Source organism: Pseudomonas sp. NPDC096925, from assembly GCF_044762545.1.
GTDB lineage: Bacteria > Pseudomonadota > Gammaproteobacteria > Pseudomonadales > Pseudomonadaceae > Aquipseudomonas.
The window spans coordinates 137348-190947 of record NZ_JBIWEM010000006.1 but is presented as its reverse complement, the minus strand read 5'-3'; the positions used below and the strand labels follow the sequence as shown (position 1 = coordinate 190947).

General features: G+C 62.1%; 63 protein-coding genes and 2 pseudogenes (2 of these 65 running past the window's edge). 44 read left to right on the top strand and 21 right to left on the bottom strand.

Annotated elements, in window-relative coordinates; genetic code table 11:
- The 25 genes from ACIQYU_RS18130 to ACIQYU_RS18010 form a co-directional block, all read left to right on the top strand.
- On the top strand, positions 1-1170 hold the 3' portion of the coding sequence (locus ACIQYU_RS18130; protein ID WP_402801256.1) for a ClpP-like prohead protease/major capsid protein fusion protein. Its footprint begins 915 nt before the window's first position; only the last 1170 of its 2085 coding nucleotides appear in the window; the start codon falls outside the window, past its left edge; its stop codon occupies positions 1168-1170.
- 66 nt (positions 1171-1236) lie between these two features.
- Positions 1237-1551 carry a hypothetical protein gene (locus tag ACIQYU_RS18125; protein WP_402801254.1) on the top strand — a complete coding sequence of 105 codons (315 nt, stop codon included), beginning with the start codon at positions 1237-1239 and terminating at the stop codon, positions 1549-1551.
- A 95-nt stretch (positions 1552-1646) separates the two neighbouring features.
- The gene (locus ACIQYU_RS18120; RefSeq protein ID WP_402801251.1) at positions 1647-1919 is read left to right on the top strand and encodes a hypothetical protein; all 273 of its coding nucleotides are present in this window, start codon (positions 1647-1649) and stop codon (positions 1917-1919) included.
- Positions 1894-2460 (top strand): hypothetical protein, encoded by a 567-nt coding sequence (locus ACIQYU_RS18115; protein ID WP_402801249.1) that lies wholly within the window; start codon positions 1894-1896, stop codon positions 2458-2460. Before ACIQYU_RS18120 ends, ACIQYU_RS18115 begins: the two co-directional genes overlap by 26 nt.
- The gene (locus ACIQYU_RS18110; protein WP_402801247.1) at positions 2457-3059 is read left to right on the top strand and encodes a phage baseplate assembly protein V; all 603 of its coding nucleotides are present in this window, start codon (positions 2457-2459) and stop codon (positions 3057-3059) included. The genes ACIQYU_RS18115 and ACIQYU_RS18110 overlap by 4 nt, the downstream gene beginning before the upstream one ends.
- Positions 3060-3101: 42 nt before the next feature.
- The gene (locus ACIQYU_RS18105; protein WP_402801246.1) at positions 3102-3383 is read left to right on the top strand and encodes a hypothetical protein; all 282 of its coding nucleotides are present in this window, start codon (positions 3102-3104) and stop codon (positions 3381-3383) included.
- A gap of 2 nt (positions 3384-3385) precedes the next feature.
- Positions 3386-3712, top strand: a complete 327-nt coding sequence (locus ACIQYU_RS18100) for a GPW/gp25 family protein (RefSeq protein ID WP_402801244.1) — start codon at positions 3386-3388, stop codon at positions 3710-3712.
- Positions 3709-4689: a baseplate J/gp47 family protein gene (locus ACIQYU_RS18095; protein WP_402801241.1), complete on the top strand. Its 981-nt coding sequence runs from the start codon at positions 3709-3711 to the stop codon at positions 4687-4689. The genes ACIQYU_RS18100 and ACIQYU_RS18095 overlap by 4 nt, the downstream gene beginning before the upstream one ends.
- Positions 4686-5408, top strand: a complete 723-nt coding sequence (locus tag ACIQYU_RS18090; protein WP_402801239.1) for a phage tail protein I — start codon at positions 4686-4688, stop codon at positions 5406-5408. The genes ACIQYU_RS18095 and ACIQYU_RS18090 overlap by 4 nt, the downstream gene beginning before the upstream one ends.
- A complete protein-coding gene (locus ACIQYU_RS18085; protein WP_402801237.1) occupies positions 5405-6091 on the top strand; it encodes a phage tail protein in 687 nt (228 codons plus the stop codon). The genes ACIQYU_RS18090 and ACIQYU_RS18085 overlap by 4 nt, the downstream gene beginning before the upstream one ends.
- A gap of 2 nt (positions 6092-6093) precedes the next feature.
- The gene (locus tag ACIQYU_RS18080; RefSeq protein ID WP_402801235.1) at positions 6094-6825 is read left to right on the top strand and encodes a hypothetical protein; all 732 of its coding nucleotides are present in this window, start codon (positions 6094-6096) and stop codon (positions 6823-6825) included.
- 7 nt (positions 6826-6832) lie between these two features.
- The gene (locus tag ACIQYU_RS18075) at positions 6833-7288 is read left to right on the top strand and encodes a hypothetical protein (RefSeq protein ID WP_402801233.1); all 456 of its coding nucleotides are present in this window, start codon (positions 6833-6835) and stop codon (positions 7286-7288) included.
- Between the two features lie 94 nt (positions 7289-7382).
- Positions 7383-8552, top strand: a complete 1170-nt coding sequence (locus ACIQYU_RS18070; protein ID WP_402801230.1) for a phage tail sheath subtilisin-like domain-containing protein — start codon at positions 7383-7385, stop codon at positions 8550-8552.
- 12 nt (positions 8553-8564) lie between these two features.
- Entirely contained in the window at positions 8565-9074 is a 510-nt protein-coding gene (locus ACIQYU_RS18065; RefSeq protein WP_402801227.1) for a phage major tail tube protein, read from the top strand.
- 48 nt (positions 9075-9122) lie between these two features.
- Entirely contained in the window at positions 9123-9419 is a 297-nt protein-coding gene (locus ACIQYU_RS18060) for a phage tail assembly protein (protein WP_402801225.1), read from the top strand.
- Between the two features lie 131 nt (positions 9420-9550).
- Positions 9551-13093 (top strand): phage tail tape measure protein, encoded by a 3543-nt coding sequence (locus ACIQYU_RS18055; RefSeq protein ID WP_402801223.1) that lies wholly within the window; start codon positions 9551-9553, stop codon positions 13091-13093.
- A 9-nt stretch (positions 13094-13102) separates the two neighbouring features.
- Positions 13103-13948, top strand: coding sequence for a phage tail protein (locus ACIQYU_RS18050; protein WP_402801221.1), 846 nt, complete (start codon positions 13103-13105; stop codon positions 13946-13948).
- Positions 13923-14129, top strand: a complete 207-nt coding sequence (locus tag ACIQYU_RS18045) for a tail protein X (RefSeq protein ID WP_402801218.1) — start codon at positions 13923-13925, stop codon at positions 14127-14129. Before ACIQYU_RS18050 ends, ACIQYU_RS18045 begins: the two co-directional genes overlap by 26 nt.
- 59 nt (positions 14130-14188) lie before the next feature.
- Positions 14189-15241: a phage late control D family protein gene (locus tag ACIQYU_RS18040; protein WP_402801215.1), complete on the top strand. Its 1053-nt coding sequence runs from the start codon at positions 14189-14191 to the stop codon at positions 15239-15241.
- 25 nt (positions 15242-15266) lie between these two features.
- Complete coding sequence (locus ACIQYU_RS18035; protein ID WP_402801212.1) at positions 15267-15815, top strand: glycoside hydrolase family 19 protein; 549 nt, start codon at positions 15267-15269, stop codon at positions 15813-15815.
- A complete protein-coding gene (locus ACIQYU_RS18030) occupies positions 15812-16315 on the top strand; it encodes a DUF2514 domain-containing protein (RefSeq protein ID WP_402801209.1) in 504 nt (167 codons plus the stop codon). The genes ACIQYU_RS18035 and ACIQYU_RS18030 overlap by 4 nt, the downstream gene beginning before the upstream one ends.
- A 14-nt stretch (positions 16316-16329) precedes the next feature.
- Positions 16330-16542: a hypothetical protein gene (locus tag ACIQYU_RS18025; RefSeq protein WP_402801206.1), complete on the top strand. Its 213-nt coding sequence runs from the start codon at positions 16330-16332 to the stop codon at positions 16540-16542.
- A 24-nt stretch (positions 16543-16566) separates the two neighbouring features.
- Positions 16567-16773 (top strand): hypothetical protein, encoded by a 207-nt coding sequence (locus tag ACIQYU_RS18020; protein WP_402801203.1) that lies wholly within the window; start codon positions 16567-16569, stop codon positions 16771-16773.
- Between the two features lie 119 nt (positions 16774-16892).
- On the top strand, positions 16893-17201 hold the full coding sequence (locus ACIQYU_RS18015) for a hypothetical protein (protein WP_402801200.1): 309 nt from the start codon (positions 16893-16895) through the stop codon (positions 17199-17201).
- Entirely contained in the window at positions 17191-17409 is a 219-nt protein-coding gene (locus tag ACIQYU_RS18010; RefSeq protein ID WP_402801197.1) for a hypothetical protein, read from the top strand. Before ACIQYU_RS18015 ends, ACIQYU_RS18010 begins: the two co-directional genes overlap by 11 nt.
- A 212-nt stretch (positions 17410-17621) precedes the next feature.
- On the opposite strand, the gene ACIQYU_RS18005 is transcribed toward ACIQYU_RS18010, so the two are convergent.
- Both ACIQYU_RS18005 and ACIQYU_RS18000 read right to left on the bottom strand, forming a co-directional pair.
- Complete coding sequence (locus tag ACIQYU_RS18005; RefSeq protein ID WP_402801194.1) at positions 17622-17966, bottom strand: hypothetical protein; 345 nt, start codon at positions 17964-17966, stop codon at positions 17622-17624.
- 220 nt (positions 17967-18186) lie between these two features.
- The gene (locus ACIQYU_RS18000) at positions 18187-18669 is read right to left on the bottom strand and encodes a DUF6998 domain-containing protein (RefSeq protein WP_402801191.1); all 483 of its coding nucleotides are present in this window, start codon (positions 18667-18669) and stop codon (positions 18187-18189) included.
- Positions 18670-18919: 250 nt separating this feature from the next.
- Here ACIQYU_RS18000 and ACIQYU_RS17995 point away from each other — a divergent pair, with 250 nt between their 5' ends.
- Entirely contained in the window at positions 18920-19645 is a 726-nt protein-coding gene (locus ACIQYU_RS17995; protein ID WP_402801188.1) for a hypothetical protein, read from the top strand.
- A 985-nt stretch (positions 19646-20630) separates the two neighbouring features.
- Here the strand turns inward: ACIQYU_RS17995 and ACIQYU_RS17990 are convergent.
- The gene (locus ACIQYU_RS17990; RefSeq protein WP_233687728.1) at positions 20631-21605 is read right to left on the bottom strand and encodes a fimbrial protein; all 975 of its coding nucleotides are present in this window, start codon (positions 21603-21605) and stop codon (positions 20631-20633) included.
- A 590-nt stretch (positions 21606-22195) separates the two neighbouring features.
- Here ACIQYU_RS17990 and ACIQYU_RS17985 point away from each other — a divergent pair.
- Positions 22196-22411, top strand: a complete 216-nt coding sequence (locus tag ACIQYU_RS17985; protein ID WP_402801185.1) for a hypothetical protein — start codon at positions 22196-22198, stop codon at positions 22409-22411.
- A 314-nt stretch (positions 22412-22725) separates the two neighbouring features.
- Here the strand turns inward: ACIQYU_RS17985 and ACIQYU_RS17980 are convergent, their stop codons facing one another.
- The 3 genes and pseudogenes from ACIQYU_RS17980 to ACIQYU_RS17970 form a co-directional block, all read right to left on the bottom strand.
- A complete protein-coding gene (locus tag ACIQYU_RS17980) occupies positions 22726-23520 on the bottom strand; it encodes a substrate-binding domain-containing protein (protein WP_402801182.1) in 795 nt (264 codons plus the stop codon).
- A gap of 150 nt (positions 23521-23670) precedes the next feature.
- Positions 23671-24243: pseudogene (locus ACIQYU_RS17975) on the bottom strand (transposase).
- A 783-nt stretch (positions 24244-25026) separates the two neighbouring features.
- Complete coding sequence (locus ACIQYU_RS17970; RefSeq protein ID WP_233687725.1) at positions 25027-25680, bottom strand: HAD hydrolase-like protein; 654 nt, start codon at positions 25678-25680, stop codon at positions 25027-25029.
- Positions 25681-26040: 360 nt separating this feature from the next.
- Between ACIQYU_RS17970 and ACIQYU_RS17965 the strand changes: the two genes are divergently transcribed.
- The 3 genes from ACIQYU_RS17965 (at position 26041) to ACIQYU_RS17955 (ending at position 27612) form a co-directional block, all read left to right on the top strand.
- The gene (locus ACIQYU_RS17965; RefSeq protein WP_402801178.1) at positions 26041-26475 is read left to right on the top strand and encodes a MarR family winged helix-turn-helix transcriptional regulator; all 435 of its coding nucleotides are present in this window, start codon (positions 26041-26043) and stop codon (positions 26473-26475) included.
- Positions 26476-26612: 137 nt separating this feature from the next.
- Positions 26613-27053, top strand: coding sequence for a GNAT family N-acetyltransferase (locus tag ACIQYU_RS17960; protein WP_402801175.1), 441 nt, complete (start codon positions 26613-26615; stop codon positions 27051-27053).
- Positions 27054-27438: 385 nt separating this feature from the next.
- The gene (locus ACIQYU_RS17955; protein WP_207837639.1) at positions 27439-27612 is read left to right on the top strand and encodes a hypothetical protein; all 174 of its coding nucleotides are present in this window, start codon (positions 27439-27441) and stop codon (positions 27610-27612) included.
- A 428-nt stretch (positions 27613-28040) separates the two neighbouring features.
- Here the strand turns inward: ACIQYU_RS17955 and ACIQYU_RS17950 are convergent, their stop codons facing one another.
- On the bottom strand, positions 28041-28715 hold the full coding sequence (locus tag ACIQYU_RS17950; RefSeq protein WP_207837641.1) for a polysaccharide lyase family 7 protein: 675 nt from the start codon (positions 28713-28715) through the stop codon (positions 28041-28043).
- A gap of 235 nt (positions 28716-28950) precedes the next feature.
- Here ACIQYU_RS17950 and ACIQYU_RS17945 point away from each other — a divergent pair, with 235 nt between their 5' ends.
- The gene (locus ACIQYU_RS17945; RefSeq protein ID WP_207837642.1) at positions 28951-29274 is read left to right on the top strand and encodes a DUF1654 domain-containing protein; all 324 of its coding nucleotides are present in this window, start codon (positions 28951-28953) and stop codon (positions 29272-29274) included.
- Positions 29275-29541: 267 nt separating this feature from the next.
- On the opposite strand, the gene ACIQYU_RS17940 is transcribed toward ACIQYU_RS17945, so the two are convergent.
- Positions 29542-30366: a S24 family peptidase gene (locus ACIQYU_RS17940; protein ID WP_233687782.1), complete on the bottom strand. Its 825-nt coding sequence runs from the start codon at positions 30364-30366 to the stop codon at positions 29542-29544.
- Between the two features lie 141 nt (positions 30367-30507).
- Here ACIQYU_RS17940 and ACIQYU_RS17935 point away from each other — a divergent pair.
- Positions 30508-30579, top strand: a pseudogene (locus ACIQYU_RS17935) (chemotaxis protein); the annotation flags it as partial.
- Between the two features lie 101 nt (positions 30580-30680).
- On the opposite strand, the gene ACIQYU_RS17930 reads toward ACIQYU_RS17935, so the two are convergent.
- Together ACIQYU_RS17930 and ACIQYU_RS17925 are read right to left on the bottom strand one after the other, a co-directional pair.
- Entirely contained in the window at positions 30681-30863 is a 183-nt protein-coding gene (locus ACIQYU_RS17930) for a hypothetical protein (protein WP_028613209.1), read from the bottom strand.
- 93 nt (positions 30864-30956) lie between these two features.
- Positions 30957-31307 carry a hypothetical protein gene (locus tag ACIQYU_RS17925; protein WP_207837646.1) on the bottom strand — a complete coding sequence of 117 codons (351 nt, stop codon included), beginning with the start codon at positions 31305-31307 and terminating at the stop codon, positions 30957-30959.
- A 162-nt stretch (positions 31308-31469) separates the two neighbouring features.
- Between ACIQYU_RS17925 and ACIQYU_RS17920 the strand changes: the two genes are divergently transcribed.
- The gene (locus ACIQYU_RS17920; protein ID WP_402801167.1) at positions 31470-32291 is read left to right on the top strand and encodes a shikimate 5-dehydrogenase; all 822 of its coding nucleotides are present in this window, start codon (positions 31470-31472) and stop codon (positions 32289-32291) included.
- 126 nt (positions 32292-32417) lie between these two features.
- On the opposite strand, the gene ACIQYU_RS17915 is transcribed toward ACIQYU_RS17920, so the two are convergent.
- The 3 genes from ACIQYU_RS17915 to ACIQYU_RS17905 all read right to left on the bottom strand — a co-directional run bounded on the left by ACIQYU_RS17915 (position 32418) and on the right by ACIQYU_RS17905 (position 33870).
- On the bottom strand, positions 32418-32660 hold the full coding sequence (locus tag ACIQYU_RS17915) for a hypothetical protein (RefSeq protein ID WP_063914904.1): 243 nt from the start codon (positions 32658-32660) through the stop codon (positions 32418-32420).
- A gap of 97 nt (positions 32661-32757) precedes the next feature.
- Entirely contained in the window at positions 32758-33285 is a 528-nt protein-coding gene (gloA, locus tag ACIQYU_RS17910; protein WP_063914905.1) for a lactoylglutathione lyase, read from the bottom strand.
- Positions 33286-33510: 225 nt separating this feature from the next.
- On the bottom strand, positions 33511-33870 hold the full coding sequence (locus ACIQYU_RS17905; protein WP_063914906.1) for a histone-like nucleoid-structuring protein, MvaT/MvaU family: 360 nt from the start codon (positions 33868-33870) through the stop codon (positions 33511-33513).
- Between the two features lie 361 nt (positions 33871-34231).
- Between ACIQYU_RS17905 and ACIQYU_RS17900 the strand changes: the two genes are divergently transcribed.
- Both ACIQYU_RS17900 and cobF read left to right on the top strand, forming a co-directional pair.
- Positions 34232-35521, top strand: a complete 1290-nt coding sequence (locus ACIQYU_RS17900; RefSeq protein ID WP_402801163.1) for an OprD family porin — start codon at positions 34232-34234, stop codon at positions 35519-35521.
- A gap of 67 nt (positions 35522-35588) precedes the next feature.
- On the top strand, positions 35589-36338 hold the full coding sequence (gene cobF / locus ACIQYU_RS17895; RefSeq protein WP_333956512.1) for a precorrin-6A synthase (deacetylating): 750 nt from the start codon (positions 35589-35591) through the stop codon (positions 36336-36338).
- Between the two features lie 75 nt (positions 36339-36413).
- Here the strand turns inward: cobF and ACIQYU_RS17890 are convergent, their stop codons facing one another.
- A complete protein-coding gene (locus tag ACIQYU_RS17890; protein ID WP_207837660.1) occupies positions 36414-36764 on the bottom strand; it encodes a response regulator in 351 nt (116 codons plus the stop codon).
- Positions 36765-37016: 252 nt separating this feature from the next.
- Between ACIQYU_RS17890 and ACIQYU_RS17885 the strand changes: the two genes are divergently transcribed.
- From ACIQYU_RS17885 to ACIQYU_RS17865, 5 genes are read left to right on the top strand one after another with little or no spacing between them, the layout of a single operon-like run.
- Positions 37017-40484 (top strand): response regulator, encoded by a 3468-nt coding sequence (locus ACIQYU_RS17885; RefSeq protein WP_207837662.1) that lies wholly within the window; start codon positions 37017-37019, stop codon positions 40482-40484.
- Positions 40481-41302 (top strand): protein-glutamate O-methyltransferase CheR, encoded by an 822-nt coding sequence (locus tag ACIQYU_RS17880; RefSeq protein ID WP_207837664.1) that lies wholly within the window; start codon positions 40481-40483, stop codon positions 41300-41302. The genes ACIQYU_RS17885 and ACIQYU_RS17880 overlap by 4 nt, the downstream gene beginning before the upstream one ends.
- Positions 41299-41898, top strand: coding sequence for a chemotaxis protein CheB (locus ACIQYU_RS17875; protein WP_063914912.1), 600 nt, complete (start codon positions 41299-41301; stop codon positions 41896-41898). Before ACIQYU_RS17880 ends, ACIQYU_RS17875 begins: the two co-directional genes overlap by 4 nt.
- Complete coding sequence (locus tag ACIQYU_RS17870; protein WP_207837666.1) at positions 41868-43094, top strand: hybrid sensor histidine kinase/response regulator; 1227 nt, start codon at positions 41868-41870, stop codon at positions 43092-43094. Before ACIQYU_RS17875 ends, ACIQYU_RS17870 begins: the two co-directional genes overlap by 31 nt.
- A 43-nt stretch (positions 43095-43137) precedes the next feature.
- Positions 43138-43515, top strand: a complete 378-nt coding sequence (locus tag ACIQYU_RS17865; RefSeq protein ID WP_009686481.1) for a response regulator — start codon at positions 43138-43140, stop codon at positions 43513-43515.
- A gap of 110 nt (positions 43516-43625) precedes the next feature.
- On the opposite strand, the gene ACIQYU_RS17860 is transcribed toward ACIQYU_RS17865, so the two are convergent.
- From ACIQYU_RS17860 to ACIQYU_RS17850, 3 genes are read right to left on the bottom strand one after another with little or no spacing between them, the layout of a single operon-like run.
- Positions 43626-44207 (bottom strand): TetR/AcrR family transcriptional regulator, encoded by a 582-nt coding sequence (locus ACIQYU_RS17860; RefSeq protein WP_207837669.1) that lies wholly within the window; start codon positions 44205-44207, stop codon positions 43626-43628.
- A gap of 12 nt (positions 44208-44219) precedes the next feature.
- Positions 44220-45068, bottom strand: coding sequence for a 3-hydroxybutyryl-CoA dehydrogenase (locus ACIQYU_RS17855; protein ID WP_063914915.1), 849 nt, complete (start codon positions 45066-45068; stop codon positions 44220-44222).
- A gap of 13 nt (positions 45069-45081) precedes the next feature.
- A complete protein-coding gene (locus ACIQYU_RS17850) occupies positions 45082-46266 on the bottom strand; it encodes an acetyl-CoA C-acyltransferase family protein (RefSeq protein ID WP_025338698.1) in 1185 nt (394 codons plus the stop codon).
- A 168-nt stretch (positions 46267-46434) separates the two neighbouring features.
- Here ACIQYU_RS17850 and ACIQYU_RS17845 point away from each other — a divergent pair, with 168 nt between their 5' ends.
- Entirely contained in the window at positions 46435-47445 is a 1011-nt protein-coding gene (locus tag ACIQYU_RS17845) for an AraC family transcriptional regulator (protein ID WP_207837674.1), read from the top strand.
- Between the two features lie 130 nt (positions 47446-47575).
- Here ACIQYU_RS17845 and ACIQYU_RS17840 read toward each other — a convergent pair whose 3' ends face one another.
- The gene (locus tag ACIQYU_RS17840; RefSeq protein WP_233687715.1) at positions 47576-48013 is read right to left on the bottom strand and encodes a carboxymuconolactone decarboxylase family protein; all 438 of its coding nucleotides are present in this window, start codon (positions 48011-48013) and stop codon (positions 47576-47578) included.
- A gap of 197 nt (positions 48014-48210) precedes the next feature.
- On the opposite strand from ACIQYU_RS17840, the gene ACIQYU_RS17835 reads away from it, so the two are divergent.
- Positions 48211-48669, top strand: coding sequence for a nucleoside deaminase (locus tag ACIQYU_RS17835; RefSeq protein WP_063914918.1), 459 nt, complete (start codon positions 48211-48213; stop codon positions 48667-48669).
- A complete protein-coding gene (locus tag ACIQYU_RS17830; RefSeq protein WP_233694336.1) occupies positions 48666-49862 on the top strand; it encodes a cyanate transporter in 1197 nt (398 codons plus the stop codon). Before ACIQYU_RS17835 ends, ACIQYU_RS17830 begins: the two co-directional genes overlap by 4 nt.
- Here the strand turns inward: ACIQYU_RS17830 and ACIQYU_RS17825 are convergent.
- Both ACIQYU_RS17825 and ACIQYU_RS17820 read right to left on the bottom strand, forming a co-directional pair.
- Positions 49855-51288 carry a PLP-dependent aminotransferase family protein gene (locus tag ACIQYU_RS17825; RefSeq protein ID WP_207837680.1) on the bottom strand — a complete coding sequence of 478 codons (1434 nt, stop codon included), beginning with the start codon at positions 51286-51288 and terminating at the stop codon, positions 49855-49857. The two genes, ACIQYU_RS17830 and ACIQYU_RS17825, sit on opposite strands and share 8 nt — an antisense overlap.
- Before the next feature lie 193 nt (positions 51289-51481).
- A complete protein-coding gene (locus ACIQYU_RS17820) occupies positions 51482-51820 on the bottom strand; it encodes a hypothetical protein (RefSeq protein WP_207837681.1) in 339 nt (112 codons plus the stop codon).
- A gap of 195 nt (positions 51821-52015) precedes the next feature.
- Between ACIQYU_RS17820 and ACIQYU_RS17815 the strand changes: the two genes are divergently transcribed.
- Positions 52016-52597, top strand: coding sequence for a flavin reductase family protein (locus tag ACIQYU_RS17815; RefSeq protein ID WP_233687713.1), 582 nt, complete (start codon positions 52016-52018; stop codon positions 52595-52597).
- Between the two features lie 126 nt (positions 52598-52723).
- Here ACIQYU_RS17815 and ACIQYU_RS17810 read toward each other — a convergent pair whose 3' ends face one another.
- Positions 52724-53600, bottom strand: partial view of a malate synthase G gene (locus ACIQYU_RS17810; protein WP_402801145.1) — the final stretch only. It continues 1295 nt past the right edge of the window; the window shows 877 of its 2172 coding nt (coding positions 1296-2172); the start codon falls outside the window, past its right edge; the stop codon is at positions 52724-52726.

Genomic DNA, 53600 nt, shown 5'->3' with positions numbered 1-53600 from the left:
CTGGAGTCGGCCAACGCCAAGCTGCTGGCCCTTATGGGCAAGTCGACCACGCCGACCGGTAGTCAAGTGGCCGGGCAGCACGGCCATATCAGCAACGGCAACCTGGTAGGTGACTCGGTGCGTGCCGCGCTGGCGGGGCGCATCGGCCACGCTGAAAACGAGGCCGACAACGCCTATAACCACATGAGCCTGCGAGAGCTGGCCCGTGCCTCGCTGAATGATCGCGGTATCTTGACCGCGTCGCTCAACCCTATGCAGATGGTCGGCTTGGCCTTCACCCATGACACCAGCGATTTCGGTAACATCCTGATCGACACCGCAGCCGTGTCGGTGCTAGCCGGCTGGGACGAGGCGCCCGAGACGTTCGACCAGTGGACCCGCCGTGGTCGCCTGAGCGACTTCCGCGTTGCCAAGCGTGTCGGCATGGGTGCTTTCCCGTCCCTGCGTGAAGTGCGCCCTGGTGCTGAATACAAGTACATCACCACCGGCGACCGTGGCGAGACCATTAGCCTGGCCACCTACGGCGAGCTGTTCTCGATCACCCGCCAGGCCATCATCAACGATGACCTCGACCTGCTGAGTACCATTCCCTACAACATGGGCCTGGCCGCTCGCGGCACCATCGGGGACCTGGTCTACGCGGTGTTGATCAACAACGCCAAAATGAGTGACGGCAAACCGTTGTTCGATGCTACCCGTAAGAACCTGTTCACCGGTGCCGGTTCGGCGCTGTCGATCGAGGCAATGATTACCGCGAAGAACGCCATGGCGTTGCAGAAAACGCAGGTTGAAGGCGGTAAAGGTCGCACCTTGAACATTCGCCCGGCCTTCCTGCTGTGCCCGGTGGCCCTGGAAGACAAGGCCAAGCAACTGATCCGTTCGGCCTCGGTTCCGGGCGCCGATGTAAACGCCGGCGTTGATAACCCGATTCGCAATTTCGCTGAGGTGATCGCCGAGCCGCGCCTGGACGACGACAACGCGAAGTCGTGGTATCTGGCCGCAGCGCAGGGCCGGGACACTGTCGAAGTCTCTTACCTGGATGGCGTCGACAAGCCGTACATGGAGCAGCAAGAAGGCTTCACCGTCGACGGCGTGGCCACCAAGGTGCGGATCGACGCCGGCGTTGCCGCGCTGGATTCTCGCGGCCTCAACAAGTCTTTCGGCGCGTAACCGCAGACCACCCCCAAGCACCCCGCCTATGCGGGGTTTGTTGTTTCTGGACAGGAGAAAATGGCTATGGCCAAGAACTACGTTCAAGCCGGCGGCAGTATCACCGGGCCGGCACCCACCGGCGGATCGGTCGCCGGCGTGCCCCAGGTGATCGGAAGTCTGGCGGTGATGCCGCTGCAATCGGGGGCGAAGGGCACCCTGATTACCTATCGCACCTGCGGCGTATGGCGCGTGCCGTCGTCGGCCGGGCTCAAGAGTGGCGCCAAGGTAAGCGTGCTCAATGGCTCCCTGGTGGCCGATGGCACCCCCGATGCGCTGCCCTACGGCAAGCAGCTGACCGATACCGTCGACGGCTACGCCGACGTGCTGATCGTGCAGTAATGGTCCGCCCGAGCTTTCGCGAGCGCATGGCTTCCCGCACAGAGCGAATCCTTGAGCGGGTAGGTGATAGCGCAACGCTTGAGGATGGCAGCAAGGTGTTGGGGGTCTTTAGCAACCCGGCCCTTGACCCCCAGTTGGGCAGCAAGCGTGCGGCCAAGGGCATCGACGCGGCCGAGCTGGACGAGCCACGGTTTACGGTGCTGTCGGCCGACGCCGCACGCCTGCCCAGGGGCGCCGCCCTGACCATCGAACTGCCGCCCCATGAGGGCGGTGGCCCTTACACCGTGGTACGACCAGAAGCTACCGGCGACGGCATGGTTGCCCTGGTGCTGGAGGTGAAGCATGCAAGAACCGCCGATATCTTCTGACGAGCCACCGGTGATCCCCAGCGAGCTGAAACAGCTGCATGACGCGATGACCGCGACCCTGCAGGCGGAGCTGCCGCAATTCCAGCTGATCGAGGCTTACCCCAAGTTGGTCAAAGAGGGCATGGCGCTACCGGCGCTGCTGTACGCGGCGACCAATTTTGCCCCCGGCGATGACCCCGGCGACGGCCGCCTGTGCCTCAAGGTGACGTTTGAGTCGCTGGTGTTGCTGGAGTCCAGCCGCGCCTTGGCGCCTCTTCAGGCGGCCATTCTGGCCAGCAAGCTGATGAAGGTGCTGCAGCAGCAGTATTGGAAGCTCGACTTTGTCGGGCCAACCGATAACGCGCAGGCCATGCCGGCGGAGTTCGTGCCCGAGCTGGCACGCTGCATCGGTTGGGCAGTGCAGTGGCAGCAGGACGTTTACCTGGGGGAAACCGAATGGCCTTGGGAGAACGAGCCGCCTGGCTCGCTGGTGTTCTCCTTTGACCCCGACACTGGCCCCGGCAACGAGGACCTGTATCGGGAGCCGGAGGCGCTGGCATGAGTTACGCGGCCGCACAGACGGACCGCATGCTGGCTGGACTGGTGATTCCTTGTTACGTCGTGGCGGTCGACTTGGTCGCCGCCAGGGTGCGGGTCACTGACGGCGGCGACTGGACGAGCGCCTGGGTGCGCTGGCATGCCATCGCCGCTGGCAAGGCCCGCCACTGGCGTGCGCCTAGCCTGGGCGAGCAGGGCGTGCTGGTGAGCCCGAGCGGCGAGCCTGCGCAAGGGACATTCGTTCCTGGGCTGTACGGCAACGCCGGCCCGCCGCCGGACAATCGCGATCATGTCGAGGTGTGGCGGTTCGACGATGGCGGCTCCCTGGTCTACGACTGGGCGGCCAATAGCTACACCATCAAGCTGCCCACCGGCACGGTCAACATCGAGGTCGGTAGCAGCAAGGCGACGATCACCGACAACGCAATCACAGCGAAATCAAAGGCGATCACCGCCGAGGCCGAGACGTATACGGCTATAGCGCCTGAGATTCTTCTGCAGGGCAATGTGAAGATCGACGGTGCGTTACTAGTAACGCGCGACATTCTCGGCCTTGGGAAAATCATCGACACCGCCGGTAACACGGCGAACCACAAGCACTGACAGCCCGCATTCGCGGGCTTTGTCTTTTCTGGAGCATCACATATGGCAGTCAAGAAAACCGCCGAGACTGACGCGGCAACGGATGCGGCCGAATCCGCAGTTGTACCTGGTGCCGACGGCGCCGACACCGTCGTTGCAGCCGCTGAGCCGGCTGGCGTGATCTTCACCGACCGCGTTTTCACCTCGCGCTCGCTGTTCCTGCAGGTCGGTGACGACCTGCGCGAGTTCAAGGTGCAGGCCGGCCGCGTGACCGTCCAGGCCGACGACGCCGAGGCGCTGGCGTTCCTGCGTGCCCATGCCGACCTGCAGCAGCTGGACGGCTAAGCATGATTGGCCTGGACCGCAGGACCGGCCAGAAATCCACCGGCCTCGATCATCTGAAACAGTCGATTGAGGACATCCTGACTACGCCCTTGGGTAGTCGCCGCATGCGGCCTGCATACGGCTGCAACCTGCGCCGCTTTGTCGACCTGCCGGTTAACGAGGGCTGGAAAAGCGCTGTGCAGGCCGAGGTCGCCCGCGCCCTGGGGCGTTGGGAGCCGCGCCTGCAGCTGGAGCGGGTCAAGGTCGTTTCGGTGGTGGATGGCCAGATTGGCCTGTTGCTGACAGGCCAGTACCTGGGTAGCTCCGCCGTTGTGGAGGTGAGCGCATGATTGACCTGTCTTTACTGCCCCCGCCCGACGTGGTGGAAACCCTGGAGTTTGAGACGCTGTATCAGGAGGTGCTTGGCATCTTCCGCGCCCATATGCGCGACCAGTGGACCGCGCTGCTGGAGTCCGACCCGGTGGTCAAGCTGATGGAGGTCATGGCCTACCGTGAGCTGGTCATGCGTGCCCGTGTCAACGCGGCGGCTAAGGCTAGCTTGCTGGCCTACGCCAAGCGCGCCGACCTGGACAACCGCGCGGCCGACTACGGTGTGCAGCGCTTGACCATTCGCGCGGCTGACCCCGACGCGGTGCCGCCGGTGGAGGCAGTGATGGAAGACGACGAGGCGCTGCGCTACCGCACGCGTCTGTCGCTGGAGGCGCTGTCTGTCGCCGGCAGCAGCGGGGCCTATGAGTATCACGCGCTGAGTTCATCGGCCGAGCTGGTGCACGTTTCGGTCGATTCGCCCCGGTTTTCCGGGGTCGCGGTGCCAGCCGCGGTTAAAGCGCAGCTGCCGGCCGGGGCCATTGTCGTGGTCTGTGACTACGACGCCGGCCTAGCCAATCCGCTGCCTGGCGATGTGTCGCTGGCTGTTCTGGCCCGACCGGCAAGCACCGTGCCCGAGGCGCAACTGGTGGCCACCGTCCTCAAAGCGCTGTCGGCTGAGGATGTGCGCCCGGTGACGGATCGGCCGCGCGCGCAGGGCGGCATCCCTAGCGACTTCCAGGTGGAGGCGGTGCTGTGGGTGGAGGACGGGCCAGACCCTGACGTTGTCCTTGCTGCAGCCAGGGCCAGCCTGGACAAGGCCATGGCCGCCGCGCGTCGGCTGGAGGGGCAACTGCCCGTATCGGCCGTCTACGCGGCGTTACACGTAACGGGAATCAGCCGTGTCGACCTGGTCAAGCCGGTGGCGGGTGTGGTGTGTGACAAGCGGCATTACCCGCGCGCCACTTCCATCACCCTGACCACGAAGGTGGTCACATGAGCCTGTTACCGCACAACGCCACGTTGCTGGAGCGCTCGCTGGAGCGCGCCGGCGAGATGGGTGTGGACCCGGACATTATCCGGGGCGTTGCCGACTCGGCACGCTGCCCGCCCAACTTCCTGCCCTGGCTGGGCTGGGCGCTCAAGGTCGAGGGCTGGGAGGCCGCTTACACCGATGACCAGCGCCGCGCGCTGAGCCGTGAGGCGATTCCTGTTCACAAGACCAAGGGCACCGTCGGCGCAATCCGGCGGGTGCTCAAGGCGGTGCGGGTCAATGCGGAGTTCAAGGAGTGGCACCAGATACCGAACGCCGCCCCGTACACATTCCAGGTCACGGCCTGGGCCAATGAAAACCGGGCGGGTGAGGGTTCGATTATCTCGCCCGAACTGGGCGCGCGTTTGCGTGCCCTGGTCGACGCGGCGAAGAACGAGCGCAGCCACTACGAGTTTCGGCTGGGGGCGCGCTTCGATGGGGGGCTGGTGCTGGGTAACGCATTCCAGGCGCGTGCCGTACAGCATCAGTCCATGGAAGCCCAAGCGGTGCCCGTCGACCTCATGGCGCAGACGGTGCTGTTTGCCAATGCGCTCAATGCGTCCAGCGTATCCCGGCTATTTGCCGAGGCGCAGGGCGTTCCTATTCAAGCAGAAGGTGCCCCGCTGGTGGCCAACGCGGCGCAGGTGCGCACGGTCGTGCGGGGCTACATGGAGGCTGTTCTATGAGTACAGGTTTGCAACCTGTCATCACCAAGGCCGGCCTGGCGGCGATCCTGACGGCGACGAAAATCGGTCTCTCGGCCGAAATCGGATTCATCGCCCTGGGCAGCCAGGCCTACACCCCGTCAGCAGATCAAAAGACCTTGCGCAACGAGGTGGCGCGCTTTCCGATTTCCAGCGGCGAGAAGCTGAGCAGCACCCTGTTGCACTTGACCGCTGTCGCGGCCGGTACGACCGGCTACTGGGTCCGCGAGATCGGCATTTTCCTCACGGATGGCACGTTGTTGGCGGTCTGGTCGCACCTGACCGAGGCGCTGGCCTATAAGGCCCCCAACATCGACCTGCTGCTGGCCTACGACCTGTCACTGGCGGCGCTGCCGGCGGACAGCGTGACCATCACCAGTACGGCCGCCGGCCTCAACCTTACGCTAGCCGAACCCTTGGCCGTGCAGGCCACGGCGCTCATTGCCGAGCAGCTGCGCACCCTGCAGCAGCAAGACCGCCTGGTTAGCCAGGAGCGCCTGCAGCGCATTTCAGAAGAGCAAATCAGCGGTCTGTTGGAGCGTATGGCTGCTGCTGAGAAAACCGCCACCGAAACCCGCGACAGTCTGCTGAGCGCGACGGTTGCCAATGCCACCGGGCTGATGGCCCTTCAATACACCGTTGTCCAACACTTGTACGGATCATAACCATGAGCCTTGAAACTGAAATCGCCGCGCTGGTCGCGGCAAACAATAAGCTGATCGATTATTTCAGCGGTAAGAAAACCGCGATTGACGCTGCCGTCGCTGCAGCAATCGCGGCAGCACCGGCGATTGTTCGCGCCTACTGGGTTGACCCGCAGCTGGGCGACGACGCCAATGGCCTAGGGACCGAGGCCAGCCCGTTCAAGACCCTGCAGAAGGCTGTCGATGCCACGCCGGATGGCGGGCGGGTTACGGCGTGGCTGGCCAAGGACTATGTGCTCGACAAGAGCATCTACACGCTCGGTCGCCAGGTAGTCATTGCAGGTGTGGCGGGGGCGGGGCGAAAGCTGGTTTGCAATGAGTTCATCCCGGATGGCGACACACTGCCGCGCATGGGGTCGTTCTGGATGTCGAACGGTTCGAGCGTTCAGCTGCTCAACGTGACGGTCAGCCTACCGGCATCGAGCGCGGGCGATCTGAGCTCCTACTATGCGCTGGCTTTTGCCAGCGGATCGTCGGCCCCGATCCTCATGCAGGTGCGCATGTACAACTGCGCGTTTGAGCTGCGCGGCACCTTCCGGGGCAAGCTGATCGGGCCAGGCGCGGCGCTTTATGCGTTGTCGATGACCGGCACGGCGGTGCCATCGGCACTCAATGGCTCGCTGTTCGTGGGTATCGCGGCGGGCACGCTGTCCAAAGATTTGGGCCACATCATTACCAACCTGTCGAGCCTGTGAGGCGATCATGCAAAAAACCTTTCTGAACGTCGTTTACGGCGATACCACCTACAACGGCTTCGACTTCGATGCGCTGCCCATTGGTGCTGCGCTGCTGGTGGCCCAGCAGCAAATCGACCAGGCGGCCGATCAGGCGCTGGCGGCGACACTGGGCGACCCGCTGCGCGCTATCGAGAACCAGTTGGCCGAGGCCGAGGCGAAGGCCTTCAAGCAGGCGGGTTACACCGGTGAGGTGCCGCTGACCGTACAGGCCATGGTCGATGCCCAAGGCGTCGAGCCCGTGGAGGCGGCCGAGTCGATCCTGCAGGAGGCGCAGGTATGGCACGCGGCCGTTTGCTCCATCCGTGCGGCCCGCCTCAAAGGCAAGGTCGAGGTGCTCAAGGCGACTACCCATGCGCAGGCTGAAAGCTACGCCGACGGGGCGATTAACGCCATTCGCGCGAGCGTGCCCGGCGTCGTCTGACCCACTCCCTGCATTCCCTTGAGCGCCCCGATTCCGGGGCGTTTTCGTTTCTGTTGGGCCGCCGAGTGCGGCCCTTTCTTTTGGAGCATTCCCAATGGCTGCAAACTTCTTTCACGGCGTTACCGTAAAGGCCGTCAACGCCGGCACGCGCACCATCTCGCTGCCGTCCTCTTCGATCATTGGTTTGGTCGACACCTTCACCGAGGGCGTTACCGTAACGGCCAAGGTCGGCGACCTGGTGCTGATTACCAACGAGCGCGAGGCCGTTGCCGCGTTCGGTGCCGATGCGGCCATCACCAAAGCCTGCCAGGCGATCTATGCGCGTTCCAAGGCGGTCATCGTCGCTTCGGGTGTGGCCAAGGGTGCCGATGCGGCCGCGCAGACTTCCGCGATCATTGGCGGCGTGCAGGCCAACGGCAAGCGTACCGGCCTGCAGGCGCTGCTGGACGGTAAAAGCCGTTTCAACGCGCAACCGCGCCTGATCATCGCGCCCAAGCACAGCGCGACCCAGGCGGTGGCCACCGCCATGGCCGGCATCGCGGCCAAGCTGCGCGCTTTGGCGATCATCGACGGCCCCAACACTACCGACGAGGCGGCGAACACCTACGCCAAGCTGTTCGGTTCCGAGCGCCTGTACATGGTCGATCCGGGCGTGCAGTTCTGGGATACCACTGTCAGCGCAACTGTCGACGCGCCGGCCTCGGCCTGGGCTGCCGGCGTATTTGCCTGGACCGACCGTGAATATGGTTTCTGGGCCTCGCCATCGAACAAGGAGTTCGTCGGCGTCACCGGCACCACCCGCGCCATCGAGTACCTAGACGGCGACGAAACGTGCCGGGCCAACCTGCTGAACAACGCCAATATCGCGACCATCATTCGCGACGACGGTTTCCGCCTGTGGGGCAACCGCACCCTGTCGAGCGATCCGAAATGGGCGTTCGTTACCCGCGTGCGCACCCTGGACATGGTCATGGACGCGATCCTGTACGGCCACAAGTGGGCGGTGGACCGGGGCATTACTTCGACCTATGTCCGTGACGTAACCGAGGGTGTGCAAGCCTTCATGCGCGACCTGAAAGCCCAGGGCGCAATCATCAACTTTGAAGTCTACGCCGACGAAGACCTCAACACGGCCAGCGCCCTGGAGCAGGGCAAGATTTATTGGAACATTCGTCTCACTGACGTTCCACCGGCCGAAAACCCGAATTTCCTCTTCGATGTAACCAACCAATGGTTGACCGAAGTTCTCGATAAAGCCGCCTAAGGAGCGCATCACATGGCAATGATTCCCGAAATTCTGGCCAACATGAACCTGTTCGTGGATGGCGTCAGCTTTCAAGGCGACGTTCCGTCCCTGACCCTGCCCAAACTGTCCCTCAAAATGGAAGAGTACCGCCCAGGCGGTACGGATATGCCGATTGAGATGGACCTGGGCATGGAAAAGATGGAGTCCAGCTTCACCACCACCGGCATGCGCAAAGAGGCGTTGAAGTTCTTTGGCCTGGCCGACGGTAACGCCTTCAACGGCACGTTCCGTGGCTCGCTCAGGGGCCAGAAGGGCGAAACCAAGGCGGTGATCGTCACCCAGCGCGGCACCCTGAAAGAGCTGGACATGGGCGACTGGAAGCCGGGCGACAAGGCCGAACACAAGCACGCTGTGGCCCTGACCTACTACAAGCTGGAGGTCGGCGGCGAGGTCATCTATGAAATCGAGCCGATGGCCATGAAGCGCGTTATCAACGGCGTCGACCAGCTGGCCAGCCAGCGCCGCGACCTCGGCCTGTAACCCCCTGCAACCCTTCCACATTCCTTTTCGATTCAAGGACACCGAATCATGAGCAAGCCAGTACCGAAATACCTCAAGCTGACCGCTGAAAACGTAACCGTCACCCTGACCAAGCCAGCCGAGATGAACGGCATCAAGGTGGACACCATCACCCTGCGCGCGCCGACCGTGCGCGACATGCGTATTTCCAGTCAGACCTCGGATGGCGACGACGAGCTGCGCGAGCTGAACCTGTTCGCCTCCCTGGCCGAGGTCGGCGTTAAGGACCTGGAGGGCCTGATGTACAAGGATTACAACCGTGTCTCGACCGGGTACACCTTTCTGGTGCAAGAGGACGAACTGTAATCCCGACAGCATGAAGGCGGCCGCCAAGCGACTGGCGGCCGAGCTGAATTTCTCGGCCGAGGAAATCATGACCATGCCCTATGTGGACGTGATGTGGTGGCTCTCGGACTGAGCCAGCGAGGGGGTAAGCAATGGCGTTAAAGCCTTTGATGCTGGTCATCGGGGGTGCCGTCGCTTCAACGGTCGGCACCGCCTTTAAGACAGTCGAAAACGGCATCCAGAAACTGGAAGCCAAGGGCAACAAGGCCAAGGTGCTGAAAAGCACCATTGGCGAAACCATCAAGCTGCGCGAGGAATGGAAGCGCGCGCACGACAGTGGCGCCGCCGGCGCCGACAAGTTACTGCGCAAGCTGAACGGCAACCTTGAGGCGCTGCGCAACCAGGGCGTCGAGGTTGGCCGCCTGAGTCGCGAGTATCAGCGGCTGGGCCGCGAGGCGCGCGCCGCCGATCTGCAGGTCAAAGGCCACCAGCAGGTTCAAGCGGGCAAGGAATCGCTCAAGTCGAACGTGGGCAAGGCGGTGGCGGCCACGGCCGCTATTGCCGTGCCGACGACGATCAGCGCGAATTACCAGGCGATCATCCGTGACATTGCGATCAAGGCTGACATTGCCAACAAGCCCCAGGAGCAGCAGCTAACCCGGACGGTGATCGATACGGCGGCCGATACCGGCATGGCCCGTAACGGCGTTGCCGACCTGGTCAACCAGCTGGTCGGTGCCGGCATGGAGCTGGACAAGGCGCTGGCCTATGCGCCGGTGGCAGCAAAGTTTGCCATCGGTCAAGGCGCGTCGGGTGTTGATACGGCGTCCATGATTCAGGCGCTGGAGCAAAACGCCAAAATCAGCGACCCGAAAGTCATGCAGCAGGCGCTGGAGGCCATCGCCTACCAGGGCCAGGCGGGTAGCTTTGAAGCCAGCGACATGGCCCGGTGGTTCCCGCAGCTGCTGGCCAACATGGAAAAAAGCGGTATCACCGGGATAGACGCGGTGACTTCGCTGGGTTCCATGCTGCAGGTGCAGATGAAGACCGCCGGCAGTTCGGACGAGGCCGCCAACAACCTCAAGAACTGGATTGAGAAAATCGGCGCCGGCGACGTGGTCAAGGCCTACAAAGACGCCGGCATTGATTACCAGGCTTCGCTGAACACCGGCCTGCAGAAGGGCATGAACGTTATTGAGGCGTCCATGGCCCTGGCCATGAAGTACGTCGAGACGACCGACCCGGCCCAAGCCAAAAAGATCAAGGACGCCCAAGCCAAGATCGATAAAGAGGTGGACCCCGAGAAGGCCAGGGCGGCACTGGAGGCCTTGGAGAAGACCCTGCGCACCGGCGATATTTTCGCTGACATGCAGGTCAAGGCGGCGCTGACCGCCTACGGGCAAAACCGGGGGCTGTATGAGGAACTGAAAGCCGACTCTAAGAAGGCCTCGGGCATCCTCGACAAGAACCTGGCCGAGCGCCGCGAAACCTCGGCCCAGCAATGGGCGGAGACGGTGCAGGCGGCCGACGACGCCATGCGCAGCATTGGCGATGCCATCCGCCCGGCCACCGACATGGCGGCCAAGGGGCTGACGGCGGTTGCTCAGGGCATCACCACGCTGTCGGACAAGTTCCCGGCGGTCGTGACGGGCATTGCCGGCACCGTGGCGGGCCTTCTGGCGTTAGGCACTGCTGCTAGCGCGTACCGGATCGGCAAGGGCGCGGTTAACTTTGCGCGCGGTGCCTGGATGGGGCGTGGCGGCAAGGAAGACGAGGTGCCGGCGCGCCGGCGCAGGACCGGCAACAAGGTGGTCGACGCCGGCCTGGGCGTGCTGGACAAGGTGCTGTCGCCGCGTTCGACCGATGCCGAGCCGGCCAATGATCCGCTCGGGGGCATCAAAGACCCGCAGCGCGTGTTTGTGGTCAATGCCGATGCCTTTGGCAAGATCGGCAGCACCGTCGCTAATAGCGGCCCTGCAGGGCCTGCTAGGGGTAGTCGCAGAAGTCGCCGCCGGGAGCGCCGGCGCGCGGCCAAGCAAGGTGCCGCAGTGCGTCCAGTGGCAGCGGTCGAAGTGCCCCAGGCGCCGACGCCTAAGCCCCGGTCGCTGCCTGCAGCTGCCACGGCGCTGAACGACGCCGGCGAGCTGGGCAGGGTCGCCCGCTCCATGCGCGGCGTGACGCGCCTGGCCAAGCGCTTGCCGGGTGGCAATTTCATGGATGCCGGCACAGCCGCGCTCGATGTTGCCTTGAACGCCAAGACCCAGGACGAAAAAGCCGAGGGTTACGGCGCCGCCGGGGGCAGTCTCGCGGGTACGCTCGCGGGCGCAGCTGCAGGTGCTGCCATTGGCTCGGTGGTGCCGGTCATCGGCACGGCCGTGGGCGGTGCTGTCGGCGCCGTGCTGGGCGGCATGGGCGGCGAGTCGGTCGGCGCCTGGTTGGGCAAACGCTGGTTTGGTGAGGAAGCGCCCGAAGGGGAGGCCAAGCCAGAAACGCCGGCGGCGCCGGGTGAGGCGTTACGCGTAACGCTGGAGCCGCAGGAGGCCAAGCCGGCCACTCCGGCCGTGCTCGATGCCGGCAAGCGTGTGCCTGTGGTGGTCGACAACCGGAGTCCGGTCGCCGCGCCACTGCCGGCGCCGGCGGCGCCCGCCCTTGGTGATGCCGTGCGTGCCCAGGCCAAGCCTGTTCCGCCGGCGGTCGCGCCGGTGGTGGTGCCACCTGCAGCCGCGCCTGCAGTACGGGTTTCCGCGCCCGAGGCAGCGCCGACAGCGCCTGTGGTGGTCGACAACCGAGGTCCGGTTGCTGCGCCACTGCCGGCGCCGGCGGCGCCTGCCCTGGGCGATGCCGTGCGTGCCCAGGCCAAGCCTGTTCCGCCGGCGGTCGCGCCGGTGGTGGTGCCACCTGCAGCCGCGGCTGCAGTACGGATTACCGCGCCCGAGGCAGCGCCGACAGCGCCTGTGGTGGTCGACAACCGGGGTCCGGTTGCTGCACCACTGCCGACACCGGCGGCGCCCGCCCTGGGCGATGCCGTGCGTGCCCAGGCCAAGCCTGTTCCGCCGGCGGTCGCGCCGGTGGTGGTACCACCTGCAGCAGCGCCTGCAGTACGGGTTACCGCGCCCGAGGCAGCGCCGACAGCGCCTATGGTGGTCGACAACCGGGGTCCGGTTGCTGCGCCACTGCTGGCACCGGCGGCGCCCGCCCTGGGCGATGCCGTGCGCAACCAGTCCAAGCCCAGCGTGCCGGCCCCTGCGCCGCTGCTGGTCAAGCCAGTGGTCATGCCGGCGCCGCGTGCGCCGATGGCCCAGGCGGCGCCGGTGGCGCCCCTGGTGCTGGTCGCACCGGCGCCCAAGGTCGCCCAGGGCGTACCCGCTCAAGCAGCCCCCCAGCCGGCCCCCCGGCCGGACGGACTGGGCGACGTGGTGCGCGACATGGTGGCCAAGGCGAAAGCGCCGGCACCCCGACTGCCTGAGCCGGCCGGGCCGGCCAAGGCGGTCACGGTCAAACCGCCGGCGCCGAAGGTTGAGCAAACCTTTACGTTCTCGCCGTCGATCAAGGTCGACGTGCTTGGCGACGTGAAAGAACCCGACCAGGTGGTGCGCGAGATCGAGGCGCCCCTGCGCCGTCTGTTTGAGGACTGGAGGCGCGAGGCTGAGGCGCGCATGGCAACGGTGCAGCTGTACGACGAACCACACGTTTAAGGAGGGGTTATGCCCTACATGGAGCAGCTGGAATCATCCTTGTCCGGGCTGGTTGCAGCTGGGGAGGCGGGGCGCAAGGGCGTGGACGGCATGCTGTCCCCGCTCAATGGTGCCATTGGTAGCATCACCGGTGCCGCGTCGGAGCTGGAAAACATCCCGTTTGTGGGCGGCGAGGCCGGGGCCAAGCTGGGCCGGATTGTGCGCAGTATCAACGTGGCACAGTCCCAGGTGGGGCAAGTGGCGTCGACCTATAGCCGTGCCGTCACCGGCGCCGCCCTGGTGCAGGAATGCCTCGGCACATTCAAGACGATGGCGGCCAAGGTCACGGCCGAGGCCGGGCGAGTGGCGGGGCTGGTCAGCCCGTCACTGACCAACATCCTGCCCACGGGCGGGCTGCTGGGTTCGGCGACGCCGCTGCCCGAGGCGGTCGCGCCGTTCCCCCACCTGCTGATCATCCAGCCGCATGACCCGAAGAAGCAGCCGTATTACTTCAACCTGGACACCGCGGCCTTTGACGAACTGCGCCGGCAGGCGTCGTTTCGCTGGGCTGGCCAGGAGCGCCTGCGCCGCAGCGTGGCGCAGCAGGCAGTCGGCCTGGGTGAGGAAAAAATCACGCTCAAGGGCGCGATTTTCCCGCACCACAAGGGCGGCATTAAGCAACTGGGCGTGCTGCGCAGCATTGGCCGCAACCTGCAGGCGTTGAAGCTGGTCACGGGCTATGGCGAGGTGCTGGGCGACTGGTGCCTGGTGAGCGTGGACGAGGAACAAAGCCACCTGCTGGCCGGCGGTATCCCCCGAAAACAAGGCTTTACCCTGGAGTTTGTGAGCTATGGCAACGACCTGCAGAACGTCTGACGGGGATTTGCTGGATGTGATCTGCCAGCACCACTACGGCAACCTCAACGGCACCGTCGAGGCGGTGCTGGGGGCTAACCCTGATCTGGCCAGGGAGGCGCAGCCGTACCGCGCTGGCCTGCTGATCCAGTTGCCCGACCTGTCGGCGCCGGCGGTCGAGCTGCTGCAGCTGTTCGACTGATCCCGCGTTACGCATAACGAACCCCGCCCCGTGCGGGGTTTTTTGTTCCTGGAGCAAGCATGAAACCGACGTACCGAATCATCGCGGATAACAAGGACATAACCCCGCTGATCAATGACCGCTTGTTGCTGCTGCGGATATCGGACAAGCCCGGCATGGAGTCGGACGAGTTCGAGCTGCGCATTGACGACCGCGACCAGGCTGTTGCACTGCCTGGCCGTGGCGGCCGGGTGGAGGTGCTGCTGGGCTATGAGGGCCAGCCCCTCAAGCGCATGGGCGCCTTTACCGTCGACGAGGTGCAGCTGTCCGGCCCGCCGGACACCATGACCATTCGCGGCAAGGCCAGCGACATGCGCGGCAGCGGCAAGACCGTGCGTAGTGGCAGCTGGGAAAACGTGCCGCTGTCGCAGATCGTCAACGAGGTGGCCAAGCGCAACGGCTGGGAGCCGGTGTGCCCGGTGGCCACCAAGATCGAGCGCGTCGACCAGCGCAACGAGTCGGACTTTAACTTTGTCACGCGCCTGGCCAAGCAGTACGACAGCACCGCCAAGGTGGCCGAGGGCAAGCTGCTGGTCATGCCCCGGCAGGGTGGGAAAAGCATCAGCGGCAAGGCCCTGCTGGTCGTACCCATCAACAAAACCGAGGTTGAGCGGTATCAGTTCCGCCTCGGGGATCGAGGTGCGCAGAAGGCTGTGCGGACCCAGTACCAGGACAAGAAAACCGGCGCCCTGCAGGTGGTCCAGCTGGACAACGACGAGGCCCCCGACGGCCTGCCCCCGGTGCATACCGACCGCCATATTTACCCCGACAAGACTGCCGCCGAGCAGGCCGCCAAGGCGCGGCTGGCTGCGCTCAACCGCAGCACCGCCGGCGTGCGCCTGGAAATGGCCGGGCGTACTGACCTGTTTGCCGAATGCACGATTAACGCCCAAGGCTTCAAGGTCGGCCTGGACGGTGAGTATCTGGTGGACAGTGTCGCGCAGGTATTCACCGCGTCGGGCTGGACCACGACCGTCGAATGCAACGGCGGCAAGAAGGGTAAAGCCAAGGCCAAGGGCGCCAAGACGAAAACCGAAAAACCGCTCAAGACCGTAGATGTAGGGCCGGCCTGAGCGATAACTACAGGAGTAAGTAAGCATGAGCGTAACCCCCCAGCAGCTGCTGCAGATTCTCCCGAACGCCGGCCCGAAAGCCGGCGTTTTTGCACCCGTCCTCAACGCCGCCATGGGCGCGCGCGGCATCGTCACGCCGGCGCGGCAGGCCGCGTTTATCGCGCAGATCGGCCATGAATCCGGCCAGCTCCGCTTTGTGCGCGAGCTGGGCAATGACAAGTACCTGGCCAAATACGACACCGGGTCGCTGGCGGCACGGCTGGGCAACACGCCGGCGGCCGATGGCGATGGCCAGAAGTATCGAGGCCGGGGCCTGATCCAGATTACCGGTCTGGCCAATTACCAGGCCTGTGGCGAGGCGCTGGGTCTCGACCTGGTCAACCAGCCTGAGCTACTGGAGCTGCCGGTGCACGCGGCCGCGTCGGCGGCCTGGTACTGGCAGACGCGCGGCCTCAACACGCTGGCAGACCGAGGCGACTTCGTGGGCATCACCCGAAAGATCAATGGCGGCCTTAACGGGCAAGCCGAGCGCCTGGCGCTATGGGAACGAGCCCGGAGGGTGCTGGGCGCATGAACGGTTTCAACTGGCGCCTGGCGCTGCCGATGTTATCGCTGGGCGTAGCTTCCCACTGGGCCGTCTACCAGCACGGCTTATCAGTAGAGCGTGAGAAGGCCGGCCACGCATCAGCTCAACGAGAGAGCGACTCCCGACTTAGCCAGGTGATTGGCGAACGGCAGGCACGCTACGAGGAACAACGACGCGCGATGGCGCAGGAGGAGGCGAGAGCCCATGCCCAAAACGAAAGAACGATTGCTGATACCGGCGCTGTTGGCGCCGATGTTGCTGGCCAGCGGATGCGCAGAGATGCCGCCGAGCTCGCCGCCGCTGTCAGTTGCTCCGGCCCGGATACCACCGCTTCCGCCCGAGGCCAGACAGCCACTCGCGCCGCCATGGTGCTCTCCGACCTGCTCATACAGGCTGATGCTCGAGCGGGAGAACTGGCGAAAGCTTATGACCAAGCCCGAATAGCGGGTCAGGCCTGCGAATCGTCCTATAATGCGCTGATCAAGTAATCGAGGTATGGGCAGTGGGCAAACGCACCTTCATTGGCATGGTCGAGGCGGGCAAGCCGCTGATTCAGCAGGCCATTGACGCCATGCGGAAGTACCACCAAGCCCAAGACAGTGGCGCGCCGCCTGGAGAGGTCGAGCACCTACGTCTATTGGCGGATTCGCTATACCAAGCGGTTGTTGATTACCAGCTAATCCAAGCAGGGCGGGCGCCGGCTACTATACAATGATGGCGGCCCCAGAATGGAGTTCAGATGGAGACTAAACCACCTTTCCTTTATCCGGACCATCCCATGTATACCGACGCCGTGCAGGCATGGAAGCGTCACCATGAAGCGAAGGCATCTGGTGCCCCAGCGGAAGAGGTTGAGCGTCTCCGGCTGATTGCTGAGTCACAGAACCAGGCTGTCACCGACTACCAGCTCAAGGCGTTAGGCGGCCCTGCTGGCAAGGTTCACTAATTGGGCCACATACGCCTCCGTCCGGCCTGAGCAAACGAGCATAGTCCGCCGAGCGGTACTGGTGCGGTTGCTTTGCCTGATGCTGAAATACTGTATCGATATACAGTATTGGGTGCAGCATGTACTTCCTCCTACTCCGCCGCCGCGTGAAGGGCGTGGCCATCCCCTCCGATCAGCTTAGGAAGGTCCAGCCAATGCGGGCCGACATCCACATCGGTGACCACCACAGTGAGCCGTTGGGCCGGGTTTCGACCCAGGCATGGGTGTTTAACCCGTCGCCAGGGCCCGACATCATCCCCCGATTGCACGACGCCAAGCTCAACGGCATGGCCCAGCTCGGCCTCAACATCACCGGGGTTGAGGAGATCGACGGCGCTCTTTACGCCCAATCATGGTGGTGCCGGGCGGTGGGCGAATATGGCAACTGAGCTTCCGCTGGCCTGGCTGGCCGAGCTGAACGACCAGGTTGCCCTGGTGGCTGATCCTGATGGGCGCGCAGCGGTGCTCGATGAGATGGCCTATGCCGCACGCCGGCGGCTAGAGGTCGATGACGGCGACCTGGTCGACATGCTGGAGATCGTCGAGTCGGCTAGGTTGTGGGCGCTTGATGAATCCGAGAGGGGGTGGGGTGGGTAGGCAGAACGCCGGAGGAGGGTGGCTACGGCTGTCTACAACCGCTCAATAACATCTCTGTTTTACTGGGCGAAAGTCGCCGGAACTAGCCGAACTGTATTACAGGTTCGATTCACAGGCCGCATACGTCGCGGCCTGAGGTCGATTTTTTCCGCTACTGCTGTATTACTGGAAGCTCGATCCTGTCTCACATCGCGAGAGACGTACCAACGAGGTCACTTTTTGTAAGTGACGAAAATTTTAGAGCCTGTCATGACTTTGCCGATCTCGTAGTCTGGGGACCACGTAGCAATGTTGTGCGCAGCCATTGCAATGCCAGCTCCGGCTGCAATGATAGTACCCCAGCCTGTCCAGGCCGCTGCTCCCATAGCCGCCACACGACCGATGGTATAGACGCGGCAAGTCATACCTTGAGATTCGATCAGTTTCTCAAGCGTCTCAACAGCCTTTGCAAATTTTGTGGAGTTCGGACACTCCAGCACGAAGCTTTCATGAGCTCGAATTTTCATCCCAATGTGCTCGTCGGTCACAGAGTCCAAATCGTAGACATTCACATCCATTGCATCAGCTCCAAAAGAATTAAATCCCAACGGGATTGTGTCGGCAGAATGCCATCATTCTTTAGCGGATGCCTTAAGAATCGGTTTCAACACTGAAAAGGCGACCCTTGCGGTATGCGGCCTGTAGCCGTGCCGTTTCATCGTCGTTTTGGAACCGATTTTGCCTTGCGGGCGGCATGGATAGGGCGCTTGTACCACGGTCTTAAAAGCCGCTGGCTTTTCATAGGTCTCCAGCTGGCGGAGCAGCTGGGGCATCTTTTAGAGAAGGGCTCGCAGTGGTCGTCAGCTGGCGCGCTTTGGATATATCGAGCTCATAGTTTCCGCTTGGCGCGTAGTAGCGGGCTGCTGCGATTGCCTGCGCGACAGGTCCGTAATACACAATTGAGAGCGCACCGTCTTGGTATTGGATGACCATTAGGTCGTCGACTCTGTCGACGGTCGACCTACCGATAGGAACAAATCCGTTTTTCTGAGCCGTCGTCTTAACGCTTACCTTTCTACCACTCCTGCAGATCACATCGAAGCCATGCTGGTTGGTTAGGTGAGCGAGCGTGCCTTCTAGCTCTAGCGCGCAGTAGAACTCGCCCAGCCGCCCTAAAAGGTGGCGTACCTCCGTAGCGCTCACGCCGAACTCAACTGTCTCCAATCGAATCAGTTCAAAGTATTTTTCGAACAGCTGCTGGATACGGTCTTGGGGGATCATCGTATGCGGACGTCAAGGTCAGTTTGGGCCGTTCAGTTATACAGGATTTTCGTAACGCGGCCTCTGCAGAGCGAATTTTCGGCGCAGCCGGGCATCGAGCTGTGCTCCAATTCTGATACCAGTCACTGGTGATGTGGGCAAGAGAGATCTAATTAGTACCAATCATGGGCGGGCCTATACCGGCGCTGGAGGAATGAATCGTCCGGCCGATACAGGCTTTTCGAAGACGGAACCTGAATAGGGATAGATGATGCTTGACAAGGATGGGTACGATCTAGTGTGCACGAGCGGTGTCGATCTTGGCGATGCCCAGCGACCGCACTTGAACAGCGTGGTGATCGATAAACTAGGCGCCTGCGTAGGTGAAATGTTTCCTGGCTTTGCTGCCGCCTTTCCTCGTGCCGTGGCGGCGATCGAGCGTGAGTATGCTGTGCCGATAGTACTGTTCGAGAGTTATAGGGGTACTTGGATAGCATCGCTGGCGGCTGAAGGGCGAGCACTGAACCTGTTCTTCTACCTGGCGCCCGAAACGCTTGCAACAGAGGGGCCTACATTCGAGCGAAACTGTGCGATGCTGCCGGCCCGTTGGAAAGAACTGTTTCGCTATTTCTGGTCTTTTATGTTGACCGAGCGCTCCTATCTGTCCATGGATTGGACCAACTCCCCGTTCTCCTACAGCGGACGCCTGTCAATCGAACGCTATCGAGTGTTGCGTGGGGTGAAGAAGGCCGTGATGAGGGATTTCGTCAAAAGCATCCAGGCGAGTTCCGAGCACTACCTGCGTTGCTGGCTGCTGACTGATGCGGGCGATGCCCTGTTTCTTGACGAAGGCAAGTGCGATAGGAAGGTCTATCACGTTAAGAACGATGACTTTGCCGATTACCGTCTACTCGAAGATCCGGAGACGCTGCTGGACAGCTACTTGGCGCACTACGTGACGACGCAGTCACCAGAAGGGTTTGACTTCAGGGCGTAAGGGGGTTGGGAGTAGGTCGGCAGAACGCTGGTAGAAGGGTTGGAAACTGCTGGATAGGTGTACAGTCAGCTCGTACCAATTTTTGTACCAATGGCTGTGTTTTGGGGAGGGATGCAGCGTGGCGCGGAGGGCTGGAAGGCCCGTAAACACGGGCTTTCCTCACTTTCGAAAACTCACTAAAACGCGAAAAACATCTCTGGAGTATGGCTGAACGCCTGTCGAATGCCTTATATCCAAAGGGCGCAACGTGAACGAAATTTAATCCTGTACCAATTACGCTCGCTTCCAGCTTCGCCAGTTTGGTCCAGTCGTTAGCCGAATTCAGCCATTTCGCGTAGGTGGAAAGGAGCACCTGAACCGAGTGCTCAAGCTGCCCTGCAATGAAAGCCGGGTTCATCCCTGATATGAGGCACATCGTGGCATAAGTATGTCGGCAGTTGTACTGGGGGCGATGCCTAAAGCCCTTCGCTTCGACCGCCTGGTTGAAGTGTTTGCCGGAGGTCTCGGGTACGGTGATGGGTGGCGACGAGCCTGCTGGCTGGCACGGAGCAGGGAAGTGGAAAAGCGCAGCTGTACAGGGTTGATCGAAGCAGGCGAGCCGCTGATTCAGAAGGCCGTCGACGCCATGCGGGAGTACCACTAGGCCCAGGACCGTGGCGCGCCGCCTGAGGAAATCGAGCGCCTGCGGCTATTGGCCGAGTCGCTATTCCAAGCGGTCTCCGACTGGCAGTCGCGCGCTGTCGCCAAGGCGCGGGGGAAGGATCTGGCTCCGCTGCACTAGGCTGCGCTTATGGCTGAACCACAGCTGTATTCAGACCAAACAGCGATACGCGTCGCCATCTTCAAGCTGCTAGCACGGGCTGATGCTAGAGCGGGAGCTGGTGACAGTATGGCCCACCTCGATAGCTGGTCAGCAATATGAACGTGGGTACGACGTCCACAGGCGTTCACAGCTATCGGAAAGCCGCCACGTTCCAGGCAGTAGTCACAGATAATTCATAATGAAGGTCACTTCGCTGTTGGCGGAGCCAGCACCCATCCCTTCATCATATTGGCCATTATTACCAGTCGGTAAGGTACGGATATACTTGGCGTTCAAGGGTATCGAGAAGTTTCCTCCGCCTGTGGAGTATTCGTTGAAGACATAAGTTTTGTCGAGTTGTATGGGGGCCTGATTGCGGTCAAGTAATTGCAGTGCTATACCTTTCGCTGTCGAGCTTTTGTTTAATTCGATAATGCCGAGTGCACTGTCCACCGCCGGGGAGCCTGACGTGGCAGATAAGCTATAGCTCACTTTCTGGATTCCACTCGGGCAGTTATTCAATTGTATATTGAACGCTTTTGGTGGAGTGGAGTTTCCATTTTTTGAAAATATGCTTAGGTTGTATTCGCCCATTGTAACGGCGATGTTTGGAGTTTCGCACGACTGAAGTATAATGGCTGAGCTATTATCAGTTGCCATTGCTAAAGGTCTTACGCTTGCCGATTCTATTTGTATATACCCTAGGACTCCGGCTGGTATGGTTGCGCCTGGTGAGATTTCTCCCGTTTTAACTATGCGTAGGGCGTTTGTAGTGGTATTGAATCCGTATCCGCCAGGTTGTCGAGGTGTTCCACCGCCAAATCCGATATATGCATTTCCCTGATAAATCCACTGCCACGAAAGCCCCGTATTACCTATTGGGAAATAAGTTGACGTTGAATCCGCACCCGCGTTGTTTTTAATCCCGTTCGTGAATGTGGTCGAGCATTCGTACGATGCGTTGCCATTAAAGGTCATAGCCGGGGATTCGTAAATCACGGTGTTGACTGCTGCGTCTCTGGGGATTGAAAGCGTGGAAGGTATACTTATATTTATCTGTTTTTGTGAATGGCCGTCGTAAAACTTGCAAGCTGCAAACGAGAGCGAAGGTGCAGCGATAAAAATACAAGCTGCCAGTGATGTGATAGATTTAATCATTGCTGAGCCCCTCAACGAATTTCCAGTTGAACTCGGGGTGCTCGGTCGTTAAGCGATGATAAGCCTCGTTTAAACGGGGGCTCTCTGCCTCACTAGATGGTTTGTTTAAAGTGTGATGAGATGATGAAGCGCACGCAGAAATAGTAAAGAATATACTTGATATAACTATATTCCAGCCATTATAATGCTTGCTTGCTTGCTTGCTTGCTTGCTTGCTTGCTTGCTTGCTTGCTTGCTTGCTTGCTTGCTTGCTTGCTTGCTTGCTTGCTTGCTTGCTTGGTCATAAGTTTGCCTTGTATCTTGCATGGTGCATGCCCGGTAAGTGAGTGCACCAAGTTACCCCCGGAATGGCTGGAGGTTTAATCAGACAATTCTGATAGCTACATAGCGCCCAGATGATAGGAAGATCTCTACCAGGAGCGGTTGTTTTGCTGAATCGGCTTTGCAGGCGTTGACTGGCTACCCGTGTCGTATATGCCTCGATTCTGCCCCTACCTTCCAACATGCGGGGCCCTGCTCGGCATCAACATAAACGGGATCGAAGAGATCGACGGCGTGCTGTACGTGCAATCGTGGTGGTGTAGGAAGGAATGATGGCAGGACTGCCACAGCCCTGGGTGTCCGAGCTGGATGACCAGGCTGCCCTGCGCGAGGATCCCGATGGACGCCCGGCCGTGCTCAGTGAAATGGCCTACGCTGCGCGCCGGCGTCGAGAGGTTGATGATGAGGACGTGGTCGACATGCTGGAGATCGTCGAGACGGCCAGGTTGTGGGCGCTTGCCGAATCTTGGAGGGTGTGGGAGTAGGTCGGCAGAGCGCCGGAGGAGTGCGAAAATCAATTCCAAAATTGAAATGGCGAACCTTGCAGTATGCGGCCTGTAGCCGTGCCGTTTCGTCGTTGTTTTGGAATCGATTTTGCCTTGCAGGCAACATGGAGTGGAGGTTTATCACGCGGTCTTGAAAACCATTGAGCAGACCTACGCATGGGCCGCACCTGTTGGGCGGCTCGATTGGCCTCTGCGAGCGGCCGCTTTCGACCCATTGCAGACGCTCGCAAAGCGAAGACTGCGGCAAGATCTTCGTGTTTTGCCGAGCCCAGTTTCGATGTCGGTGCTCGCAGTCAGCTTGCTGCATGAGGTAGCGGCGTCAAGCCACTATCTTTGATCGCTGCGTCGGCTTGTGGCGATGCCAGATAGTCGAGGAGCGCCTGGGCTGCGGCATGATGCTGGCTCTTGGTGACGACAGCGCCAGAATACATCGTCATTTTCTGCGCTTCAGCCGGGATCAGACCAACGATGTCGATCCCCTTTACTGGCTTAAGTTCACTGAGCTGTTGGAAGCCGATCTGTGCTTCGCCGCGAGCGATCACCGCGCCGACAGGCTCGGCAGGTATCATGTGAGCCTTGGCCACGAACTGGTCACCGAGCTGCAGGCGAGGGAACAGGGTCCTGGAAAGATAGACGCCGCTTGCGCTGTCGGAGTACGCGACAGAGCTGCTGTTTTGCAGCACTGTGCGCAAGGCCTGCATGGTGCCTATGTCCGGCTTCGATTCGCCTTTGCGAACGGCCATGGCAATGAAAGACTTTCCGAGATCAATTCGGCTGGTCTTATCGGCTAGACCGCTGGCGACCAGGTTGTCGAGCGCCGAACCTACCATCAGAACTACATCCGCCTGCTCACCGCGGGCGAGCCTATTCGGGACGGCCTGTGGGGTTTCCCCCATCGAAGGCGCGGCTAGAACTTCCAGCTTCACGCCGTATGTCTTCTCATAAGCTGGCGCCACTTCCCGGATAACGCCCATGATACCGCCGGAACTAAGAACGGTCAGCGTTTCCTCACCACCTTGTACAACGTCAGCAGCCGAGCAGACGAATGAGGTGGTTAAGAGGGTGGCACAGAACAGCATTCGAAGCATCGGAGCTTTCTCCACTAGTAAAGGCGCGGAATCTTACCGGGGCGAAGCTCAAGCTTTTGATTAATCAACGATTAAGAATGTTTTACTTTTTTACCCGCAATTGGCATGTATGGGGCGAAAGCAGGCCGCGCCTGACCGTTTTTGTAGTGGTCAACTCATCCCGGGCACCGGATTGAGTTTTTCCTCGGCCATCGCCGGCGGTAATCCACCGTTGAACTGAGGCGGTCGCTCCCAGTTGTAGCGCTGCATCAGAAACCTGCCAATGTCCTGCTGTGCCTGCGCAGCACTCATGTAGCCCACACTCGGCACCCACTCCGTTTTCAGGCTGCGGAACAAACGTTCCATGGGCGCATTGTCCAGGCAATTACCTCTGCGGCTCATGCTCTGCCTGAAGCGGTAACGCCACAACCGCTGACGAAAAACTCGGCTGCCATACTGGCTACCCTGGTCACTATGAAACAGCACATTCTGCGGCCGCCCACGGTGCTCTTACGCCATATCCAGCGCCAACTCTTGGATCTTCTGCTGCTCGGGGGGCAGCGCCTTGCTCGCTGGCGTAGCACCGCCCCGTTCTGACTGGAGTTGATTCACCGAGCGGCGAAGCGCCGATTCAACCAAGTCGAGCGACCGGGCGGCTTCAGTAAGGCTATAGCCCTGGTCGAGCACCAGGCCGGCTGCCTCGCGCTTGAATTCGGGGGTGAAAGTACGTCGTTGTCTGCTCATCGAACACCTCTGTGTGGCGACCATTTTCGCCTAAGAAGGTGCCCGGGGTTAGTAGACCACTACAGAGTGCCCGACCAAGCCTGCAATGACGGCTGGATTCATGCCTGCCATTGGGCACATCGTTGCCTTTGTGTGCCTGCAATTGAAAAGGATGCAGTAAAGATCTGGTTTCATCTGCTGGGGCGGGTCTCTGTGGGCATGGGGGACCTCGTCGAAGTCGACTAAAATCTGAGTAGTTGGCTATGGTGAGGTGAGCTATGCGCTACTCGAAAATCAGACCGTTTTTATGGTGGGCTGGCGCCCTGCAGTTTTTCGCGATCTTGGCGGCCATTGAGCACAGAGCATGGGACGTTGTGTTCATATGCCTGATGGTGATTGCGGTTGGTGTATGGTTTGCCAGGGATGCACAGCGTCTGGAGATTCACAAGCAGCCAAGTACGAAGTAGCCAATAGGGAGAAGCCTGGCACAGAAGCGGCGAGATTCTCCACGCGGCATGGAATACTCATAATGGTTGGGTTCAGCTGCTTCCTGATTCTCTGGGACGAAAAATTTGCCCGCCACTTGGCAACGTCGTACTCAAGTACAGCAAGCTGCTCGGCCTCTGCTGGTCGCGTCCCGGCTGTACTCCGTCCTGCGCAATGACACCAAAACCCTGGGATGATGATGCTTGCCGTAGGGCTTGTCCCCGCACGCTCCGTTTTCAACGGGTTTGGTGTTGGTGGTCGACGTGAGGCAACAGTTAATCATGGACCGACGTCAGCAATATCAACGCGAGCAGTTAACTAACTTGGGGAGGAGTCCAGATGGTCATGGCTATCTGCCAGTCGCCGTAGTTCGTTTACATCGGCGAACCACGCATGGGATTGAAGGTTTTGAAATGCTTCATATGTCCCGTATCCCCACGCAACCGCGCCGAAGGCGATGCCGGCAGTTGATGCTGCTTCACCATCCGTAGGTTGATCGCCTATATAGATAACCTCTTCTTTTGCCACGCAAAATTTTCGCATGACCCGGCGCAAGCGCGATGCCTTACCGAAAATGGAAGCCCCGCACTCGAAGGCCTGGATATGTCGACAGCTGGAACCCAGAACCTGCGTGACATTCTCTCTGGAGTTGGAAGACACTACTGCGAGTATCAATCCCTTCTCATCAAGATGGCTCAACGTATTGGCGATATCCTCAAACAGCTGGATTGAGCCTCGATGCTTCTTCATCAGCCCCATAAAAGTTCGCGCCACTAGAGGTAGCTTCCAGCGAGGCATTCCGATATGAGACATGATCTCCCGAGCCCCCTGCTTGCGTAGAGAGTCCAGCTCTTCTGGTTGGATCCGGTTGAAGGAGTGCTTGTCAGCAATTTGATTGAATACTGAAACGAAGAATGGAAAGGAGTCTGCGAGTGTGCCGTCAAAGTCGAAAATTGCAAGCCGGTATGACATGTAAGGATTCCTTCCTGGAGTGCAGGCAGCCGTATCAAGGGGCCTGCCTGTGCAGGGTGTTCAACTCACCCGATTGGCGGTCGCATTATTCTTGCCCCGGCATCTCCGATCAAGGCAGTACGGGCGCTTGAACGGAGAATTCTTAGGGAGTACTGGCAAGTCGGGGGCTACCGCAAGCCTGGCTGGCTGAGCTGGGCGATCAGGTCGCCTTGATCGAAGATCCCGATGGGCGCACCGCAGCCGTTTCAAAGGCCCTCTGAGCTTTTTGTTTCGATATTTGGTTGGCAGGTCGATTCAGGCTTCGTTGCCTAACACGATGCTAGGTCTCAAGCGTGCCAGCGAAGCCCGAGTGAGCGCACCATGAGTGCAGGCCATCTGGATACTGATGAAAAGTGGAGTGGATCTGCCTACTCAGGGCCGAGCAGCAGCCCGGAGTTCCGACTCTGGCGCGAATTCCTGGATTGGCAGCGACAGCTCAATGCGCTGTTGAATCCACTGGGGCTCACTCAGCCACAGTTCGCGATTCTGGCTGTATGCGGTTGGTTGACGCGCAATAGTGAGCAGATTACTCAACAGGGTATCGCGAGATTCACCGGCATGGACCGTATGCACATCTCGCAGATCGTATCTCGCTTGGAAAAAGATGGGCTTGTCGAGAAACGGATAGACCCTCAAGATCACCGCGCGAACCTGCTATCACTCAGCAAGGAGGGGCTTGCTCGGTTGCGCATCGCGATGCCGGTTGTTGAAGCGTTCGACACAGCGTTCTTTCATAAAGCCGCGTGCCAAGGCTGAAGGGCTTCTGGAGGTGTTTGCCAAAGGCAAGATTGTCATCCTGGTGCCACATGTTGCTGGTGACTGATGGAGGCAGGTGACATCGTGCTGATCAGAACGATTACACTGCGAAATCAGGCCCATTTCACGGTATAACAATGACGTCACAGTTAACTGTGCGGCTTGCCTCGAACAGCGATATCGGCAGGTTGGTCGATCTGGATTCAATCGCCAAGCGAGAACCAATGCGCCGAGCGTTCATTGCGCAGGCTGTCACTGCTGGCCAATGCTGGATCGCCGCGGAAGCTCGCGATGCGTCGATGGTGCTGGGGTATGGTGTTCTTGACTTTTCGTTCTTTGGACACGCATTCATCCCCCTCATCATGGTGAGGGACTCGCAGCGCCGTCATGGCGTCGGTTCCGCCATCCTCCGCACCCTGCAATCCCAGTGCGGGGCCGCAAAATTGTTCACGTCGACAAATGCCTCCAATCAACCGATGAAAAAACTGCTCGGAAAGTTCGGCTTCATAGAGAGCGGTTATGTCGAGAATCTGGATGAGGGCGACCCCGAGATAATTTTTGTGAAGCACTACCCCTGATATCGTCGAAAGTTCGCGGAAGAGGCGGGTAGCGCGTACCGGTGTCTCGGGGGCGCGCACCAGTCGATCGGCTTGATGATGTAACCGTTCTGTCATGCCCGGGTCTTCATAGTTTTGATGCCGTCGGCACGCATCCACGACGCGGCAAAAGTGCCCACCCCTGATCAACAGGCCCGAACAGTCTGTTCAGACGCGTGGCGGCGCCGGCCTGGTATCCCTCGAAAGCATCAGCCGGTTGGTCCGGGGGACTGCTATCTGCCCGTGAAAGTAAGGTCGAAACGTGCTTTCAAATTACGGGATCAGGCGAGCATTTCGAAGGAAAATTTCCAAAGCGTGTATAGTGGGATTCGGGCCTTTTTCCTGGCCCTGGACCGAGGTAACAACCATGCACCCGACCTTTTCTCCAGAAACGCAGCGTGCACATCAGCGCCTGAGCGAGCAAATTGAGCTGTTCATTCGTGGCGGTGGCAATATCGAACAGATTCCCGCTGGCGTGAGCGGAACATCAGCACTCAAGCCGAAGAACTCATGGGCAAGCGAGCGCACTGCAAAGGCATGAGGCATGCAATCTACACCGAAACGCAGCTGAATCATGCCTCCATGGAAATGCCCGGCTACAGGCTGGGCATTTCCAGGAGCATCTGAATTTAACCCATCATCAAGAGCCCGGATTGCAAGCTGTGATTCTGGAATCTTTGTGCAAGCGACCGAGTGTCGATTGTCGCCATGGGTGCATCCTCTTCTGGGCCAATGCTGGCCCGGTGGTATGGATCGCTGGAGCGACATGTATGTGCACGGTGCCAAGGCCATCGAGAACCCGCCCGAACATTGAACGTAGCTTGTATGCAGCACCTGGCGGCGGCTCACCGCCAAGCGGCACCTGATTTAAGAAAAAACGCAGCCATCAGGTGAAGCAATTCACCGCTATCCCGATGCGGCCTGCGCTTTGGATACAGGGCATCGGGATGTCTTGCCGGCTCCCTCGGCTCAGGCATGGATCAGCGCAAGGTCGCTGATGATGCAGATCGAGCCGTCATCGGCGGGCGTCGTATCGGTGTAGTCCACCTGGTTGTAGACCCCGCCGTGGAACTCGAATAGCCGCGAAGCCCAGGTGCTGTCGAACCGTAGATCGCCGGACGAACCGGTCACCCCGTTGCACTTGGCCGTAACGGTGACCACGCCTGCCGAGGTAGCGTGGATGCTCACCTCGAACTTTGCCCCCAGCGGGACACCCTTCAGCACCGTCGAGTTTATCGGGTCAGTCTGGTTGTAGGTCCGCCGAAACCCCAGGGTGATTTCGCCTTTCTTCCAGAACACCTTCACGGGCGGGCTGTCGTCTCCGAAGACGTGCATCTGCGCGATGACCACCTTCTGCGCCCAGTTGACTTTGGTCAGCGTCATTGTCTGGCGGTTCCAGTGATCCTGGGCGCTGTTCAGGGTCCAGTATTCCGGTTCTGACCACTCGCAACGGGTCCTGTGGGTGCTTTTGCTCGAAGCGCCTTTGGTGGGGGCAAACAACTGAATCGAACCATCGCTGAGCACTGTCACATAGCTCGGGTATTGAGCAATTGCTTCAGTGCCGGTGAGTTCGATCGCTACGGGGCTGATCGACGACTCGGCTACAGGAACGGCGAGGGTGAGGTTGCTGATATTTACGCTCATGGGAGGCTCCTGAATAAAAATGGCGGTTTGTGCTGCAGCAGCACGGTGGCGGCTGCCGAAGTGAAATTTAGCCCTTCGCTAAATATCGGTCAATAGCTGTGGGCTAAATTTATTTCGCTTGGCGACAAATTACTTGTTGGCGAAAATTTTCCGCAGCGGGGCTTTACGCTTGATTTGGCGGTGGGATAAGCTTTCCTTGAATACTGTACGAATATACAGCCTTCAGGATAAGAATATGTCTAAGCACGTGAATTCGACGCCCCATCAGCGTCAGGAAATGACCGGAATAGAGCGGCTGAGCTTGCGGGTGTCAGCGATGATCAACCACCCGCTCGCGCAGACGCAGCGCTGGGTGACAGTGCATCGTCTGGATACCGACGGTGATACCGAGTGGGAGGAGGTGATGGGCCTGCTGGCCGAGACGCCCGAGCTGGCGCTGACCTTCAACGACGACGAGAGTGTGACGGTGCGCTGGGAGCGCAGCAGCGTGGAGGAACGCGACGACTTTGTCGTCGAGCAGGACAGCGAACAGCAGATTGAGAAGGCGGCACCTTTCTGAGTATCGGAAAAAGCTCGCTCCAACAGGTACGGTGCAAGCCTCAAGCAGAGAACGGTCCGCGTACCCTGTGGGAGCGGCTTCAGCCGCGAAGAATCCAACGCGGTGCATGGCATCGGCTACGCCGGTGTTCGCGGCTAAAGCCGCTCCCACAGGGGGCCCTGCTGATTCAATGAGTCATGTGCATGAGGACCGGGCTTGCCCGCCAAAGGCCACAAGACGGCCCAATTGGGTGAGTGAACGGCTTACGTCGTCGTGATGGGTTTCGCTTTACACAAGGTGCGCATTCCACACCAGCAGCACCCTGGCCTGGATGTAGGTCTCTTCCCGACGAATCATGCGGTCCTTGTGCCGCGAGTTGTCGGAAATCATCTCGAAGTGGTCCTCGTCAGCAATCTGCAGCCGCTTGATGTAGATGTGGTCACCCCAGGAGAAGAAGTAGATTCCATCGCCGACGAACTCGCGGATGCTGACGTCCACGATCAGTGGGTCGCGGTGCTTGATGGTCGGTTCCATCGACTGGCCCCAGCCGGTCACCATCTTCAGGTGGTGGTGCTCGCTGAACTCCACGCCCAGCTCGCGCAGGTGGCTTGGGCTGACGCGAACATCCTTGAACATTTCGGGGTAGTCGTGGGGGATCTGCCCGCCGCCCATGGCCGCCCGGACGTCATAGTGGGCAATCCACACTTCGTCGCCCACAAGGCCTGGCCGATCAGGTTCAGCCTTTAGCAGCGTCGAGTCTGCCGGCTCCTCGGCGGCGGCCAATAGCCTTTGCCGGGTTTCTTCGGGGATGCCTTTGCCGCTTCTGGCAAGCATCTGCTTGACCAGGTCGGCAGCGGAAAGCTTGCTGTCGCCAGGCTCGACTGGCGCCTGCGCCAAGTCGCCCGCTGCCATTGCATCGAACCAACCCCGCGGCAAGCCTTCGATGCCCTCGATTCTGCGGGCCACGTCATCGCCCAGGTTCTTCGCTGTCTTGTCCGAAAGGATCTGGCTCAGGTGCGCAGGCGCCATCCCCCAGCGCTCTGCGCAGGACCCCTTTCTCTGGTTGCCGATCAGCTTGACCAGGTTGTGCTTGCGAATTTCATAGATGTCCATGAGGCGAAGCATGCCAGTGTTTAGCTTACTGCTAAATGTGCGAAAAGCTAAATTTATCTTGTCGTGATATTAGTCGCAAGCTAAATCCATTGTGCGGACAAGGGAAGCGCTTACGACATCACCATCCGTAATGAGGTTTTCATGGATCCTACTGACCTCGGCCCAGGCACCGTCACCTGGCTGGGCGGAACAGGCACCGTGTTGCTGGGCGCGCTCGATCTCACAGGCGCCACAGAACTCTCGGCAAGCAAAAAAAAGACCCGCCAGGTAGGCGGGCCAGAAGGGCGTAGGGAGCAACGCACAACAAATACGGGTCAGGCGACCAGGGTGCCTGGTTGCAACTGTTCGACCAGGGCCTGGGCCGAGGCCAGGGTCGGCATCGGGCCGCTTACGGCTTCGCCGTTGCGCACCAGGTACCAGCAAGCCAGCAGGCCCTGCTCACGCAGTGAGGTGGGGACGGCACTGCCGACAACGGACATGATCTGGATAGTGGCCATGTGGACCTCCTGTAAACATGGCCCTACCTTACGCAGCAGCCGGGGCGGTTTGAAATTAACTTCCTCGATAGTGGTCATTGGTTCCATCAACATTTACCAGCGCGGCGGGCCGTAATACACCGGAGGCGGGCCATAGTAGGTGCGGTAGCCCGGGGGCGGTGGTGCCGGCACGTAGTACGGCTGGTAGTACACCGGTGGTGGCGGTGGTTGCACGTACACCGGCGGTGGCGCGTAATAGACTGGCTGGCGCTCGACGTACACGGTACGGTCGCGCCCGCCATAAACCGTCGCCCCGAACACGGCACCAACCACGGCCGCACCCAGCAGCGGGCCCGGGCCATACCAACCACCATGGCCATGACCATGGCCGCCGTGGGCGACAGCGGACCCGCTGATGGCCAGGGCACCGACCAGCAGGGCGATTCCGGGAATGTGACGGTTCATGAAGCAACCCTCGCAAGAACACCCCAAGTGTGGGGTCCTATTACTATGACTCCACTCTCTGTCAGCTGAGCACAGGGGAACGGTAAAGGTTGTGTAAGGGACGACCAGTGGTTGCCTCTGTTACGCTGCACAAACGTTTCAGTTATGACAAAGGAGCAGGTTATGTCGACAACTCCCAGCAGAGATACCCTGCTGTGCATCTCCCTGGCGGGCCGCCCTGGCACCTTCGGTGTGCGGTTCCATAACCACCTGTACCAGCAGTTGGGCCTGGACTTCTACTACAAGGCCATGCGCACCGATGACCTGCCGGCGGCGGTGGCGGGTATCCGCGCTTTGGGGATCCGTGGTTGCGGGGTGTCGATGCCGTACAAGGAAGCCTGCATGGCCCTGGTCGACGAGATCGATCCGTCGGCGGCGGCCATCGAGTCGGTCAATACCCTGGTCAATACCAATGGCCACCTCAAGGCCTACAACACCGATTACCTGGCCGTGCGCCAGTTGCTGGAACAGCACCAGATCGACCCGACAACGGCGTTTGCCTTGCGCGGCAGTGGCGGCATGGCCAAGGCCGTGGCCAGTGCCTTGCGCGATGCCGGGTTCGCCGAAGGCATCATCGTTGCGCGTAATGAGCAGGCCGGGCGGCAGCTCGCGGATATGTGCGGTTATCGCTGGGTGCCGGAGCTGGGGGACCTGTGCCCACCCATGTTGGTCAACGTGACGCCGATCGGCATGGCGGGCGGGCCGGAGGCCGAGGCGCTGGCATTTTCCGAGAACGCCATCGCTGCGGCGGAGCGGGTGTTCGATGTGGTGGCGATGCCGGAGAGCACACCGTTGATCAGACGGGCGCGGGCGTTGGGCAAACCGGTGATCACCGGGCTGGAGGTGATTGCGCTGCAGGCGCTGGAGCAGTTCGTGCTGTACACCGGGGTGCGGCCGACCCGGGCGCAGGTGAAGGCGGCGGTGGCGTACGCCCGAGATATCTGATTACTCCTGTACCGGCCCTTTCGCGGGCTTGCCCGCTCCCACAGGTACTGCACAGATTTCAGGCCCTGTGGGGTTCCTGTGGGAGCGGGCAAGCCCGCGAAGAGGTCGGCACAGGGATTGACAAGGTCAGAACACCTTGTGCCCTTCATCCAGCTGCTGGTCGACCAGCGCCCGGCCATGGGCCAGCGACACATGCTGCGCATTCTCAAGGTCGGAGAAGAACTTCATCGGCATCGACATGCGCTTGCTGGTGTGCCCGTCGGGGTCGGTGATCAGGCACCCGGCGGCATAGGGCAGGGGGGAGTCGGGGTGGGGCATCACGCTGGCGGTGATGGTGTGCTTGCGGTATTCACAGTGAAGAGATTGCATCGTCCTTACCTCGCTGTGGCATGTGAAGCAGTTACCTTCATATACCACAGCAAGGGGCCGGGAGTTCCCGGCCCGACGAGCGAATCGCGATAAACGCTTAGCCTTTGAGCTCGGTCGGCTGGATGACTTCGATCCAGTAACCGTCCGGGTCCTTGATGAAGGCCAGGTAGTTCATGCGCCCGTCCTGCAGGCGTTTCTGGAAGGGCACGTCCAGTGCCTCGAAGCGCGCGCAGGCGGCGCGTACGTCCGGTACCGAGACGCAGATGTGGCCGAAGCCGCGCGGGTCGGTGTTGCCATTATGGTAGGCGAACTCGGCATCGTTTTCGGTGCCGTGGTTGTGGGTCAGTTCCAGCACGCCGGGGATCGACTTCATCCACTGGTGGCGTTCGCCGTCATCGGCAGGGATCTGCGCAGGGTCGACCAGGGCCAGGAAGTACAGGCTGAAGGCAGCTTCGGGGAAGTCGCGCTTGTCCACCAGGCGGAAGCCCAGCACGCGGGTATAGAAGTCCAGGGACTTCTCGATGTCCTTGACCCGCAGCATGGTGTGGTTGAAGACGAACTGGGCGGTGGCGGCATCCGGTTGTGCGGTGACGCCAGGCAGGGTTTGCAGATCGTGCAGGCTCATGGGAACTCCTGAGACGGGGCCGGGCGCAGGGCGCCGGCAAAAGAGACAGGCTGGCCATGATACGGCAGTGCGCCGATTGCGCAAATGAAAGCGCCCTGCACGAGGCAGGGCGCCGGAATTAGAGGCCCGCATGTGCGGGCGCGTGATGGGGTCGCTAGTCCTTTAGCTGTCTCGATACTGAGCCAGCCCTTGTGAAAAAAGTGTGAAGTGCGTGTGGACGTTTCATCAGCGTACCCAGCTTTCTACCGTGGCGGCTCCGTACTGTTCCTTCCAGGCCTTGAGGCCGCGGTGGTTGCCGCCTTTGGTCTCGATCCGCTCGCCGGTGTGCGGGTTGGTGTAAACCTTCACCACGCGCGGGCGGCGCTGTTGCTTGGGTGCTGCACTGGAAACCCGGGCCACGGCCTTCGGGTCGAGGATGGCGATGATATCGCGCAGGCTCTTGTCATAGCTTTTCATCAGGCCGACTAGTTTCTGCTCGAATTCGATTTCGCGTTTGAGGCCGGCATCCTTTTTCAACGCTTCCAGTTGCGCCATCTGTTCCTGGAGCGCTTTTTCGGCAGCACGAAACTCTGCAAGTCTGGACACTGTAATCACTCCTGTACGTCGATCGTGGCAAGGCGTGACGAACATTGAAGAAGAATAAAACGCCGGCCACGCGGGTGGGTTCCGCTGTTCGCTGATATCGAGTGTAGTCATTCGTGGGTACTGGGTAAACTGCAAACTTTTTGTAAGTAAGCCGGGAACTTTCCTAGTTTCGCGTGCGGTATTTCCCTGTTTTTTCGCGGTTTCCTGGTTGCGCGCCTAGACCATGGTCCAATGGCTCGTGCCAGAGCCTTTGCGCGATCATCATCAGATGATGGCCGGCTATTGTTCGGTCCCCTCGCAGTACCGTGGCCAGCACGTGCCACAGGTTGTTTACCCGCCTTGATTCTGGATGTTTTCTCGCATGTTTGCCCCTTTTCCCCTCGCCCCCGGGCGTCGTGTTGCCGGCCTGTTCCTGTTGTGTGCCGGCGTCAATGCCCAGGCCGCCGGTTTTCTTGAAGACAGCAGTGCCAAGGTCGAAGCACGCAATGTCTATTTCAACCGGGATTTTCGTGACGGCCACAGCAGTTCCAGCCAGGGTGCGTCCAAACGCGAAGAATGGGCACAAGGCTTCATCCTCAATGTGCAGTCGGGTTATACCCAGGGGCCGGTAGGTTTTGGCGTGGATGCGCTGGGCATGTTCGGCTTCAAACTTGACTCCAGCCCGGCTGACAGTAACAGCGGCCTGCTGCCGTCTTCCGGTCACGACCCGCGGCACTCGGCGGACCAGTACGCGAAGATGGGCCTGGCGGCCAAGGCCAAGGTTTCCAATACCGTGCTCAAGTACGGTTCGATGATGCCGGATGTGCCGTTGCTCAAGTACAACGATGGCCGCCTGCTGCCAACCATGTTCCATGGCGCCATGCTCACCTCCGAAGAAGTGCGCGACCTGAAGTTCACCCTGGCCCGTCTGGACAAGTACACCGCACGGGATTCCACCGACCGCCAGGACATTCGCGTGCATTGCAAGAACAAGCGCTATGCCTGCGATATCGAGGCTGACCATTTTGACCTGGCCGGTGTCGATTACCGTTTCAACGAGCGGTTCAGTGCCCAGTACCAGGTGGCCAAGCTGGAGAACATCTACCGCCAGCACTTCCTCGGCCTGGTGGCCAGCCAGCCGTTGGCATTGGGTAGCCTGTCGGCCGACCTGCGCTTGATCAAGAGTGATGACATCGGCAATGCCCGCGCCGGCGAAATCGACCATCGCGCGTTCAGCGGCATGCTCGGCTACAGCCTGGGTGGCCACAAACTCAGTGCCGGCTGGCAGCGCATGTATGGCGACAGTGCCATGCCCTACCTGGATGGCACCAACCCGTACCTGGTCAACTATGCCCAGGTCAACGACTTTGCCGCCGCCCAGGAACGCTCCTGGCAGGTGCGTTATGACTATGACTTCAAGGCCTGGGGTGTGCCCGGCCTGACCTTCTTCACCCGTTACATCAACGGTGACAATATCAAGGTGCCAGGCAGCACGGCCGAAGGCAAAGAGTGGGAACGCGACACCGAGTTCAAGTACCAGGTGCAAAGTGGCACATTCAAGGACGTCAGCGTGCGCCTGCGCAATTCCACTTACCGCAGCAACTATGAAAAGTGGGCGCGTGACATGGACGAGACGCGGGTCATTGTCAGCTACAACTTCTCCATCTTCTAACGGGTCGCTTTGCCAAATACCGGCAGCCACCTGACAATGGCTGCTGGTTCCCACAAAGGGCTGGGCAATGAAAGACCTGTTGTTGATCGGCATCGGCCCGGGTGACCCGCGCCAGGTCACCTATGAGGCGGTCGATGCGCTGCGTCAGGCCAGTGTGTTCTTCGTGCTCTGCAAAGGCAGCGACAAGAACGAGCTGGTGCGCCTGCGCAAGGCCATCCTGCAACGCTACCGCCCCGAGGGCGGCTACCGCCTGGTGCAGGTGGCCGACCCTGCACGCGATGGCCAGGCGGATGACTACCTGGGCGCGGTGCAGGACTGGCATCGGCAGCGTTCGGCGCTGTATGCCCAGCTGATCGAGCAGGAGATTGGCGTTGGGGAAACCGGTGCCTTTCTACTGTGGGGCGAGCCGACGCTGTACGACAGCACACTGCGCATTCTTGACTTGGTCCGTGAGCGCGGTGTGGCGCTGCGGTTGCAGGTAATTCCGGGCATCAGCAGCGTGCAGGCGTTGGCGGCGCGTCATCAGGTGCCGCTCAACCGTATCGGTGAGCCGTTGACCGTGTTGCCAGGGCGGCGCCTGGCCGGGCAGGGGCAGATCGACAATGTGCTGGTGATGCTAGATGGGCAGTGCGCGTTTGCCCGGCTCGATGACCCGGCGCTGATGATCTACTGGGGCGCGTACCTGGGGACCGAGGATGAGGTGCTGATTGCCGGGCCGTTGCAGGCGGTGAAGGCGCAGATACTGGAAGTGCGTGAGCGGGAGCGGGCGCGCAGGGGGTGGATCATGGATACCTACCTGTTGCGCAGGGAGCTGTAGTCAGCTACATCTGCACTCAGCACCTGTGGTGACCCTGTGGGAGCAGGCAAGCCCGCGAAGCAGGCGCCGCAGTTCTCAAGGGTTACCCAGAATGGCCTGCACTTTCTCCCGCAACTGGTCGATACCGAACGGCTTGCCGATCAGGTGCATGCCCTCCGGCACGTCGACGCTGTCGGCATAGCCACTGGCGAACAGTACCGGCAACAGCGGCCGCAGTTCGCGCGCCTTGGCTGCCAACTCTTCGCCGCGCATGTCCGGCAGCCCCACATCGGTCATCATCAGCGCCAGCTCCTGGCCCGGGTCCTCGAGAATGCGCAGCGCCGCGCTGGCATGCTCCGCCTCGATGACCGCGTAGCCCAGCTCGTCGAGCACTTCGACCATCAACATGCGTACGATGTCGTCGTCTTCGACTACCAGAAGGTGCATGGTCAGGATCCTGTGCAAAAAATGTATGTCTTTAATCTGTGCACCGGACGGCAGCAGAAGTTCCCGAGAATACCGGGCCCGGCAATCAGATGGAACGATTGGCGCACGCCGCCTTCAAATACTGGCTAAATGCCCTGCCAGACCCGGCAAAGCTGGTTAGACTCGCTTAACAGGGACGACACAGTGGCAGATGACGACAACGACTGATCCGCCACACCTTTTAATGGACTTTTCTAGCTCGGGCGTTCTCACATGATGCAAGCAGCCTTGATGGACCAGCGAAGCTTCCGCAAGTTGTTGAGCCGCAACGTCGGCCTACCCCTGGGGGTGGGCCTGCTGGGGGCCGTGGCCTTTGTCGCGGTGATCAACTACCTGCTTTCGGCCATGCAGTGGGTCGAGCACACCGACCAGGTGATCGGCAATGCCAACGAAACGGTCAAGCTGTCGATCGACATGGAGACCGGCATGCGTGGCTTCCTTCTCACCGGCGAGGAGCGTTTCCTCGACCCCTACGAAGTGGCCAGGCCGCGCATCCTCGGCAGCCTGCAGAGCCTGCGCGGCATGGTCGAGGACAACCCGCAACAGGTCGAACGCATCGACCGGCTGATTGCCCTGCAACAGGCCTGGAACGCCTTCGCCAACGAGATGATCGCCCAGCGCCGCGGCCAGGGGGACTACCGCGCCTCGATCGGCAGTGGCCGCGGCAAGCGCCTGACCGATGAGATCCGCAAGGAGTTCGACAGCCTGATCGGCAGCGAACAACAGCTGCGTATGGCACGTAACCAGAAGGTCAGCAATGTAACCATCACGGTCATATCGTCCTTCGTGCTGTTCATCGTCGGCCTCAGCGCCTTGCTGGCCTACCTCGGGCGGCGCGACCTGCTGGCGTTGTCGGCTACCTATGACGAAAACCTCAAGGCCCAGCAGCGCTCGGCCGAGCGCCTGGAGCACCAGGCCTGGCTGCGCAACGGGCAGACCCAACTGGCCGAGCAGGTGCTGGGCCAACTGACCCTGCCCATGCTCGGTGACAACATCCTGCGTTTCTTCGCCAGTTACCTGGGCTGTGTGGTGGGCGCCATGTACGTACGCGACGAGCATGGCCGCCTGGTGCGTATGGCCAGCTATGGCCTTGATGCGCAGGAACAGGCCCGCGAGCAGGTGCTGGGCGATCACGAGGGCCTGCTGGCCCAGGCCGTGCGCGAAGCGCGCGTGCTGCGCCTGGAAGACTTGCCCGAAGACTATTTCCACCTCAGCTCCGGCCTGGGCCGCGGCCTGCCGCGCAGTGCCCTGCTGATGCCAGCGAGCAACGACGGGCAGGTCAACGGCGTGCTGGAGCTGGGCTTCCTGCGGCCGTTGCAGGCGCGTGACGAGGAACTGCTGCAACGGGTCGCTGGCAACCTTGGCATCTCCATCGAAAGCGCTCGCTACCGGCAGCGCCTGCAGGAAGTGCTGGCCGAGACCCAGCAACTGAACGAAGAGCTGCAAGTGCAGCAGGAAGAACTGAAAACCGCCAACGAAGAACTGGAGGAACAATCCCGCGTGCTGAAGGAGTCCCAGGCTCACCTGGAAACCCAGCAGGCGGAGCTGGAGCAGACCAACGAGCAGCTGTGCGAGCGCACCGAGGCGCTGGACCGCAAGAACGACGAACTGCTCCAGGCCCAGGACGAGCTGCAGGCACGCGCCGAGGAACTGCAGCGTTCGAGCAAGTACAAGTCCGAGTTCCTCGCCAACATGTCCCACGAGTTGCGCACACCGCTGAACAGCTCGCTGATCCTGGCCAAACTGCTGGCGGAGAACGGCGAGGGCAATCTCAGCGACGAGCAGGTCAAGTTCGCCGAATCCATCTACTCGGCCGGCAACGACCTGCTCAGCCTGATCAATGACATTCTCGATATCGCCAAGGTGGAGGCCGGCAAGCTCGAAGTGCGCCCCGAAAGCACCCAGGTGGAGCGCTTGGTTGAAGGCCTGCGCGGCCTGTTCGAGCCGTTGGCCGGGCAAAAGGGCCTGGCCTTCGAGGTGACTACCGAGGCGCAAGTGCCGGCCACACTGTTCACCGACCGCCAGCGCCTGGAGCAGATCCTCAAGAACCTGCTGTCCAACGCCATCAAGTTCACCGAGCGCGGCCAGGTCAGCCTGAACATCGGTTATCAGCCCGGCACCGGCATCGTCTTTGCCGTACGCGATACCGGTATTGGCATCGCCGCCGACCAGCAGCAGGCGATCTTCGGCGCCTTCCACCAGGTCGATGGCACCAGCAACCGCCGTTATGGCGGCACCGGCCTGGGCCTGTCCATTTCCCGCGACCTGGCGCACCTGCTGGGCGGGCAGATCAGCGTCGACAGCAGCCCCGGCCAGGGCAGCGTGTTCAGCCTGATCCTGCCGGAGCGCTATGAGCGCGTGGCGCAGGATATCCAGGCGGTCAGCCTGCGCCCGGCGGTCGATAGCCTGCCACCCGCGCCGCAGGCACCGGTGCCCGCGGCGCCGAAACGCCCGGCACCAGCGTTCGCCGACGACCGCGAGCGCGCGCCGTTCGGCAACCGCTGCATCCTGGTGATCGAGGACGAACCGAACTTCGCCCGCATCCTCTTCGACCTGGCCCACGAGCTGGGTTACAGCTGCCTGGTGGCGCAGGGCGCCGACGAGGGCTTCGAGCTGGCCGCGCAGTACATCCCCGATGCCATCCTGCTGGACATGCGCCTGCCCGACCATTCCGGCCTGACCGTGCTGCAACGCCTGAAGGAGCAGGCCAGCACCCGGCACATCCCGGTGCATATCATTTCCGTGGAAGACCGGGTCGAGGCGGCCATGCACATGGGCGCTGTCGGCTACGCGGTCAAGCCCACCAGCCGCGAACAACTCAAGGAAGTGTTCGCCCGCCTGGAGGCCAAGCTGACCCAGAAGCTCAAGCACATCCTGCTGGTGGAGGACGACGACCTGCAGCGCGAGAGCATTGCCCGCCTGATCGGCGACGACGATGTCGAGATCACCGCCGTGGCCATGGCCCAGGATGCCCTGGCGTTGCTGCGCGATAACATTTACGACTGCATGATCATCGACCTCAAGCTGCCGGACATGCTCGGCAACGAACTGCTCAAGCGCATGACCGCCGAGGACATCCGCGCCTTCCCGCCGGTGATCGTGTATACCGGGCGCAACCTGACCCGCGAAGAAGAAGCCGACCTGCTCAAGTACTCGCGCTCGATCATCATCAAGGGCGCCCGCTCGCCGGAGCGCCTGCTCGACGAAGTGACGCTGTTCCTGCACAAGGTCGAGTCGCAACTTTCCAACGAACGCCAGCGCATGCTCAAGACCGCGCGCAGCCGCGACAAGGTGTTCGAAGGCCGCAAGGTGCTGCTGGTGGACGATGACGTGCGCAACATTTTCGCCCTGACCAGCGCGCTGGAGCACAAGGGCGCGATCGTCGAAATCGGCCGCAACGGCCGCGAGGCCATCGAGCGCCTGGAGCAGCATGACGACATCGACCTGGTGCTGATGGATGTGATGATGCCGGAAATGGACGGCTTCGAGGCCACCCGGTTGATCCGCCAGCAACCGCGCTGGCGCAAGCTGCCGATCATTGCCGTGACCGCCAAGGCGATGAAGGATGACCAGCAGCGTTGCCTGCAGGCCGGCGCCAACGATTACCTGGCCAAGCCGATCGACCTGGACCGCTTGTTCTCGCTGATCCGTGTGTGGCTGCCGCAACTGGAGCGAATTTGACTAGCGAACGTAACACCGATATCGAAATCCGCTTGCTGATCGAGGCCATCTACCTCAAGTACAGCTACGATTTCCGCAACTATTCCGGCGCCTCGATCAAGCGCCGGATCCTGCATGCGCTGCGCCAGTTCGACTGCCTGACGGTGTCGGCGTTGCAGGAGCGGGTGCTGCACGACCCCGGGATGTTCATGCAGTTGCTGCAGTACCTGACGATCCCGGTCAGCGAGATGTTCCGCGACCCGGGGCACTACGTGGCGCTGCGCAACGAAGTGGTGCCGCTGCTGCGCACCTGGCCGTCGATCAAGGTATGGATTGCCGGCTGCAGCACGGGCGAGGAGGTGTATTCAATGGCCATTCTGCTGCGCGAGGAAGGCCTGCTGGAACGTACCATCATCTACGCCACCGACATCAACCCGCATTCGCTGGACAAGGCCAAGCAGGGCATCTACTCAATGAAGAACATGCGCGAGTACGCCGAAAATTATCGCATCGCCGGCGGCCGGCGCGACTTTGCCGAGTACTACACGGCGGCCTACGGCAATGCCATCATGGACAGCACCCTGCGCGACAATGTGACGTTCGCTGACCACAGCCTGGCCACCGACAGCGTGTTTTCCGAAACCCAGCTGGTGTCGTGCCGCAACGTGCTTATCTACTTCAACAAGGAACTGCAGGACCGAGCCCTGGGCCTGTTCCATGAGTCCCTGTGCCACCGCGGCTTCCTGGTGCTTGGCAGCAAGGAATCGGTGGACTTTTCCGCCTACAGCGAGCGCTTCGAGCCGCTGGTCAAGCCCGAACGGATCTACCGCAAAGCATGAACGGCGTGCGCGCGGTGGTGATCGGCGCCTCGGCGGGCGGCGTGACGGCGCTGCTCACCGTGCTGGGCGCGTTGCCGGCCAGCGTCACCATCCCGGTGGTATGCGTGCTGCACCTGCCGGATGGCCGCCACAGCCAACTGGCCGAGGTGCTGCAGCGCCGCCTGCAGCGGCCGGTGTGCGAGGCCCGTGACAAGCAGCCGCTGCTCGCCGGGCAAATATACGTGGCCGGGCCAGGTTACCACCTGTCGGTGGAGCGTGACCTGACCCTGTCGCTGAGCCAGGAGCCGCCGGTGCATTTTTCCCGGCCGGCGATCGATTACCTGTTCATGTCGGCGGCTGATGCCTACGGTGCCGGCCTGCTGGGCATGCTGCTCACCGGTGCCAATGAGGATGGTGCCGAAGGCCTGGCCTATATCAAGCACAATGGGGGCCGGACTGTGGTCCAGGACCCTTGTGACGCACAGGTGGCGCTGATGCCGGAGGCCGCTCTGGCCCTGCACCAGCCCGACCATATTCTTACTCTGAGTGGCATCGAGCGGTTGCTCGCCGCCCTGGAACCCAGCGCATGCCAAGCCACACCATCGCCAAACTGCTGATCGTCGACGACCTGCCAGATAACCTGCTGGCCCTCGACGCCCTGATCCAGGGCGAAGGCCGTGAGGTGCACCAAGCCCAGTCGGCCGAGGCAGCGTTGTCGCTGTTGCTCGAGCACGAGTTCGCCCTGGCCATCCTCGACGTGCAGATGCCGGGCATGAACGGTTTCGAGCTGGCCGAGCTGATGCGCGGCACGGAAAAGACCCGCAACATCCCCATTGTGTTCGTCACCGCCGCCGGGCGCGAGATGAACTACGCGTTCAAGGGGTATGAAAGCGGTGCAGTGGACTTTTTGCACAAGCCGCTCGACATCCTGGCGGTAAAAAGCAAGGTGTCGGTGTTCGTCGACCTGTACCGCCAGCGCAAGGTGCTCGACCGCCAGTTGCAGGCCCTCGAACGCAGCCGCCAGGAGCAGGAACTGCTGCTGGCCCAGCTGCAAAAGGCGCGGGGTGAACTGGAGCATGCCGTGCGCATGCGTGATGATTTCATGTCGATCGTGTCCCACGAGGTGCGCACCCCGCTCAATGGCCTGATCCTGGAAACCCAGCTGCGCAAGCTGCACCTGAAGCGTGGCAACTTGGCCGCCTTCAGTGGCGACAAGTTGCAGGCCATGGTCGAGCGCGACGAGCGGCAGATCAACAGCCTTATCCGCCTGGTCGAAGACATGCTCGATGTGTCGCGTATCCGTACCGGCAAACTGTCGCTGCGGCCCAAAGCGTTCGACCTGGGCCAGTTGGTGCGTGGCCTGGTGGAGAACTTTGCTGCCCAGGCCACCGCATTGGGCACCCATATAGAGTTGCAACGCTGCGAGCCGCTGCAGGGCGAGTGGGACGAGTTTCGCATCGAGCAGGTGCTGGCCAATCTGTTGTCCAATGCCTTGCGTTATGGCGAGCGCAAGCCGGTGCAGGTGCGGGTGTTCGAGCAGGACGGCCTGGCGTGCGTGCAGGTGCAGGACCATGGCATCGGCATCTGCGCAGCCAACCAGCAACGCATCTTCCAGCAGTTCGAGCGGGTCGCCACCCAGCGGGCCAGTGGTGGGTTGGGCCTGGGGCTCTACATATCGGAACAGATCGTCCAGGCCCACGGCGGGCGCATATTGGTCGAGAGTGAAGAGGGCAAAGGCGCCACCTTCACCTTGCAATTGCCACTGGCAACCTACGAACAACAAAACGACCAGGCACGGGCAACCTCTGCCTGAGCCTGGGGTCTGATGGCCAGGTGTAAGTATTCAAGGCGTTGACATGAGTGAAGATGCACAAGATGTGGTGCTGGTCGTCGAGGACGAACCAGCGATTCGCATGATTCTGCGTGATTACCTGGCAGGCGAGGGCTACCACGTGCTGGTGGCCGAGGATGGCGAGCAGGCGTTCGCGATCCTGGCGAGCAAGCCGCACCTCGACTTGATGGTGACGGACTTCCGCTTGCCGGGCGGGATTTCCGGGGTGGAGATTGCCGAGCCGGCGGTGAAATTGCGGCCGGACCTGAAGGTGATCTTCATCAGCGGCTACCCGGCGGAGATTCTCGAGTCAGGCAGCCCGATCACCCGCAAGGCACCGATCCTGGCCAAGCCGTTCGACCTGGATACCTTGCACGAGCAGATCCAGGCACTCCTGCGCTAGCCCGCACCGGCCCTTTCGCGGGTAAACCCGCTCCCACAGGAACTGTGCAAATCCAAAGACCTGCACAGTTCCTGTGGGAGCGGGTTTACCCGCGAAAGGGCCGGAACAGGCTAGCGCAGGGTCCGCTCCAGCCCACCCACCAGCATGCTTTCCATCAGCCCCAGCCCCTGTTCTTCGGGCAAGGCCTTCAACATCCCCGGCAACTGGTTCAGCAGCGTCGCCACCACATGCGCCGTGGCCACCAGAGCCTGCCCCTGCAACTTCGCCTGCGGTGCGATCAACCTCAGCAACCCTGCCTCATAGCGCTTGCGCAACAAGGCCAGACGCGCCTGCTGGTCGTCGTTCAGGCAACAGAAGTCCCGCTCCGCCAGCCGAAACTGCATGGGCCGCTCGGCATGCAGCTGCCAGTGCGCGGCAATCAGGCAGCTCAACGCCGACGCCCCGCGAGCCATGGCCCGGCGCCCTTGGTCCAGGGTGGCCTGCAACTCCTCGTACAACTCCTCGATCAGGTCGTACAACAAGTCCTGCTTGCTGGGGAAGTGATGGTACAGCGAGCCCGCGGTCAGCCCCACGTGGGCCGCCAGCTCGCGCATGCTGACCTGGCCAAAGCCCTTTTCGGCAAACAGCGCCATGGCCCGGTCACGTCGCTCTTCAAAGTTGGCACAGCGCATCGCGGCATTGACCGGGGGCATGGCGTTCGCTCCTCAGTAGGTGAAGAAACCGCGGCCGCTCTTGCGCCCCAGCCAACCGGCCGCGACCATTTCCTTGAGCAACGGGGCAGGGCGGTACTTGCTGTCGTTGAAGCCTTCATGGAAGGCCTCCATGATCGCCAGCAGGGTGTCCAGGCCGATCAGGTCGGCCAGGGCCAGCGGGCCGATTGGCTGGTTGCAGCCCAGGCGCATGCCGGTGTCGATGTCCTCGGCACTGGCCAGGCCTTCCTGGCGCACGAAGATCGCTTCGTTGATCATCGGCACCAGGATGCGGTTGACCACGAAGCCCGGGCGGTTGCCGGCGGTTATCGGGGTCTTGCCGACCTTTTCGGTCACCACCAGCGCCTGGGCGTAGGTGCTGTCGCTGGTCTGCAGGCCGCGAATGATCTCGACCAGCGCCATCATCGGCACCGGGTTGAAGAAGTGCACGCCAATGAAACGCTCGGGGTGCTCGATGCTGGCTGCCAGCTGGGTGACCGACAGCGACGAGGTGTTGGTGGCGATCAGGCAGTCGGCGGCGACGTTGGCGGCCACCTGCTGCAGGATGCGCTGCTTGAGCTGCAGGTTCTCGGTGGCGGCCTCGATCACCAGCTGCGCGCCGCTCAGCTGGGTGTAGTCGGTGCTGGTGCGAATGCGGGTCCGGGCGGCTGCCGCCTTGTCGGCGTCGAGGGTGCCTTTGCTGACCTGGCGCTCGAGGTTCTTGCTCAAGGTGGCCACGCCGCGCTCCAGCGCTGCGTCGGAAACGTCCACCAGCAGCACCTGGTAGCCGGCCACCGCACACACCTGGGCAATGCCGTTGCCCATGGTGCCGGCGCCGATCACGGCGATCTGTTCAATGCTCATGTGTCAGGCTCCCTCAGACGCGCTCGAAGACCACGGCGATGCCTTGGCCACCGCCGATGCACATGGTGGCCAGGGCATAGCGGCCCTGGATGCGTTGCAGCTCATGGATGGCTTTGGTGGCGATGATCGCGCCGGTGGCACCCACCGGGTGGCCGAGGGAAATACCCGAGCCGTTGGGGTTGACCTTTTCCGGGTCGAAGCCCAGTTCGCGGGCCACGGCGCAGGCCTGGGCGGCGAAAGCTTCGTTGGACTCGATCACATCCAGGTCCTGCACCTTCAGGCCGGTCTTCTCCAGCACCTTGCGGGTGGCCGGGATCGGGCCAAGGCCCATCAGTTCAGGCTCGACGCCGGCATGGGCGTAGCCCACCAGGCGTGCCAGCGGCTTCAGGCCCAGGCGGCGTACCGCATCACCACTGGCCAGTACCAGGCCGCCAGCGCCGTCGTTGATGCCACTGGCGTTGCCGGCGGTAACGGTGCCGTCCTTTTTGAATACCGTCTTCATCCCCGCCAGTTGCTCGGCGGTCACCTCGCCACGCACATGCTCGTCGGTGCTGAATTGCACGCTGCCCTTGCGGGTTTTCAGTTCCAGCGGGACGATCTGGCTGGCGAAGCGGCCTTCGGCAATGGCGCGCGCGGCGCGGCGCTGGCTGGTCAGGGCCAGTTCGTCCTGCATTTCGCGGGTAATGCCGTGCTTGGCCGCAACGTTCTCGGCAGTGATGCCCATATGGAAGTGTTCGAACGGGTCCTGCAGCACGCCGACGGTGTAGTCGATGCCTTGCAGGTCACCCATGCGTGCGCCCCAGCGTGCCTGCGGCAGCAGGTACGGGCCACGGCTCATGGATTCGGCGCCGGCCGCCACGGCCACGTCGGTGTCGCCCAGCAGCAGGCATTGGGCCGCCGAGACGATGGCCTGCAGGCCCGAGCCGCACAGGCGGTTGACGTTGAATGCCGGGGTTTCCTTGGGGATGCCGGCGTTCATTGCCGCTACACGGGCCAGGTAGGCGTCGCGCGGTTCGGTGGGGATCACCGTGCCCATCACCAGGTGGCCGACTTGCTCGGCGGCCACGCCCGAGCGCTCGATGGCGGCACGGGTGATCGCGCTGGCCAGGTCGGCCAGCGGCAGGTCCTTGAGGGAACCGCCAAAGCCACCAATGGCTGAACGGACGGCACTGACGACGTAGATTTCTGCGCTGCTCATAGGGGCTCCGATTGCGAAGGCATGGCGGGACGGGGCCAGGCTCTGCGAGAATGGCCGGCGATCCCGGAGTGGGTCCGAGTCTAGGCAAAGGCTCTGTTGCAGCCTATGCCGGAACTGTTCAAACAACCTGGCACTTTTTGCCACTCAGCATAGACAGCGAAAACCGCCATGCGCGATAGCGATTCGGTCGCCGTGTACTTCCTCAATGCCATGCTCCATGCCCTGCGCGATTGCCCCGCCGAACGCGATGCGCAGCTGCGTGCGGTGGGCATCGACCCGCAACTGCTCGAGCAGCCCCAGGCCCGTGTACCGGCCAAGGCTTTCGCCCAGCTGTGGCTGGCGCTGATCCAGCGCCTGGACGACGAGTTCTTCCGTCTCGACAGCCACGGCATGCCGCCGGGCAGCTTCGCCCTGATCTGCCGAGGCCTGATCCTGGAGCCGAACCTGGAGAAAGCCTTGCGCCAGTGCATGGCTGGTTTCGGCCTGTTCCTGCGTGATTTGCGCGGCAGCCTGACGGTGCGCGGCGGGCGGGCGTTGATCAGCGTGCAGTCGAGCATTGCCGACCCGCTGACCCGGGTGTATGCCGAGGAAACCTACCTGGTGCTGATGATCGGCATGCTGTGCTGGCTGGCCGGGCGGCGCATCGCCATCGACCGCACCGAGCTGGCGGTGTCGCGCCCGGCCCAGGAGGACGACCTGCTGCTGTGGGGGCCTGACCTGCGCCTGGGCAGCGGGCGCACCGAAGTGGAGTTCGACAGCGCCTACCTGCGCCTGCCAGTGGTGCAGGACCTGGCGGCCCTGAAAACCTTCCTGCGCAGCGCGCCGCAGGGGCTGGTGATTCGCTTTCGCAACCAGAACGGGCTGGTGGCCGAGGTGTATCGGCACCTACGGGCGCGGCGCTATGGGCAGTGGCCGACGCTGGCGGCGCTGGCGCAGCAGCAGGGAGTCAGTGCCAGTACCTTCCGTCGGCAACTGGAGCGGGAGGGGCGTTCGTACCAGCAGATCAAGGATGAGGTGCGCCGGGCAACGGCCTTCGAGCGGTTGCGCGAAGGGGAGTTGAGCATTGCCGAGATTGCCGAGCAGACGGGGTTCCAGGAGCCCAGTGCGTTTCACCGGGCGTTCAAGAAGTGGACCGGGCAGAGCCCCGGGAGCTACCGGGCGCGGTTGGCCGGACGTTGAGATGTTGCCTGTGCCGGCCTCTTCGCGGGCTTGCCCGCTCCCACAGGGATCTCACGGAATCTGAAAGTTGCGCCGTACCTGTGGGAGCGGGCAAGCCCGCGAAGAGGCCGGCACAGGCTCCGATCAATGATCAGGCCGGCACCATGGCAAACCCGACCCCGAAGCGGTTCCAGGCATTGATGGTGGCAATTGCCAAGGTCAGGTTGGCCACCTCGGCCGGCTCGAAGTGTTGCTGCAAGGCCTCATATTCTGCCTGCGGCGCGCCATGCTCGGGCAGCCGGGTCAGGCTCTCCACCCAGGCCAGGGCTGCACGTTCGCGCGGGGTGAAGTAGGCGGTTTCCTGCCAGACGCACAAGGTCTGCAGGCGTGCCTCGGTCTCACCGGCCTTGCGCGCATCGTTGGCGTGCAGGTTGACGCAGTAGGCGCAGCCGTTGATCTGCGAAGCCCGCAGGCGCACCAGCTCCAGCAGGGAATTCTCCAGGCCGCTCTTGGCCAGGGCCTGCTCCAGGCCGACCATGGCTTTGTAGGCTTCGGGGGCGTGCTTGGCCCATTCGATACGGTTATGCATGGCTGTCTCCAAAGGGTGAGGGGAGGGATGGCGCTACTGTAGCGTCGCCCGTTGGCCCGCCCGATAGCCAATCACGCGCATAAGCGGGAGGCCAATCGGCCATTTGGGAGGCCACTGACAGGCATCCAATCTCTTCATTTCTGCCAGGCCGCCCAAGCCCGGATAATGAACAGGTCTTGCAACAGGAGGACCGATTCATGTCCGAAGAACGCTACATGCGCGAAGCCCTCGACCTGGCTCGCGCCAATATTCAGGCCGGTGGCCGGCCCTTCGGCGCCGTGCTCGTGTACCAGGGGCAGGTGCTGGCGCGTGCGGTCAACGAGATCCACAGCACCCAGGACCCGACCGCCCACGCCGAGATGCAGGCCATCCGCAAGGCCAGCCATGCCCTGGGCCAGGCGCGCCTGGACGGCGCCGAAATCTACGCCAGCGGCCACCCGTGCCCGATGTGCCTGGCGGCCATGCACCTGTGTGGCATCGAGCGGGCCTGGTTTGCCTACGACAACGCCGAGGGCGAAGCCTACGGTTTGTCCACCGCGGCGGTATACGCGCAGATGGCTCGCCCGCCCCAGCAGCAGAGCCTGCCGCTGCGCGCACTGAAGCCCAGCGGCGAAGCCGGTCTGTACCTTGAATGGAAACAGGCCAACGCACAATGAGAGCGGCATTGAACCTGTTGCTGGTCATCCTGCTGGCACTGAACCTGCGGCCGATCCTGACCAGTATCGGCCCGTTGCTCGAACCCATGCGCGCCAGCACCGGCCTGGGTTACCAGCAGGCGGCCTTGCTGACGGCGTTGCCGGTGCTGTGCATGGGCCTGGTGCCCTTGCTGCAACCCTGGTTGCGGCGCTGGATCAGCGAACATGGCGGCATGCTCGCTGGCCTGGCTGCCATCGCTCTGGCCTGCCTGTGGCGCCTGCAACTGGACAGCGCCTGGGCGCTGCTTGCCAGTGCGGTGGTCGCCGGACTGGGGGTGGCGGTAGTGCAGGGCATGATGCCGGGGCTGGTCAACCGCTGGTTCCCCGGGCGCCTGGCGGGAGCGATGGGCCTGTATTCGGCAGCACTGATGAGTGGCGGCGGCCTGGCTGCCGTGCTCGGGCCGCATATCAGTGGCTACTTCGGCCGCTGGCAGGCCGGCCTGGGCCTGTGGGCGATCCCGGCCGTACTGGCGGTGCTGGCCTGGGCCGCGCTGCGGCCACGCCAGGAGGCGCCGAAGCTGGCCGGTGCCACCGGCGGGCACTGGTTCGGTACGCGCCGGGCCTGGTTGCTGGCGCTGTATTTCGGCTTGATCAACGGCGGCTACACCAGCATGGTGGCCTGGTTGCCGGCCTATCACATCGAGCACGGCGGCAGCGCCCAGGGCGGCGCCGACCTGGTTGGCCTGATGACCATCTTCCAGGTGGCCGGTGCACTGGGCCTGCCACTGTTGCTGCGACGCTGGGCAGACCGGCGCCCGGGCCTGTGCCTGGCATTGGCGATCCAGCTGGTGGGTTTCCTCGGCCTGCTGCTGGCACCAACACTGGCCTCGGGGCTGTGGGTGGCGATGATCGGTTTCGGCCTGGGGGCCTGCTTCAGCCAGAGCCTGACGCTGACCCTGGAACACCTGAAGACGCCTGCCGAGGCTGGCAGCCTGGCGGCGTTCGTGCAGGGTATCGGCTTCATCATCACCGGCATCGTGCCGTACGTCACCGGCTGGTTGCGCGATATGAGCGGTGATTTCCAGGCCTCGTGGACGCTGCTGACCGTGACTGTGGTGGCGATGCTGCTGGTAACCGCGTGCTTCAACCCACGCGGTTATGCCGCGGCCATTGCCCGCCCGGTTGTCGGGGGCAAGGCCGCGCCAGTCAACTGAGGCGCTGCAGGGTGTCGCGCACCCGGTCCAGCGCCGGGTCGATGTCCAGCAGCTCGATGGCGCCGAAGCCCAGCAACAGCCCCGGGCGCACTGGCGCTTCGCTGAAGAACGGTGCCAGCGAGTACAGGCCGACCTCCACCTTGCGCGCGAGGTTGGCCAGCAGTTCTACATCGACCCCAGGTTTGGCCAGCGCGCTGAGGTGGAAACCGGCGCTGGCGGGGATGGCGCTGAACCACGGCGCCAGGTCACCGCCCAGGCGCGCGAGGATGCGTTCGCGGCGGGCGCTGTAGACCTCGTGGCAACGGCGTATGTGCTTGTTCAGGTGGCCTTCGCCGAGAAACCGCGCCAGTGCCCACTGCAACAGGGTCGGGCTGTGCCAGTCGCTGAGGTGCTTGGCCACGCAGGCGGCCTTCAACACGGCGGGCGGTAGTACGGCGTAGCCCAGGCGCAGCTCGGGCAGCAAGGTCTTGGAAAAGGTCCCCACATAGGCCACCAGGCCATGGCGGTCGAGGCGCTGCAAAGCATCCGCGGCGGGGCCGTGGTAGCGGAATTCGCAGTCGTAGTCGTCCTCGATGATCAGTGCACCCAGCTCGGCGGCCCGTGCCAGCAGGGCGTGCCGGCGTGGCTCGCTCATTGGCATGCCCAGCGGGAACTGGTGCGAGGGCGTCACATAGATCAGCCGGGTGCCGTCGGCGATCTGCTCCACGCACAGGCCTTCATCGTCCACCGGTACCGATTGCAGGCGTGCGCCCAGGGCCAGGAACAGTTGCCGCGCCGGCGGGTAGCCGGGGTCTTCCATGGCCACCTGGCAACCTGGCTCGACCAGCACCCGGGCGATCAGGTCCAGTGCCTGCTGGGCGCCGTTGCACACCAGCAGGTCGGCGGCGCTGCAGTGCACGCCGCGGGCGTAGGCGACATGGTGGGCGATGGCCTCGCGCAGCTCTGGCAGGCCCTGGGCCGCGAACTGTCGCTCGGGGTGACGCTGGCTGCGGCGCAGGGCATAGTTCAGGCAACTGCGCCACTGGTCGAACGGGAACTGCGCCTTGCTCGACGCCCCGCCGATAAAGTCATAGCGCGAGGGTGCCTCCAACTGACGTTGGCTCAGCACGGTGGCGCGTTGCCGCCAGCGTTCGAGCGAGGCGGCACCGGCCAGGGGAATGGCGCTTGATTCGCTGTTGCGCAGCGGCTGGCGCGGGGTGATGAAGGTGCCACGGCCGACCACGCCGCTTAGCAGATTGTCGTAGGTCAGCCGGGAATAGGCCTCGGCAACGGTCTTGCGCGATACGCCCAACTGCACTGCCAGCAGGCGGCTTGGCGGCAGTTGAGTGCCGGCGGCCAGATGGCCGCTGTCGATGCCGGCACGCAGTTGCTGGTAAAGCTGGTCTGCCAGGCCTTTGCGGCCTTCCAGGCGAATGTGCAGTTCCATGGTGTGGTCCGGAGCAGGGGATTGCTCAGGATAGCGGATTGGCTGGGGAAGGGCAGGGGGCCGCTTTGCGGCCCATCGCGACACAAGGCCGCTCCCACAGTAACATCACAGACTTTGAATGCAGCGCTGTACCTGTGGGAGCGGCCTTGTGTCGCGATGGGGTGCGAAGCACCCCCGGAAAGCCAACGCAAACTCAGATCCGGGCAGTGCTCACCGTGATGTAGCCCTTGTCCGCCAGCGCAATGCGTATCACCGTCTCGTCCGCCGGCGCCTTGCGGTTGCGTTTGATGCGCACGCCTTCCACCGCCGCCGCTTTCATATGCTCGGAAATGACCCGCCCGTTCGGGTCGAAGAACACCTCGCTGGCCAGCAACTCGATACGCTCGATCAGTTGGCGGGAGCGTTCATCGGTGGCGCAGAAGAACATCACCCCCGACAGGTGGGGGTCTTCATCCGGGTTGTTCATGTCATGGGCCAGCAGTTCGCGCAGGGTGCTGCGCAATTCGGCGGTGGGGCGGGCGTACGGGTGCATGCATAAACTCCTCTGGATCGCGACCTTGCGTCATCCAGTGCCGATCATGTTTTCAGTGGGCAGGGCCCACAATTAGGACGCTTCCGAGCGTCTTGTAGGAAATTTCTGAAGCGACCGGGATGCCCCCCAAGCTGGCGAGAGGACGGTGCCTGCGGCACAATCTGCCGCCCGCTACCTGCCTTGCCGAGGATTGCCATGAACAGCCATTTCCAAGCCGTCGACCTGAAAAAGGCCTATCGCCTGCTGAACCACGGCCCGACGGTGCTGGTGTCGGCCAGCCACGAAGGGGTGGACAATGTCATGGCGGCTGCCTGGGCCTGTGCGCTGGATTTCGATCCACCCAAGGTGACCGTGGTGCTCGACAAGAGCGCCCGCACCCGGCAGTTGGTGGAGGGCAGTGGCTGGTTCGTCATTCAGGTGCCAACCGCGGCGCAGGCGCAACTGACCCATCAGGTGGGTACCCGCAGCCTGTTCGACCAGCCTGACAAGCTCGCCAGCATTGGTGTGCAGCTGGCGCGGGTCGAGGGGCATGCGGCGCCGTTGGTGGAGGGCTGTTCGGCCTGGTTGATGTGTCGGGTGATCGACGAGCCGCACAACCAGAATACTTACGACCTGTTCATTGGCGAGGTGGTGGCGGCCTGGGCCGATGACCGGGTGTTCCGCGATGGCCACTGGGCCTACGAGCATGCCGACCCGCAGTGGCGCAGTTTGCACTATGTGGCGGGTGGGCATTTTTATGCGATTGGCGAGCCGCTGGTGGTCGATTCGCAAAATTGATTACACCGGCACCGGCCTCATCGCCGGCAAGCCGGCTCCCACAGGGATCCCCCAGGCCTGAAGCCTGTGTGGTCCTGTGGGCGCTGGCTTGCTGGCGATCGGGCCGCATAGCGGCCCCTGTCAGCATCAGCGCCCGACATCCTGCTTGAAGCGCAAGCGCCAGCCATGCAGCAACGGTTCGGTATAGCCACTGGGCTGCTGCCGCCCCTTGAACACCAGCTCACGCGCAGCGCGGAAGGCATGCGATGCCTCGAAACCGGCCGCCATCGGCCGGTACGCCGGGTCCCCGGCATTCTGCTGGTCGACCACGCGGGCCATGCGTTGCAAGGTCGCCTCGACCTGTTCGGCATCGACCACCCCATGGTGCAGCCAGTTGGCAATGTGCTGCGCCGAAATCCGCAGGGTCGCGCGGTCTTCCATCAGGCCCACATCATGGATATCCGGCACCTTGGAGCAGCCGACGCCTTGCTCGACCCAGCGCACCACGTAACCGAGGATACCTTGGCAGTTGTTGTCCAGTTCGGCCTGGATGTCGGCTGCGCTCCAGGGCCGCTCGGGGCTGACCGGGACACTGAGCAGGTCATGCAGCAACTCCGCGCGCTGGGCATTCAGGTCAATCTGTTCCAGCGCTTGCTGCACGGCCGCCACATCTACCTGGTGGTAGTGCAGCGCATGCAGTGTTGCGGCGGTGGGTGAGGGCACCCAGGCTGTGTTGGCTCCGGCCTTGGGCTGGGCGATTTTCTGTTCGAGCATGGCCGCCATCAGGTCGGGCATGGCCCACATGCCCTTGCCGATCTGCGCCTTGCCGCGCAGGCCACAGGCCAGCCCCACCAGTACGTTGCTGCGCTCGTAGGCCTGGATCCAGGCGCTGCCCTTCATGTCGCCCTTGCGCAGCATGGCGCCGGCTTCCATGGCCGTGTGCATCTCGTCACCGGTGCGGTCGAGGAAGCCGGTGTTGATGAACACCACACGTGACGCGGCGCTGGCGATGCAGGCCTTGAGG

Coding starts and splice junctions, on each gene's coding strand:
- gloA (WP_063914905.1), bottom strand. CDS start 33,285: ATGAGCCTGCACGATCTGCAAACCCTGCCTGGCGTCACCGCACAACCG.
- ACIQYU_RS17970 (WP_233687725.1), bottom strand. CDS start 25,680: ATGTCATACCGGCTTGCAATTTTCGACTTTGACGGCACACTCGCAGAC.
- ACIQYU_RS18005 (WP_402801194.1), bottom strand. CDS start 17,966: ATGGATGTGAATGTCTACGATTTGGACTCTGTGACCGACGAGCACATT.
- ACIQYU_RS17950 (WP_207837641.1), bottom strand. CDS start 28,715: ATGAGCGTAAATATCAGCAACCTCACCCTCGCCGTTCCTGTAGCCGAG.
- ACIQYU_RS17930 (WP_028613209.1), bottom strand. CDS start 30,863: ATGGCCACTATCCAGATCATGTCCGTTGTCGGCAGTGCCGTCCCCACC.
- ACIQYU_RS17940 (WP_233687782.1), bottom strand. CDS start 30,366: ATGGACATCTATGAAATTCGCAAGCACAACCTGGTCAAGCTGATCGGC.
- ACIQYU_RS17845 (WP_207837674.1), top strand. CDS start 46,435: ATGCGCGATAGCGATTCGGTCGCCGTGTACTTCCTCAATGCCATGCTC.
- ACIQYU_RS18030 (WP_402801209.1), top strand. CDS start 15,812: ATGAACGGTTTCAACTGGCGCCTGGCGCTGCCGATGTTATCGCTGGGC.
- ACIQYU_RS17830 (WP_233694336.1), top strand. CDS start 48,666: ATGAGAGCGGCATTGAACCTGTTGCTGGTCATCCTGCTGGCACTGAAC.
- ACIQYU_RS18090 (WP_402801239.1), top strand. CDS start 4,686: ATGAGCCTGTTACCGCACAACGCCACGTTGCTGGAGCGCTCGCTGGAG.
- ACIQYU_RS18000 (WP_402801191.1), bottom strand. CDS start 18,669: ATGATCCCCCAAGACCGTATCCAGCAGCTGTTCGAAAAATACTTTGAA.
- ACIQYU_RS17925 (WP_207837646.1), bottom strand. CDS start 31,307: ATGAACCGTCACATTCCCGGAATCGCCCTGCTGGTCGGTGCCCTGGCC.
- ACIQYU_RS18050 (WP_402801221.1), top strand. CDS start 13,103: ATGCCCTACATGGAGCAGCTGGAATCATCCTTGTCCGGGCTGGTTGCA.
- ACIQYU_RS17875 (WP_063914912.1), top strand. CDS start 41,299: ATGAACGGCGTGCGCGCGGTGGTGATCGGCGCCTCGGCGGGCGGCGTG.
- ACIQYU_RS17860 (WP_207837669.1), bottom strand. CDS start 44,207: ATGCCCCCGGTCAATGCCGCGATGCGCTGTGCCAACTTTGAAGAGCGA.
- ACIQYU_RS17980 (WP_402801182.1), bottom strand. CDS start 23,520: ATGCTTCGAATGCTGTTCTGTGCCACCCTCTTAACCACCTCATTCGTC.
- ACIQYU_RS17865 (WP_009686481.1), top strand. CDS start 43,138: ATGAGTGAAGATGCACAAGATGTGGTGCTGGTCGTCGAGGACGAACCA.
- ACIQYU_RS17915 (WP_063914904.1), bottom strand. CDS start 32,660: ATGCAATCTCTTCACTGTGAATACCGCAAGCACACCATCACCGCCAGC.
- ACIQYU_RS18020 (WP_402801203.1), top strand. CDS start 16,567: ATGGAGACTAAACCACCTTTCCTTTATCCGGACCATCCCATGTATACC.
- ACIQYU_RS17885 (WP_207837662.1), top strand. CDS start 37,017: ATGATGCAAGCAGCCTTGATGGACCAGCGAAGCTTCCGCAAGTTGTTG.
- ACIQYU_RS18110 (WP_402801247.1), top strand. CDS start 2,457: ATGAGTTACGCGGCCGCACAGACGGACCGCATGCTGGCTGGACTGGTG.
- ACIQYU_RS18060 (WP_402801225.1), top strand. CDS start 9,123: ATGAGCAAGCCAGTACCGAAATACCTCAAGCTGACCGCTGAAAACGTA.
- ACIQYU_RS17955 (WP_207837639.1), top strand. CDS start 27,439: ATGCACCCGACCTTTTCTCCAGAAACGCAGCGTGCACATCAGCGCCTG.
- ACIQYU_RS18105 (WP_402801246.1), top strand. CDS start 3,102: ATGGCAGTCAAGAAAACCGCCGAGACTGACGCGGCAACGGATGCGGCC.
- ACIQYU_RS18055 (WP_402801223.1), top strand. CDS start 9,551: ATGGCGTTAAAGCCTTTGATGCTGGTCATCGGGGGTGCCGTCGCTTCA.
- ACIQYU_RS18010 (WP_402801197.1), top strand. CDS start 17,191: ATGGCAACTGAGCTTCCGCTGGCCTGGCTGGCCGAGCTGAACGACCAG.
- ACIQYU_RS18035 (WP_402801212.1), top strand. CDS start 15,267: ATGAGCGTAACCCCCCAGCAGCTGCTGCAGATTCTCCCGAACGCCGGC.
- ACIQYU_RS17945 (WP_207837642.1), top strand. CDS start 28,951: ATGTCTAAGCACGTGAATTCGACGCCCCATCAGCGTCAGGAAATGACC.
- ACIQYU_RS18040 (WP_402801215.1), top strand. CDS start 14,189: ATGAAACCGACGTACCGAATCATCGCGGATAACAAGGACATAACCCCG.
- ACIQYU_RS18075 (WP_402801233.1), top strand. CDS start 6,833: ATGCAAAAAACCTTTCTGAACGTCGTTTACGGCGATACCACCTACAAC.
- ACIQYU_RS18115 (WP_402801249.1), top strand. CDS start 1,894: ATGCAAGAACCGCCGATATCTTCTGACGAGCCACCGGTGATCCCCAGC.
- ACIQYU_RS17840 (WP_233687715.1), bottom strand. CDS start 48,013: ATGCATAACCGTATCGAATGGGCCAAGCACGCCCCCGAAGCCTACAAA.
- ACIQYU_RS18095 (WP_402801241.1), top strand. CDS start 3,709: ATGATTGACCTGTCTTTACTGCCCCCGCCCGACGTGGTGGAAACCCTG.
- ACIQYU_RS18065 (WP_402801227.1), top strand. CDS start 8,565: ATGGCAATGATTCCCGAAATTCTGGCCAACATGAACCTGTTCGTGGAT.
- ACIQYU_RS17870 (WP_207837666.1), top strand. CDS start 41,868: ATGCCAAGCCACACCATCGCCAAACTGCTGATCGTCGACGACCTGCCA.
- ACIQYU_RS18015 (WP_402801200.1), top strand. CDS start 16,893: ATGTACTTCCTCCTACTCCGCCGCCGCGTGAAGGGCGTGGCCATCCCC.
- ACIQYU_RS17825 (WP_207837680.1), bottom strand. CDS start 51,288: ATGGAACTGCACATTCGCCTGGAAGGCCGCAAAGGCCTGGCAGACCAG.
- ACIQYU_RS18085 (WP_402801237.1), top strand. CDS start 5,405: ATGAGTACAGGTTTGCAACCTGTCATCACCAAGGCCGGCCTGGCGGCG.
- ACIQYU_RS17990 (WP_233687728.1), bottom strand. CDS start 21,605: ATGATTAAATCTATCACATCACTGGCAGCTTGTATTTTTATCGCTGCA.
- ACIQYU_RS18125 (WP_402801254.1), top strand. CDS start 1,237: ATGGCCAAGAACTACGTTCAAGCCGGCGGCAGTATCACCGGGCCGGCA.
- ACIQYU_RS17965 (WP_402801178.1), top strand. CDS start 26,041: ATGAGTGCAGGCCATCTGGATACTGATGAAAAGTGGAGTGGATCTGCC.
- ACIQYU_RS17985 (WP_402801185.1), top strand. CDS start 22,196: ATGATGGCAGGACTGCCACAGCCCTGGGTGTCCGAGCTGGATGACCAG.
- ACIQYU_RS17960 (WP_402801175.1), top strand. CDS start 26,613: ATGACGTCACAGTTAACTGTGCGGCTTGCCTCGAACAGCGATATCGGC.
- ACIQYU_RS18100 (WP_402801244.1), top strand. CDS start 3,386: ATGATTGGCCTGGACCGCAGGACCGGCCAGAAATCCACCGGCCTCGAT.
- ACIQYU_RS17850 (WP_025338698.1), bottom strand. CDS start 46,266: ATGAGCAGCGCAGAAATCTACGTCGTCAGTGCCGTCCGTTCAGCCATT.
- ACIQYU_RS17820 (WP_207837681.1), bottom strand. CDS start 51,820: ATGCACCCGTACGCCCGCCCCACCGCCGAATTGCGCAGCACCCTGCGC.
- ACIQYU_RS17835 (WP_063914918.1), top strand. CDS start 48,211: ATGTCCGAAGAACGCTACATGCGCGAAGCCCTCGACCTGGCTCGCGCC.
- ACIQYU_RS17890 (WP_207837660.1), bottom strand. CDS start 36,764: ATGCACCTTCTGGTAGTCGAAGACGACGACATCGTACGCATGTTGATG.
- cobF (WP_333956512.1), top strand. CDS start 35,589: ATGAAAGACCTGTTGTTGATCGGCATCGGCCCGGGTGACCCGCGCCAG.
- ACIQYU_RS17920 (WP_402801167.1), top strand. CDS start 31,470: ATGTCGACAACTCCCAGCAGAGATACCCTGCTGTGCATCTCCCTGGCG.
- ACIQYU_RS17855 (WP_063914915.1), bottom strand. CDS start 45,068: ATGAGCATTGAACAGATCGCCGTGATCGGCGCCGGCACCATGGGCAAC.
- ACIQYU_RS17815 (WP_233687713.1), top strand. CDS start 52,016: ATGAACAGCCATTTCCAAGCCGTCGACCTGAAAAAGGCCTATCGCCTG.
- ACIQYU_RS18070 (WP_402801230.1), top strand. CDS start 7,383: ATGGCTGCAAACTTCTTTCACGGCGTTACCGTAAAGGCCGTCAACGCC.
- ACIQYU_RS18080 (WP_402801235.1), top strand. CDS start 6,094: ATGAGCCTTGAAACTGAAATCGCCGCGCTGGTCGCGGCAAACAATAAG.
- ACIQYU_RS17900 (WP_402801163.1), top strand. CDS start 34,232: ATGTTTGCCCCTTTTCCCCTCGCCCCCGGGCGTCGTGTTGCCGGCCTG.
- ACIQYU_RS17995 (WP_402801188.1), top strand. CDS start 18,920: ATGCTTGACAAGGATGGGTACGATCTAGTGTGCACGAGCGGTGTCGAT.
- ACIQYU_RS18045 (WP_402801218.1), top strand. CDS start 13,923: ATGGCAACGACCTGCAGAACGTCTGACGGGGATTTGCTGGATGTGATC.